The organism is Gordonia sihwensis NBRC 108236 (genome assembly GCF_000333035.1).
Classification (GTDB): Bacteria; Actinomycetota; Actinomycetes; order Mycobacteriales; family Mycobacteriaceae; genus Gordonia; species Gordonia sihwensis.
Genome location: NZ_BANU01000008.1, coordinates 170,279 through 227,949, shown reverse-complemented (window position 1 = coordinate 227,949; position 57,671 = coordinate 170,279). Strand labels below are relative to the sequence as shown.

Sequence of the window (57,671 nt, the reverse complement as noted above, 5' to 3'; positions counted from 1 at the left end):
GATGCTGTGCCACGGCGATGCCGTGCGCGCGCAGTTGCTCTTGATCGCCGATGCCCGACAGCAGGAGAAGCTGCGGCGTGTTGATCGCGCCGCCCGAGAGGATCACCTCCTTGCGGGCGCGGACGGTGTGGGTGACGCCGTCCTTGAGGTACTCGACGCCCACCGCGCGCGAACCCTCCAACAGCACCCGGGTTGCGTGCGCATCGGTGAGCACCGTCAGGTTCCGGCGCGACCGCGCGGGCTTGAGGTACGCGTCGGAGGCGCTCCAGCGCGACCCGTTCTTCTGGCACACCATCGTCTGCGTGAAGCCTTCCGGCTGAGGCAGATTGGCACGTTCGCGCTTGAATCCGGCCTGTTCGGCCGAGGCGAGGAAGTCGGACGTCCAACCGCGCGGGCTGCGCTGGTGGGCGACGTTGAGCGGCCCGTCGCGTCCCTCGTCGCCCTCGACGGCGCCCTCGATCGACTCGATGCGCTTGAAGTACTCGACGACGTTGGCGAACGACCATCCGTCGCCGGCCTCCAGCGCCCATGCGTCGTAGTCGGCGGCGTATCCGCGCACCCACATCATCGCGTTCATCGACGACGATCCGCCGATCATCTTGCCGCGCGGGAAGAACACCCGGCGGTCGCCGAGCTCTGGCTGCGGCTGGGTGAGGTAGTTCCAGTCGAGCTCGGTCTGGAACTGCTTGGAGAAGGCGGCGGGAATGCGGACGGACTGGCTCTTGTCCTCACCGCCGGCCTCGAGTGCGACCACCGTGTCGGCCGACCGCTCGCTCAGACGGGCAGCGACGACGGCTCCGGCGGAACCGGTGCCGACGACGACGTAGTCGGCGTCCATGGAAGTGGTTGTCATTGAGTCCCTTTCAGTCGAACGGTCAGCCGCGCAGGGCGGAGGCGAAGATTCCGGGCAGACGACTCGCCCGCGGATCGGCGGCGAACTCGGTGAGCCGCTTGCCGGTCGTCGCGGCGGTCTTGTTGTTCACGAACCATGGCGGCTTCGGCGACAGTGCGAGTTCTCCGCGGATCACCGATCGCGGGGCGGGGCGGAACGGCCCGCGGACCACGGTGCGCTCGATTCCGTCCATCAGCCAGGCGTTGTGCACCACGCCGATGCCGCTCTGCACGTCGTCGATGGTGTGGCCGGGGTACGCGCCCCACGACGCGGTCGGCGTCAGGTAACCGACGCCGGTCCAGGCGTTGATGGCGATGGTTCCGTAGTGGAGATCCTCGACGAGGTCGTCGAACGCCGCGCCGAGTTCCTTGACGCTGGCCGGCGCCGCGATGATGTTGACGCCGAGGGTGCCTGCGAAGACCTCGTTGGCCGTGCGCGCCGCGGCACCGGTGAAAGCCGCACCGGTGCAGGGGATCTCGACGACGCCGTAGACCGGTGAGAAGTACTCGCCGGACAGGATGGGTTCGGTCGCATCGGGGCGGACGTCGTCGACCAGCAGGCGACCGCCGCCCGGGCCCAGGCGTTCGGCGTTCGGGTACGACTCCAGCGCGCTCGCGACGCGGTCGTCGCTCCCGGGGTAGTAGGCGGCGCGCTCGGGTGCGGCGGCGATGGCGTTGCGCACCTCGGCGAGGAACCGGTCCTTCTGATCCCAGTCCGACGAGATGATGAGGGCCTGCGATGCCACGCAGTTGTATCCGCCGTTGTGCAGACGCTGAGTGGCCACGTGCTGTGCCTGGAACTTCAGGTCGGCGTTGCTCCACCGGCCGGGGATCACGATGGTGGGGGAGACTCCGCCCAGCTCGCTGGTGACCGGCTTGGTCAGCTTGGGGTCGCTCGCGCGCTTGCGCTCGACGGCCTCGTCCCCGACACCCCACACGATAGCGTCGTGGGTGCGTGCACTGCCGGTCATGTGCACGTGGTTCACGAGATCGTGCTGGACCAGCGCGCCGCCGACCTCGGCCCCGCCGGTGACGATGCGGACCGCGCCGACCTCGATCAGCGGGGCGAGGACCTTGCCGAAGACGGGAAGCAGCGGATCGGTGATCGGGTTGAGCTTGAGCACCACCACGCGGTTGTGGGCGATCAGCTCGTACAGCACGTCCAGCGGTGCGATCGACATGATGTTGCCTGCGCCCAGCACCACGCCGATGCCCGCGGTCCGCGACGGGTCGAGCTGCGCGAGCCCGGCCTCGGCCTTTGCTGCGGCGCGACTGACTCCCCGGCGCAGCCACACCTCGGCGCTGAAGCCGCTGAGCAGCAGCTCGTCGTAGACGCTGGTCGGCAGGACGTTGACGGCGACGCGGTCGCGGACGTCGTGGAACTTGACGTCGGCGAGCGGGCTCCGGCCCTGTGCGAGGTGGTCGAGGGTGTCGGCGAGGACGCCGAGGCTGGCGGCCATCACATACGGTCCAGACATCCATTCCTCGCCGACCAGCGGCGAGTTCGGGTCGAGGCCCTTGATCTGCACGGCCGTGTCGACCCACTCCTGGGCGTGGGCGCCGGTCAGATCGCGCATGCGCATCAGGAGGTCGCGACGCTGCTCGAGCGTCGTCGTCGCCCAGCGGCGTTCGCCGTCGACGAGGTCGGTCAGCGCGGACTCGACCGCCTGCAGTTCGAGGTCTTGCATTTCTGCTCCATTCGCCAGGTGAGCGTGCACGCTCGGCAGTGATCGCTCCATTGTGTGAGTGGGGTCACCGACGGTGCCAGGTATGGCGGCACAGGGTTGATCCGGCCGACTTTGTGCCGGTGCACAATGGCCGCGTATCGTGGGTCACACTGCGATTGATTGGACGTGCACGCGTGAACTCCCCGACCACTCCGCGGTTGAACTCACCCGCGCTTCTGCTGCTCAGCGACGTCGACTCGGTGGCGGAGGAGTTGGCGGTCCGCATCACCCAGGCCGACCGTTTCTACGTCGACGGCGGCCCGCTGGCGGAGGAGGAGTTGCGGGGCGCGTGCCGGGACAATCTGGCGGAGATCATCCGGGCGCTCGCCGGGGCGGAGCCGAACCTCAAGCCGGCGCTTGCGGTCGGCCGACTCAAAGCCGAGCGAGGGGTGCCCCTGGCGGCGCTGCTGCACGCGTTCCGGCTCGGCGGCCGACTGATCTGGGAACAGCTGACGGCGCTGTCGAAGGGGCCGGGTGACCCGGAAGTCCATGAATGCGCGACCCTGCTCTGGGAGTTGATCGACGCATTCTCCGACGCCGCGGTCGAGGCGTACCGGGACACCGAGACCCTCCTCGCGCACTCCGACGCGCAGGCGCGCTACCGCCTGATCAGGATGCTCTTCGACGACCACGCCGACGGTTCGGTGCGTTCGCTCGGTGCCCTGCGAACGCTCGGGGTGCCTGAGGACGGCGTGTTCCAGGTGGTGGTGATCATTCCGGCGGATCCGGGCCAGGCGCTGCCGGCACCGGTCACGTCATCCTTGCGCGACGCCGGGGCTCAGACGGTCTGGGACAGCCAGGCGGACGTGCACATCGGGCTGCTGCGCACCGCGTCGTCGCGAGAGGCGGTGCGGGCGGTCGACAGACTCGGGCAGGCAGTCGCCGGGCGGATCGGCGTCAGTGCCGAGTTCGGTACTCCGCTGGGGATTCCGGAGGCTCTCGGACAGGCGCGGCTGGCGGCGCGCAGCACGCCGCCGGGCACGGAGGGGCTGGTGCGGTTCGGCAGTGACCCGATGGCCCATCTGCTGGTGACCGCGTCCGGCGCGGCGCGAGTGTTCACCGAGTCGGTGCTGGGCGGTGTGCTTCGACTTCCCCCACCCGACCGCGATGATCTGCTTTCGGTGCTGGCGGAGTGGTATCGCTGCCACGGGGCGGCCGGCGAGGTCGCCGAGGCGCTCCACTGCCACCGGAACACGGTCCGCTACCGATTGCGCAAGGTTCGGGACCTCACTGGACGCGACGTGACCGACCCGGTGCAGTCGGCCGAACTGTACGCCGCCTTGCGGTCAGTTGAAGTGCTGGGGATCGTGGCAGATGAGTGACCGGCGCTCGCTCACCCGTTGTGGATCCGGCGCGGATCCACGCCGGTGCGTTCCCAGCCCTCGGCCGCCCACGGTGTGTACAGCAGCCGGATCGGAAGCCGGTTGAACAACGGGTTCGCTGCGCGCATCCCCGCTGCGAAGCGATCGAAACGGCGCTGCTTCCGGTCGTCCCAGTCGAGTTCGCAGACCTCGCGCATCTGGCGGGGGAGGGTGCCGACGATGACGGTTCGTAGAAAGGCGTTGATCGGGGCGGAGATCACGCGCCACAGCGGCCGGGGCATCCAGCGCGGTCCGGGAACGCCCTTACTCAGGTACCCGGTGGCGTAAAGGATGGTCCTGGTGGGGACGAACTTGTCGCACATCGTCTCCCAATAGACGCAGAAATCCTCGTAGGTCTCCGGCTGGCTGCGCGCGGAGACGCCGTACAGCTGATACCACGTCTTGCTCTCTTCGAAGATCTGCTCCTTCTCCTCGTACGACAACCGCCGGATGAATGTGTCTGTGATAGTCAGGACTTGATCGACGAAGGTCGCGTGCGCCCAGTAGTAGAGCTCGGGGTTCAGCGCGTGATACCGCGAGCCGTCGGGCACCGTTCCCTTGATGTCGCGGTGGAAGTCGCGGACCCGTCGGCCCCACTGGTGCGGCTGGTCGGAGTACACGGTCCGCATGATCGGCGGGCCTGTGCGCCGGGCGCGGCCGAGGAAGTCGGAGAAGATCACCGAGTGGTCTTCCACGCCCTGCGCGAGTTGTTCGATGCAGTTCTCCGTGCCGGCCAGACGCTGGAAGCCGAGGACTCCCCGGATGTCGCCGTAGAACTTCCACACCAGGGAGTCGGCGCCGAGGCGCAGATCGATGGAGTCGATGTCGACGTAGGCGGGTTCGGCCTCTCCGACGCCCGCCTCGAACACGTCCGGTGAGTTCATGCGGTCTCCTATGACGCGTGCGGCGTGATGACGTCGACTGTAGCGCCGCGGTGGAACAGATGTAAATATTTGTGTCAAAGTTTGCGAGGAGACCTCAGGGTTATCGAGCCGGGAGGCGCCGCAGGCGCCGAGCGTGTCGAGATGGGCGTGACTGTTATTGCCTGGCGGGTGGTTTCGACTCGCTGCGCTCGCTCAACCGGCCTGGGGGGAGACCTCAGGGTGATCGAGCGTGTCGAGATTGCGTGAGCGTTGCCTGGCGGGTGGTTTCGACTCGCTGCGCTCGCTCAACCGGCCTGTGGGGAGACGCCAGGGTTATCGAGCCTGTCGAGATGGGCGTGACTGTTATTGCCTGGCACGTGGTTTCGACTCGCTGCGCTCGCTCAACCGGCCTGTGGGGAGACCCCAGGGTTATCGAGCCTGTCGAGATGGGCCTGCGAGGCGACCCCAGGGTGATCGAGCGTGTCGAGATCAGCGCCGGGTCAGCAGGTCGTGGCAACGACGCAGGCGCTCGTGCCACCATCGAGTCCGCTCAGCGGACGCCAGCGGAAGGTCGATTCCCGGCTCCACACGTCGCGGCCGAACCGTGCCGTGTTCGATCCGGAACGACCGTGCGACGTCGCGGACGAAGAACTCGCCGGTACCCAACCCGCACGCGCGGTCGAGGTCCGGGAGTGCGGCGGCCGCTCCGATTCCGGCGGCCATGCCGACGGCGGTGTCGAGGGCGCTGGAGACGACCACGTCCATCGGGAGCCGTTCCGCCAACGCGACCAGCGCCCGCATACCGCCTAGTGGCGCCACTTTGAGTACGGCGATGTCGGCGGCGTCCAGCGCGGCCACCCGCATCGGATCGCCGGCCCGGCGGATGGACTCGTCGGCCGCGATCGGGACCGAGACGGCGCGGCGCACCTGCGCGAGTTCCTCGACCGTCGCGCACGGCTGCTCCACGTACTCCACGTCACCGATCGCGGCGACGGCCTCGATCGCCTGTTGCACGCTCCAGCCGCCGTTGGCGTCGATCCGGACGGTGCCGACGAGGTCACGGGCGGCCGCGACCCGCTCGACATCGTCGGCCAGACTCTGTCCCGGTTCGGCGACTTTCACCTTCACCGTGTCGACGCCGGGATACCGCGCGATTAGGCCGGCCACCTCCTCGGCGGGAACCGCGGGCACCGTCGCATTCACTCGCACCGAGTCGCGAACGGGCGCCGGCGGACCGAGGTAGGCGGCCTCGATGCCCGCCGCGAGCCAGGTCTTGGCCTCCGCGTCCTCGTATTCGACGAACGGGGCGAACTCGCCCCAGCCCGCGGGACCGGAGAAGATCAGCGCCTCGCGGACCTTGACCCCACGGAATCGGGTGTGCATCGGCAGCGCGACCACCTTGGCCGATTCCAGCAGGTCGTCGGCCGACGGCATGCTCGGCGGCGGCGGGTTCTTCGGCTGCAGCCGGAAGGTCGGCACACCCTTCTTCCGGTCGTCCGACGTACCGAACGGCGACTGCTTGTTACGGCCGGTTGGCGAGGAGAAGACCATGTCGGCCAGCGTATCGCCCGACTGCCCCTCGGTTCCGCGGGAAGTGTCGGGGAGACGGTTTCGGCTCGCTGTGCTCGCTCAACGAGCTTTGAGGGCGGACGCCGGCCTGAAGTGAGGGGACGTCCACGGCGTGCGACGGATTCGCAAATATGTCCCACGAACTATAGACACAGATCTACCTATTTGTTTCAATCGAGATATGGGCCGGATCACAACTGAGGCGGCCGGTATCGAGGAGGAACGATGGTTGCAGTGCTCGCCCAGCCGGAGGCCGGCAGCGATCTGAAGGCGGTGCCGCTCAGCGATCGCAATGGAGTGCTGGAGATCCTTCAGATGCGACGGGATCCGTTCGGCTACTCCGACCGCAAACGTCTGCAGTACGGCGACGTCTCGGGAATGAACGCCTTCGGCGTCCGCATCGTCACGTGCATGGGCGCCGAGGCGGCGAACGAGATCCTCATGAACAAGGACCGCGCGTTCGCGAACGCTCCGGCATGGAGCTACTTCATCGGACCGTTCTTCAACCGCGGCATCATGCTGCTCGACTTCGAGGAACACCGGAACCACCGGCACATCCTCCAGCAGGCTTTCACGCCCAAAGTCCTCAAGGGCTACATGGACGAACTCCAACCGATGGTGGCCGACCGCGTGTCCCGGTTCCCGACCGGCCGAGTGAAGCTGTTCTCCGAACTCAAAGCGCTCACGCTGGACGTCGCACTCGAAGTATTCCTCGGGCTCGAACTGCCGCAGCACGAGGCGGACCGGCTGAACAAGGCCTTCATCGAGACCGTCCGCGCCGGCGTCGCATACGTCCGCAAGCCGGTCCCGGGCGGTCGCTGGTGGAAGGGCGTCCGCTCGCGCAAGGTCCTCGAAGACTTCTTCTACGAGCACATCGCCGCCAAGCGGGCCAACGCGACCCCCGACCTCTTCTCCGTGCTCTGCCACGCCGAGGGCGACGACGGCGAGACCTTCACCGACGAAGACGTGGTCAACCACATGATCTTCGTGCTCATGGCGGCGCACGACACGTCGACCATCACGATGACCCAGATGGCGTACTGGATGGCGAAGTACCCCGAATGGCAGGAGAAGGCCCGCGCGCAGTCGTTCGAGTTCGGACCCGACCTCGATTACGCAGACCTGAGCGGGTTGACCGTCTTGGACTCGATCATGAAGGAGTCGCTGAGACTGTGTCCGCCGGTTCCGGCGCAGCCGCGCATGGCAGTCAAGGACACTCAGGTCCAGGGCTTCTTCATCCCGGAGGGGACGATGGTCTCGGTGCCGCAGCTGATCAATCACCGCGACCCGCAGTACTACACGCACCCGGCGATGTTCGACCCCGAGCGCTTCTCCGCCGAGCGCGCCGAGGACAAGGGGCACCGGATGGCGTGGATGCCCTTCGGCGGAGGCGTGCACAAGTGCATCGGACTATACTTCGGCCAGATGGAGATCAAGACCGTGATGCACCACCTGCTCCGCGGCTACGAGTGGTCGGTCCCCACTGGGTATCAGGTGCCGATGGATTACAGCGCCCTGCCGGTGCCGAAGGACAAGCTCCCGGTGCAGATGCGGAAGCGGTAGTCGTGCCTGCGACGCGAAAGGCCAGGATCACCGCCTCGGTGTCCGAACAGGAACGCGACATCCTCGACGCTGCGGCCGCGGAGTTCGCCGCTGTCGGCGTCCGGAAGGCGGGGATGGACGAGGTGGCGCGGGCCGCGGGAGTGAGCCGGTCGACGCTCTACCGTCGTTTTCCGAACAAAGAGGCGTTGTTTCGGGCGGTCGCGCTGGAGACCTTCGAGGCCGGCCTGTCACGTCTCGAGGAAGCCGTCGAGGGGATGCCGCCGCGAGAGGCCGTCGCCGAAGCCTTCGCGCGCGGGGCCGAGATGGTGCAGACAGATCCGCTCCTGCGACGGGTGGTTCACGAAGACCGGACCGTACGCGAAGTGACCTCCGGTGTCAGTGCACTGTTCATCGAGATGGTCACCGCGAGGATCGCCGCGACCCTCCGTTCGGCCGGCGCCACGATGGCCGACGACGACCTGCTGCAGGCCGTGGAGATCCACGTGCGCGTCGTCATGTCGTATCTCGAAGTCCCAGCGAGCGACCCGGCTCACTCGACCTCCGACTACGCGCGTGCGGTGGCTCGCAAGCACCTCGCGCCGATGATCCACTGAGTACCCATCGGGCATCCGGCCGGATGCCGCCCCTCGACCCAGGAGCACCCATGTCTGTTTCGCTCACCAGCCGGTTGTCGCGTGATCGACGGCGCAGGGCGCGTCTGGCCCGGGTCCGCGCGCGGCTGGCGGGGAAGGTCGTCGCGATCACCGGCGGAGCACGCGGCATCGGCTTCGAGGTCGCGACTGAGCTGCTCGACGCGGGTGCGAAGGTGGCGATCGGTGACGTCGATGTCGATGCGGTCGGTAAGGCGGCGGCAGATCTCGGCGTGGAGGGAATCGAACTCGACGTCACCGACCGCTCGTCGTTCGAGAAATTCCTGGACACCGTCGCCGACCGGATCGGTCCCGTCGACGTGCTGGTCAACAACGCCGGAATCATGCCGGTGGGCCCCTTCCTCGACTACCGCGAGACGCTGATCCGGGCGACGCTCGACGTGGACCTGCTCGGGGTGATCCTCGGCAGTCAGGCTGCGGCGACTCGCATGGTGGCCCGCGGACACGGCCAGATCGTCAACATCTCGTCGGTGGCCGGACGTCTGCCCACACCGGGGTTGACGGTGTACAACGCGGCGAAGGCAGGCGTCATCGAGTTCTCGGAGGCACTCGATTCGGAGCTCGCCGGCCACGGTGTGCGGGTCGGCGTGGTGATGCCGACCTTCACCCAGACCGGACTCATCGACGGGCTCGCGACCAACTCGATGGTCACCTCCGTGAATACAGCCGTCGTCGCCGAACAGGTGCTCGCCTCCATCGCCGGCGTCCGGGTGCGTGCCGCTGCCCCGCGCTCCATGGGCTGGGTGAACGCCTACCCGATTCTGCCGCGGAGCCTCAAACGCGCCTTGCTGCGCACCACACGCTCGGGCGAGATCTTCATGAACCCCGATCCCGAGTCACGATCCGCTTACAGCAGACGGATAGGCCAGAGCTGAATCAGTACGCTCGACCGGGTGGGGTTCAGATCAGACGACCGCCTCAGACAATGGAGGCGCGCGCGCAGCGAACTGCGCAGTGCGCGTGACGATTTGGCGGAGGCCGAGGCGTCGGCCGGGTTGCGTTCGCGGATGTCGCGCCGCACGCGGTGGATTCTCGCGACGGTCGCCGTCCTCGCGCTCGCAGCTGCGGGGGCCGGAATCTGGTACGCGGCGGCAGCACCCCAGCGGTATTCGGACGAGGACTACCTGAAAGCGGCGACGGCCGAGGTGGAACTGCTGCTGGACGTCGACGCGAACGACCCCGCGCGTGCCAAGCGCATCCTCGCCGGTGCCACCGGCTCCTTTCACGACGCGTTCGCGCAGTCGGCGGACGCCTACAGTTCATACGTCAAGGATTCCGGCGCCCACGGCCAGGGCCGCATCGACGCGGCCGCCGTGCAGTCCAGTTCGGCCGACGGCGCCGAGGTGATGGTCGCCGCCAGTGTCCAGGTCGGCGACCGTGACACCGAGCAGGACGCGGCCCCGCTGCAGAACCTGCGCCTGGTCGTCAGCCTGGTCCCCGAAGACGGAGACCTCAAGGTCGACGGGTTGGTGATGGTTCCGTGAACCGCTTCCTCACCTATCTCGAGAAGCCGATGTCGACGTGGGGAACGGTGCTCCGACTCGGCGTGACCGCCGTCGTCTTCACCGCGGGGTTGATCTTCTGTATCAGTGGCCTCGACGACCACGCTGAACAGCGGGACGCCGCGCAGGCGCGGCAGACGCTGCAGGAGAAGGCCGGAACCATCGTCGCCGACGTCTTCTCCGTCGACTCGCGAACCTGGGCCGGCGACCGGAAGACCGCGCGCAGCCTGGTGGCGCCACCGCTGTCGATCGCGTCGGGCCCCGCACTGAACGGGCCTCCGCCCGACGGCACCGCGTCGGTGAGTTGGGTTCCGCAGAACGTCGCCGTCTCCTGGGCCGACGGTGACGCGGGAGAGGCGCTGGTGATCGTGCAGGTCACGGTGACCTCGCGCAGCGGGCACAGTGAGAGCAGAACCAAGGCGGTCCAGGCGTCGTACGTCCGCTCCGACGACCGCTGGCTGCTGAGCGGATTGGAGGAACTGCAGTGACCGACGACGCCGCCGACACCCGACGACTGCAGCAGGCCCGCGAGCGGTACGACCAAGCCGTCCGGTCGGAGCGGCAGGCGCGGGCGGCCGCTGAACCCGCGCTGGTCAGGCGCTCCCATCGCCGGGCCGCGGGGGTCCGATTGGCTGTGGTCGCCGCGGTGATCGCCGCGCTCGGACTCATCGGCGTGGGCTGGTGGGCGCACAGTTCGGCGGACTCGATGGCTACTTCGGCGAGCGAGGAGCAGGCGGCGCGCGAGGCCGCCGAGCACGCGATCGTCACGATGCTCACCTCCGATCCGGCGCACGCCGACCGATATGTCGGCGACATCCTGGCAGTCAGCACCGGCGACCAGCGGATCCGGATTCAGGGCGCCCGCGAGCAACTCCAGTCGACGGTGGCGTCGCAGCCGCGCCCCAGTTCCGGTCAGATCCTCTCCTCGGGCGTCGTGGGTACCGAGGACGGCAAGACGTCGGTGCTGGTGGTCGCGCAGGCCACCAGCCCGGAACTGATCGGCGGTGATCCGTCGCAGAGCCGGGTCGGCGTCAGCGTGACGATGGCCGAGGTCGACGGGCACTGGCTGGTGCAGCAGACGGAGGCGGTGTCCTGATGGGAACTCACTCGAGGGACGACGCGGGCGTGGGTGCCGTCGCCGAACCCGAGCGTCCAGCGGCCGGGTCGGGCCCCTGGTCGCGGTGGCGGGCGCAGGTGCCCGGTGACCGTCGGTGGCAGACGGCGTGGGCGCTGGTGACGGTCGCGGCGCTGGTGGTCGCGGTCGTCGGATGGATCGTCGGAGTGCAATCGCGTGCCGAACCCGCCGTACCGGACCATACGGCCGTGCGTGCGGCGTCCGAGGGCGTGACGGCTCTGATGACCTTCACCCCGGACGACTCCGCCGCGCAGCGTGCCGAAGTCCAGAAACACCTGACCGGCGCGCTGGCCGCAGACTATGCTGCTCGCGGCCCCGACGTGGTCTTTCCCGACGCGGTCTCCGCGAAGGTCTCGATGCGAACCACCATCTCGAGCGCGGCTCCGGGGGAGCGGCACGACGAACAGATGTCGGTGCTGGTGTTCGCCACTCAGGAAGTGACGGTGGGCAAACAACAGGACTATCCGACGAGAACGGGTATCGCACGATGGGCCACGGTCACTAGAGTGGGCGATGTTTGGCGGTTGTCGCGGGTGGAGAACGTTTCGCCGCAATGAGATTGGGATGTGACGCAGTGGTCGAGGCACCAGTGGTGGTCGTGGGGGCGGGACTCGGCGGGGTCCGCCTGGCGGAGAACCTGCGCAACGGCGGATACGACGGGCCGATCACGCTGCTCGGGGCCGAGCAGCATCCGCCCTACGACCGTCCGCCGTTGTCGAAGACCGTCCTCACCGGCGACGACGAACGCGTCGACCTCAAGCCCGCGGAGTTCTTCCGGGACTCGGACATCGATCTGCGCACCGGTACCCGGGTGGTCGCCGTCGACCCGACGTCCCACACGGTCTCCGTGGAATGCGACGGAACCGTCGAGCCGTTGCCGTACGGCACGTTGGTCCTGGCGACCGGGCTGGCCGCACGGCGCTTCCCGGGGTCGGAGGGCGTCGCCGGAGTGCACGTCATCCGGACCGTCGAGGACGCGCTGGCACTGCGGGCGGAAGCGACGTCGGCGAGCCGCGCGGTCGTGATCGGCGCCGGGTTCATCGGCTGCGAGGTGACCGCGAGTCTGCACTCGATGGACATCTCGGTGACTCTGGTGGAACCCACGCCGGCGCCGCTCTCGGGGCCGCTCGGCCCCCGGATCGGTGAGATGGTCACCCGCCTTCACGTGGAGGCCGGGGTCGACCTGCGGGTGGGCGTGGGCGTCGACGAGATCGTGACGGAGGACGGCCGCGCGGCGGGCGTCGTCCTGTCCGACGGCAGCCGGGTGGACGCGGATCTGATCGTGGTCGGCATCGGCGGCTACCCGGAGCTGGAGTATCTCGAAGGATCGGGTATCGAACTCGCGGACCGTGCGGCCGGAGGCGGCGTCGCGTGCGACGGTGTCGGCCGCACCGGGGTGGCGGACGTGTACGCCCTCGGCGACTGCGCCAACTGGCACGACGTGGACGGTCACGGCCACCGCGTCGAGCACTGGACCCACACGGTCGATCAGGCCGCGATGGTGGCCGCGCACCTGTTGGGTCACGCGATCCCGCATCAGACAGTGCCGTACTTCTGGAGTGACCAGTACGGGCTCAAGTTCCAGATGCTCGGCACGCCGCGCCCGGACGACGAGGTGCATCTGGTGGACGACGACGGCCGCAAGTTCTTGGCGTACTACAGCCGGGAGGGGCTGCTGACCGGCGTCGTCGGCGCCGGCCGAGTGGGCAAGCTGATGAAGGCACGACAGTTCCTGCTCACCCCTACGCCGATCTCCACGCTGCTCGGCGGATGAACGCCGACTCCGGTGCCTCTGAGATCGTCTCGGCCGTCGAGGCGCTCGGGGATCCGGAGCGCGCGGCGTCGTCGCAGCGATTCTTCAAGACCGGACCGGGCCAGTACGGAGAAGGCGATCGTTTCGCCGGTGTGCCGGTGCCGAAGCTTCGGGCCCTGGCCCGGAGTCTGCGTGGACTTCCGCGGTCGGTGATCGTCGACCTCCTCGGCGACCGGACCCACGAGGTCCGTCACCTCGCACTGTTGATTCTGGCCGACAACTACTCGCGCGAGAGCGGCGATCCCGAACGGTGGGTGGACGTCTATCGGGACGCCGTGCGCGGCGGTCGAGTGGACAACTGGGATCTGGTCGACGTCTCCGCGTACGCGATCCTCGGGGATCGGTGCCTGCGCTCGGGCGACTGGTCGGAATTGCTCGAGTGGGCAGCATCGGACGATCTGTGGCAGCGCCGCGCCGGTATCGTCGCGACGTTCGCGTTCATTCGGGCGGGGCGCTGGGAGCAGATCGAGGCGGTGGCTCCATTGGTGATCGACGACCGGCGCGATCTGATCCAGAAGGCGTTCGGCTGGATGCTGCGCGAGGCGGGCAAGCGCGCCGACGAGCAGACGCTGCTCCGCTATCTGGAGGTCAACGCCTCGTCGATGGGCCGTACCGCGCTGTCGTACGCCGTGGAACGACTGTCGACGGAACGCAGGGCTCACTTCCGCTCGCTGTGAGCGGGATCGGAACGCTACCCCTCACTCAGCGGCGGCGCGGCGCGGCGCACCCCGTCGTACCAGGAGAGCGAGGGCGATGAGCGGCACCTGCAGGGGCAGGCGGGCCCATGCGACAGCCTTCAGCGCCGGGCTCTTGTCGACCCACAGACGCACCATGTTCACGTTCGCGGGAAAGACGGCGATGAACAGCATCGCTGCCAGTCCAGCTGCGGTGCGTCGGGTACGCGGAGCGAGAACCGCTGCGCCCAAACCGATCTCGGCCATGCCCGAGGCATAGGTCCACGCGCGCGCGTCGCCGGGCACCTCATCGGGAACGATGGCGTCGAACGGCTTCGGCGCGGCGAAATGCAGTGCGCCGGGGACCAGCAGGATCAGCGACAGGACTCGGGCCAGACGTTCGTTCGTCATGGGCCGAGTCTAGTGCCTGACTCCGGCGGGCCGGTCGCGCGAGTCGGTTCCCCGCGAGTCAGAACTCGATCTTGAGCTTGTCTGCGGTGGGCCGGGCCTGGCAGCCGAGGATGTAGCCGTCGGCGATGTCGTCGGGATCGAGGGCGCCGGTGACCTCCATGTCGACCGTGCCCTCGACGAGCGTGCAGGCGCACGAACCGCACTCGCCCTCCTGGCACGAGTACGGCGCGTCGAGTCCGGCGGCCAGCATGATGTCGACCAGGGTGCGCGACCGCGGCCACGCGAGGGTGTGCGTCTCGCCGTCGAGTTCCACTTCCACTTCGGCGGCGGCTGCGGCCTCCTCGGCCGAGACCTCGCCCAGTTCGACGTCCGCGAACGGGTCGCCCGAGAGCGAGTTGTAGATCTCGACGTGCACCCTCTTGCTGTCGAAGCGGGCCTTGATCAGGGCGCTGTGGGCGGCGTCCATGAACGGGCCCGGCCCGCACATGTACGCGGTGTGCGTGGCCGACATCGGGGCGAAGAGCGTCGCCAGGGTGCGGTCGCTCGGCAGACCCTGTACCGATTCGAGCCAGTGCAGCACCGTCAGCCGGGCCGGGTACTTGGCCTGCAGCCGGCGCAGTTCGTCGGCGAAGATCACGTCGTTCTCGCTGCGGTTGGCGTAGAAGAACGTGATCTGACCGGTTCCGGTGAGCAGGGCGTGCTTCAGAATCGACATCACCGGGGTGACGCCCGACCCGGCTGCGATCAGCAGCAGCGGGGTGTGGAAGTTCGCCGGGGTGAAGACGCCCGAAGGCGGCAGTGCCTCGATCTGCGAGCCGGCCTCCAGGTTGTCGCAGATCCAGTTGGATCCGTAACCGTCGGCGGTGCGCTTGACGGTGACCTTCGGCAGTTTGTCGTGGCGGGGCGCCGACGACAGCGAGTAGCACCGCGCCACGGAACCGGTCTGATCGCTCGGGATCCGCAGAGTCAGGAACTGCCCGGGCAGGTAGTCCTCGAACTTCTCCCGGTGGGTGTCGGGGATGTCGAAGACGATGCTGCGCGCGTCGGCGGTCTCATCGATCACCTCGGAGACGGTGAGGATGGCGCTGCGCGCGCTGTGCGGGGTCAATTCGGTCATCGGTTGACTCTCTGTGGAATCGGGCCCGGCGCTCGGCCGTGGCAAAACTGAAACGTGTTCTATTTAGGATATCAGCGCTTCGAAGTCTGTCACAGACCTCGTTCCGGATGGCGGGAGCCGGGTGTGCGGCGGCGAGTCCGCCGGGGCGGTCGGGCTACGTCTGCGTGAGTGATGCGACCCCGTCGATCAGGATGCGGCTGCCCGATCGCAGCAGGTCGGTGAGGTCGGCCGACGGGTCCGGGAGCCATTGGTCGTATGCGGCGAGCGCGGTGCCCAGCGTCTGCCAGGCGATGGTCTGCGGAACGTGCGACGCGGGGGCGAGTCCGAGTCTGGCACCGCAGTGGTCGGCGATGACCTGTCGCCAGTCCTGGTACATCAGCATCGAGTGGGCCTGGAGCGCCGGTACGCCCAGGAGCAGTGCCATCCGGCGGCGATGTTTGTCGATCTCGGATGCCGGGACGGTGTTGAAGGCGATCAGCGCGTCGCGGAGGGTGGCGCCGAGCGGGACGTCGTCGGAACTGTTCCGCAGAAGGTCCCGGAGACCGTCGAGGTGCTCGTTGAACTCACCCCAGGCCAGAGAGTTCTTGGACGGGTAGTAGCGGAACAGCGTGCGGCGGGCGATTCCGGCGGCGGCGGCGATGTCGTCGACGCTGGTCTCGTCGAAGCCGTGCTCGGTGAACAGATCGATCGCGATGGCGCTGAGTCGGCCGCGTGTGGTTGCGGCCGGCCGGCCGCCGAGCACTCCCGCACGCCCAGATCTGGTCATCGCTCATCATCTCCGATCCAAGAAACCGCCGGTCACGATCTTACGACGCACAATTCTCGCCAACCCCTAGAGATTCTGCACCCAGTGCCATTATGGTGTGAAGCGAACCACATCAGTACTCGTGAAGGAGGATGGTTCATATGGCCGATCAGGCGAATGCGACTCAGCAGGATCTCGTGGCTGAGTCTCTGGTGGAGGAAGTGTCCATCGACGGGATGTGTGGCGTCTACTGATGACGACGGCATCGACCACTGTTCCCGGCGGCCCTGCGGCCGCCGGGAGCGGTACCCCATTCGACGTATCGCGTGCGTGGCGGATGAATCCGAAAGTCGCTCTGCGACCGGAGCCGTTCGGCGCGCTGCTGTATCACTTCGGGACGCGCAAGCTCTCGTTTCTGAAGAACCTCGAGGTGGTCAGGCTGGTCCAGTCTCTGGACGACCACGACAGTGCCGACGCTGCGATGACCGCGACCGGCATCGGCGACGGCGATCGCCCGCTGTATCTGCAAGCCCTCTCCGCGCTGAGCGAGTCCGGAATGATCATCGAACGGCAGGCCCCGGACGCCGCCTCTCGACCCGCGCCGGCGCACCCGACCGAGGAGTGACCCTGTGACCACCCTGGAATCCCGCCCCGGCGCCGAGGCTCTCGGCATGCCGTCCCTCACGCCGCCGCTGACGGTGCCCGCGCCGCCGAAGGTCGGGCGCCTCGTCGACCAGTTCGAGCGGGGGCTGGACGCGCCGATCTGCCTCACGTGGGAACTGACGTACGCCTGCAACCTGTCGTGCGTGCACTGCCTGTCGAGCTCGGGCAAGCGTGATCCGCGTGAGCTCTCGACCGAACAGTGCAAGGCGATCATCGACGAGCTGCAGCGCATGCAGGTGTTCTACGTCAACATCGGCGGCGGCGAGCCGACCGTGCGGCCCGACTTCTGGGAGCTCGTCGACTACGCGACCGATCACCAGGTCGGCGTGAAGTTCTCGACCAACGGGTTGCGGATCACTCCGGAGGTGGCGGCGCGGCTGGCCGCGTCCGACTACGTCGACGTCCAGATCTCGCTCGACGGCGCCAACGCCGAGGTGAACGACGCCGTCCGCGGTCCGGGGTCGTTCGACATGGCGGTCCGCGCGCTCGAAAACCTCGCCGACGCGGGATTCCGCGACGCCAAGATCAGCGTCGTGATGACCCGTCACAACGTCGCGCAACTCGACGAGTTCAAGGCTTTGGCCGACAAGTACGGTGCCACGCTGCGCATCACGCGCCTGCGTCCCTCCGGGCGCGGCGCCGATGTGTGGGACGATCTGCACCCGCTTCCCGAGCAGCAGCGCGAGCTCTACGAATGGCTGGTGGCCCATGGCGACCGGGTGCTCACCGGAGACTCGTTCTTCCACCTCTCGGCGTTCGCCGGAGCGGGTGGCAGCGGTCTGCCGGGTCTGAACCTGTGCGGGGCCGGCCGGGTCGTGTGCCTCATCGATCCGGTGGGCGACGTGTACGCCTGCCCGTTCGCGATCCACGAGAACTTCCTCGCCGGAAACATCACCACCGACGGCGGATTCCAGGAGATCTGGCAGCGGTCGGAGCTGTTCACCGAGCTCCGGGAACCGCAGAGTGCCGGGGCATGCGCCAGCTGCAACCACTACGACGCGTGCCGCGGTGGATGCATGGCGGCGAAGTTCTTCACGGGACTGCCGCTCGACGGTCCCGACCCCGAGTGCGTCCAGGGCTACGGTGAGTCGCTGCTGGCCGGCGAACGGTCGAAGCCGACCGCCAACAAGGACCACTCCCGCGGGGTGCCGCTGACCTTGATGACGCGCCCGCCGTCGCGCGACTGCGACGAGAACCCGCTCGCCGGATTCATGCCGACCACCGCGACCGGCTGCTCGTCGTCGGGCTGCTCCTGAGCGATTGCCTTTTGCGCCAGTTGAGCGAGCGAAGCGAGTCGAAACATCGGCGAGCTTCCAGCGGGCACGCGGGCGGTTTGTCGTTTCGACTCGCTTCGCTCGCTCAACTGGCCTGAGAAGGACGCTCGCTCAACTGGCCTGGGGGAGGCGCTCGCCCAGCAAGCCTGAGAAGGACGCTCGCTCAACTGGCCTGGGGGAGGCGCTCGCCCAGCAAGCCTGGGAAGGACGCTCGCTCAACTGGCCTGAGAAGGACGCTCGCTCAACTGGCCTGAGAAGGACGCTCGTTCAACTGGCCTGGCGAGACGCTCGCTCAACAAGCCCGCCCAGCACAACGCGAACTCTCACATCATTCACAGCAGGAAAGAGACTGATCATGTCCAAGTTCTCCGAACTCATGGAGAAGAACCCGTGGCGGCAGAACCCGTGGTTCGAGACCATCGGCGAGGCGCAGCGTCGAGCCAAGAAGCGGTTGCCGAAGACGGTCTACTCGTCGCTGATCGCCGGCACTCAGGCCGGTATCACCGTCAACGACAATGTGGACGCCTTCGGGGAGCTCGGGTTCTCGCCGCACGTCATCGGGGTGAAGCCGGAGCGCAATCTCGCCACCCGCGTCATGGGGCAGGACCTCCCGTTCCCGGTGATGATCTCGCCCACCGGTGTGCAGGCGGTCAATCCCGACGGCGAAGTGGCGGTGGCGCGAGCCGCGGCCAACCGCGGAACCGCGATGGGACTGTCCAGCTTCGCGTCGAAGCCGGTGGAGGAAGTGACCGCGGTCAACGACAAGATCTTCTTCCAGATCTACTGGCTCGGCAGTCGTGAGGACATCCTGGCGCGCGCCGAGCGCGCCCGCGCGGCCGGCTGCAAGGGCCTGATCGTCACCACCGACTGGGTGTTCAACGTCGGGCGCGACTGGGGCAGCCCGGAGATCCCCGAGCAGGTCGACTTCAACGCCGTAGCCAAGCTGGCGCCTGAGATGATCACCAAGCCCCGGTACACGATGAGCTGGTTCCGCGACGGCAAGCTCATCATCCCCGACCTGAGTGCGCCGAACATCGCGCACAAGGGCGAGCCGGGACCGACCTTCTTCGACGTCTACGGCCAGTGGATGAACACTCCGCCGCCCACCTGGGAGGACATCCAGTGGCTGCGTGAGCAGTGGGGCGGCGAGTTCATGGTCAAGGGCATCACCCGAATCGACGATGCGCGCCGCGCGGTCGACATCGGCGCCACCGCGATCTCCGTCTCCAATCACGGCGGCAACAATCTCGACGGCACGCCGGCCACGATCCGCGTCCTCGGACCGATCGCGGACGCGGTCGGCAACGAGGTCGACGTTCTGCTCGACGGTGGCATCCGCCGCGGCAGCGACGTGGTCAAAGCGCTCGCACTGGGCGCCAAGGCCGTCATGATCGGCCGCGCCTACCTGTGGGGTCTTGCCGCCAACGGGCAGACCGGCGTGGAGAACGTCCTCGACCTGCTTCGCATGGGCGTCGACTCGGCGATGATGGGTCTGGGTAAATCCGACGTCGCCGATCTCTCGCGAGCCGACCTGATCATCCCCGAAGGATTCGAGCAGATTCACGGCGCGTGAGTCACGGGGCGACCCGTCGACGGCGATTCGGCCGGCGGCCCTGATCGGGGCCGCCGGCCGATCACATTCGCCGAGTCACCGTCGTCAAGTCATCGCCTGGCCGTCACGTCTTCGCGTGAGTGAACCGACCCCATACGGTGTCGACGACGCCGACCGCGGGCCGCGGCGTCACGCCCCGCGGCTTCTCCCGGCCCTTCGACGGAGGTGCGATCGCGGCAGCCCGTTCGGTGGCGGGCGGCGGGAACCTCCGCAGGAGCCGCTCGCGTCGCGACGGCTGCACGTTGGCGCGCATCACGTCGCCGCGGTAGTGAGCCACCACGCGCGGGTCCATCACGCGTCGCCACAGGGGAGGCATCAGTGCCAGCAGCAGCATCGCCGCGTAACCGGCCGGCATCTGCGGCGCGGTGTCGTACGACCGCAGCGCTTGATAGCGGCGCCGCGGATTTGCGTGATGGTCCGAGTGGCGCTGCAGATGGTAGAGGAACAGGTTGCTGCAGATGTAGTCGCAGTTCCAGCTGTGCTCGGGAAGAATCTTTCCCGGACGTCCGTTCTCACCGACGGGCCGGAGGAGTCCGTAGTGCTCGATGTAGTTGACGCCTTCGAGGATCAGTGCCGAGATGGCTGCCTGCAGGACGAACCAGGGAAGAACGCCGGGGCCGAAGGCGATCGCGACGGCCGCTGCCAGCACCGCGGTGAGCAGCCAGGTCTGGACGACGTCGTTGCGCAGCGTCCAGAAACCCTTGCCCTGCCGCCGGAGCCGGTCGCGCTCGAGCCGGATACCCGAGCGCAGCCCGCCGAAGATCGCGCGGGGCCAGAACGCCCACAGCGATTCGCCCAGCCGTGCGCTCGCCGGGTCGCCGGGTGTCGCGACCAGGACGTGATGTCCGACGTTGTGCTCGATGTAGAAGTGTCCGTATGCGCTGGGAGCGAGCGCGATCTTGGCCAGCGACTTCTCCAGCCGCGGCTTCTTGTGACCGAGTTCGTGCGCCACATTGATCGCGATGGCGCTCGAGACCGCGATCGTCATCGACATGGCGATGCGCTCACCGGTGGCCATCGGCGCGTGCGCCAGACACCAGAAGCCGAAGAAGAATCCCGCGTACTGGACCGGAAGATAGGCGTACACGCACCAGCGGTAGTACGGGTCCGCTTCAAGACGCGCCAGAACCTCGTCGGGCGGATTCACTTGATCGAGCCGGACGAGTAGATCGATCAGAGGAATCAGTACCACGAAAACGAGGAAACCGACGGCCCAGAAGATCCCCCACGACAGATAATGAACCAGCAACCACGCGATGCCGGGGCCGAAAGCCGCCACGATGCCGAGAGGCCAGAGATAGCGTTTGCGGTCGCGCCATCGGTCGGCCTGATCCGGTTGCCGCCCCTGTCGTCGCATACCCCTCGCCTCCCCACCGCTGCCCCCAACGGCCGGTGATTTCAAGACTAACTTCACATCGGCGTCGGATACTCGGATATCGACGAGGAAAGCAGGTTCGTTATCCGGTTTTCACGCCGATGATGACCGCAGGCACGGATCTGACAGACACCGTCTTCGCATGTCAGACGAATGAGACATGCTCGGCGGACGCGGCTGCGATCGAGTCAGACCTTCGAATGACCCATGTCGATCTGGAACTCGGCGCCGGTGACCGACTGGGCCGTCGAGAGGTACAGCACGGCGTCGGACAGATCGTCGAGGCTGGCGACCGGGTAGTGGCCGAGCATTGACGGGAAGTGCATGCCGTACTCCTCGAAGGCCTTCATCGCGGAGGTGTCTTCGAGCCCCATCGGGGTGTGCACCGCGTACGGGTGGACGGTGTTGACGCGGATGCGCTTGGGCCCGAGTTCCTTGGCGGCGGTCTGCGCCAGGCCGCGCAACCCGAACTTGGACGCCGAGTACGACGCCTGCACCGGCATCGCCTTGAGGCCGGCGACGGACGAGATGATGGTGATGCTGCCGCCGTTGCCCGCGTCCAGGATCGCCGGAATGGACGCCTTCAACGTCTTCCAGGTGCCGACCAGGTTCACATCGATCACATCGGTGAACTGCTCCTCGGACAGTTCCCACGTGAGGCCCCAGGTGAGAATGCCGGCGTTGGCCACGACATGGTCCAGGCGACCGAACTGTTCGACGCCGTCGGCCACGAGCTGCTCCTGGAAGGCGAGGTCGCGGGTATCGCCCTGCCGCGCGAGGATCTTGCCGCCCGCTTCTTCGACGAGCCGGACGGTCTCGGCGAGGTCGTCAGCGGTCGACGGCGGGTAGGTCATGTGGTCGGCCACCGGGCCGGCGAGGTCCATGCCGATGACGGACGCGCCTTCGCGTGCGAACCGGACCGCGTGGTTGCGCCCCTGGCCGCGTGCGATGCCGGTGATGTAGACGACCTGACCGTCGAACTGTCCCATGCTGGTATGCCTCTCGTCACAATGCCCTGAGAGCCAAACTGTAACACGTTCTAGTCAATCGGAAACGGCCGGGACGCACGACGCCGGAGGGGCGTGCGTCGTGCGTCCCGGCCGTCGGGCCGAGTCGGAGTAGGTCTCAGTCCTGCCAGACCGTCGCCGGGTCGGTGGCCTCACGTGCGGGGCCGACGGGGGTCTGCGTGGCCGATCGCTGGAACCGCGGTGCCACCTGCGCCTGCGTGACGCCGTCGATCTCGACGAGCGTGCCGCGGGCGGCCAGGTGCGGATCGTGAGGAGCCTCGGTGAAGTCGAGGATCGGGGACGTGCAGGCGTCGGTGCCGTCGAAGATCGCCGCCCACTCGTCGCGCGTCTTGGTCTTGAACGTGTCGGCGAAGATCTGCTTCAGCTCGCCCCACTTCGCGGTGTCGAGCTGATTCGGCAGCGACGCCGGGTCGAGTTCGAGACCTTTCAGGAGTTCGGCGTAGAACTGCGGTTCGATGGCGCCGACGGCCATCCACTTGCCGTCGGAGGTCTCGTACACCTCGTAGAACGGGGCGCCGGTGTCCAGGAGGTTGACTCCGCGCCGGTCCTGCCAGAGTCCGGTGCCGCGGAAGGCCCACATCATCTGCCCGAGGACCGACGCTCCGTCGCACATCGCGGCGTCGATGACCTCGCCCTTACCTGAGGTGGCACGCTCGACCAGTGCGGCGAGGACGCCCATGACCAGGAACATCGAGCCGCCGCCGAAGTCGCCGACCAGGTTCAACGGCGGGGTCGGCTTCTCGTTCGGGCGGCCGATGGCGTGCAGCATTCCGGTGAGCGAGATGTAGTTCATGTCGTGTCCGGCGAGGTCGGCGCGCGGACCGTCCTGACCCCAGCCCGTCATCCGGCCGTAGATCAGCCCGGGGTTCACCGCGTGCAGATCGTCCGGACCGAAGCCGAGCCGCTCCATGACCCCGGGGCGGAAGCCCTCGATGACCACATCGGCTTTGGCGACCAGGTTGAGAATGGTCTCGCGATCGGCCGGGTTCTTCAGATTGGCTTCGATGACGCGGCGGCCGCGCAGCATGGCGTCGGCGTTCCGCTCCGGAGACGGCAGTTCGCCTGGTCGCTGGACGCGCACGACGTCGGCGCCGAGGTCGGCCAGCAGCATCGCGGCGTGCGGTCCGGGGCCGATGCCCGCGAACTCGATGACGCGGATGTCGGCGAGGGGGCCGGAACGTCCGGACGGCCGGCGGGTGGGAGTAGACACGGGGAGGACTCCGTTCACAGGTATCACCACGACCTGACGGCGTGGTCTGGGTCACGTGCGGTCGTCACTATACACGTGTACCGGATTCGCACTGATGGTGTCAGTGGTTCGGATGAGGCGCGCAGACCGGCAAAAGGGCCCCAACGGTTCCCTAGCCAGGGGGCACGTCGGTAACGTTGTCGCAATGACACCGGCGACCGAATTGGCGTCCCGGACGTGGCATGAACTGGTCGGGGCCGAGCCGACGTTAGTCGTGCCGGTCGGGGCTGTCGAACAGCATGGCCCGCATCTGCCGCTCGACACAGATGCGCGCATTGCGGACGCCGTGTCGCGCGAAGCGGTTGCCGCACTGGATGATTCGTCGGATGTTCTGGTGGCGCCGTCGATCTCGTACGGCGCTTCGGGCGAGCACGAGGGCTTCCCGGGGACCGTCTCGATCGGGCGTGAGGCCCTCCGACTGCTGGTTCTCGAGTACGGGCGCAGCGCGATGCGCTGGGCCGGTCGGCTGCTGTTCGTGAACGCCCACGGCGGCAATGCGCACGCGATCGCGGACGCCGTCGCGCGGTTGCGCTACGAGGGACGCGACGCGGCCTGGTTTCCCTGTGCGTTCCCGTCGGCCGACGCGCATGCCGGCCTCACCGAGACGAGCGTGGTACTGGACCTCGCGCCGGAGTCGGTCCGCCGGGACCTGCTCGCGGCCGGGAACACGGCGCCGATCGCCGAACTGCTCGATCCGATGAGAAAGGGTGGCGTCGCGGCCGTCTCGGCCACCGGAGTGCTCGGCGATCCCACTGCCGCGAATCCGGCGCTCGGTCGTCGGCTCCTTGCGGACCTGGCCGGGCAGTTGGCGGAATCGGTGCGTGCCTGGGACGTCGACGAGGCGGGGAGGCTTCGGTGACGCCACCGGTGAACGCCGACCTCCCGGTAGGGTTCCAGGTCCAGATCGATCCGCGCTGCGTTCGGCGCGGCGACCTCCGCAACCTGGTCGGCGGCTCGCCGCTGCGGGTGCTGAAGCTCTCGGATGCAGCGCTGGGGATGACTTCCGCGGACGGTCGGATCGAAGTCAGCGACGCCGGGACGCGCAGCCTCGCCCGAACCCTGCTCGACGCCGGAATCGCACACCCGCGCCCGATGGCCGGACCCAAGGAGTGCGAGGTCACGGTGGTGATCCCGGTGCGCGACAATCAGGCGGGTGTGGACCGACTCGTCGAAGCGCTTCCCGGGCTGCGGGTGATCGTGGTGGACGATGCCTCGTCGCGGCCGATGACTGTTCCCGACGACGAACGCCTCCGTGTGATCCGGCTGGAGGTGAACGCGGGGCCCGCGGCCGCGCGCAACGCCGGTTTCGACGCCGCCGACACCGAGTTCGTCGCCTTCCTCGACTCAGACACCCGCCCGTGCGGTGAGTGGCTGACGATGCTGCTGAGTCACTTCTCCGACCCCGCGGTCGCGATCGTCGCACCGCGGATCGTCGGACTCGGCGACACCGCGGGCCGCGACGGACGGACGCCGGTGGCGGCCTACGCGAACAGGTACTCCTCACTGGACATGGGGCCGAATGAGGGCCCGGTGCGGCCGGGCACTCCGATCGCGTACGTGCCGAGCGCGGCGATGGTGGTGCGTCGCGCCGCCTTCGCCCGGTTCGATGAGTCGCTGCGTGTAGCTGAGGACGTCGATCTGTGCTGGCGCACGCACGCGGCCGGTTGGGTGGTCCGATACGACCCGGTCGCGCACGTCGCACACGACCATCGGCAGTCGCTCCGGGCGATGCTCGACCGCCGTCGCTTCTACGGCACCGGCGCGGCTGAACTCGCGAGTCGGCATGATCGGTTGGCCGCTCCGGTGATGACGAGCATTCCGCTGGCGGTCGCGGTGGTGTCGCTGCTGACTCGGACCAGGATCGGCCTGGGAGTGGCGATGCTGGTCTCCGGCTGGATCTTCGGTCGCATCCGGAAGCCGCTCGCAGGCGTGCCGGCGCGTGACCTCATCGCAGCGCGCAACGTCGGCCGAGCGCTGGGCTACGGTGTCCTGCAGATCTGGTCGGCGGCCCTGCGTCACTACTGGCCGCTGTCGCTGCTCGGTCTGGTGGTCTCGTCGCGATTCCGACGGTGGTTCCTTGAGGCCGCGGTGGCCGAGGCTGCGGTGATGTGGTTGCGATCCCGGATCGCCGAGCCGTCGTCGCCGATGGTGGAACCGGTGGGGTACTCGGTGATCCGGCGGCTCGACGACTTCGCCTACGGACTCGGCCTGTGGCAGGGTGCGGTGACCAATCGCGACTGGTCGGCGCTGCGGCCTGTCGTCACCCGCTGACACGGACCGCGTGAGGCGATGAGCGGCCACCGGGCGCGTGCCGTCGAGACCGCCGACGTGGTCGTCGTGGGAGCGGGCAGCGCCGGGTGCGTGGTGGCCGATCGGCTGTCGCGCGATGCTGGCAGGAAGACCCTGCTTCTCGAGGCGGGGCATGCCCTACCTCCGCGTACGGCGGTGACCGCGATGAGCCGGCTGCCGATCGCGCCGGGAAGCGAGCGCGTGCGGCGAGTGCGGGAGCGGCGCGGACGCGATGTGGTGCGCGGCTATGGCGCCGGCGGGTCGTCCGCGGTCAACGGCGGCTATTTCCTGCGCGGACACCGCGACGACTATGCGGCGTGGCCGTGGCCGGCGAGCCGGATCGACGACGCCTTCGACGTGCTCGACGGCGGTGCCGCCGGGGGCGGGGTGATGCGCGTGCGGGAGGTTCTCGACGGCGAACTCGGTCCGGCGGGGTCGGCCTTCGAGACTTATTGGCGAACCCGCGTGGCCGCGGGACCCGAGGGCGCTTGGCCGGTGGTCGGCGTGAATCGGGTCCGCAGCAACAGCATCCGCGACGGGGGAGTGTTACGGCGGTGGACGGCGATGGAGGCCTTCGCCCCCGCGGTCCGAGGCGGGAGCGAGGTGATATCGCTGGCCTCTGCGGGTGGACGGGTGACGGGAGTGCACACCGCCGCCGGGCGCATCGACGCCGCCACCGTGGTGCTCACCGCGGGCACGCTGGGCACGGCAGAGCTGGTGTTGCCGCTGCTGGGCGGGGAACTGTCGGTGTACGAGCATCCCGAATCGCTGGTGCGCTTCGCCGCTCGGCGCCCCCTCCGGACGCAGGTGCTGCTGCCGACCGTGGTGCACACCGCAGACGGCCTCGAAATCCGCTGCTACAGCGATGATTTCGCGTCGTTCATCGATGGGATTCCAGCCGGGGGCGTCCCGATCGGAGTCGCGGACATGACTCACGGCACCACCGGGCGCATCGGCATCGAGGGCGATGAGGTGGTGATCGATCTCGGTGTGCCCGACGCCGGCGGTCTCGAGCGGTTGTCGGAGGGAGTTGACGAGGTGCTGGAGATGCTGCACTCGCCGGCGTTCGACGGCCTCGTCGAGCCGGGATCGGTGACGGTGGATCCGGTGGTCGGGCTGTCGTCACATGCCTGGGGGACGCTCCCGCTGGGGGCGACCGTGGCACCGGACGGTTCCGTTCACGGCGTTCCCGGGCTCCACGTCGCCGACGGGTCGGTGCTGCCCGCGCCGCTGCGTTCGGGGCCGCACGCGAGTGTGATGGCGACGGCGGCGCTGATCGCCGAGGAACTGGTGGCGGGCGAGTCGGTCTGATCTGCCCGCGCCGAGTCGGGCGATCAGATGAAGTTCGTCGCGCCGCTTCCGGAAGGTCGGAGAAGGTCGGCACCGGATCGGCCGGAAACCGCAGTTCACGGGGGTTCTCTGCTGTAAAATCCGTTGGCCTGCCTGGTCAGCGCATTATCCGGCTGAACGACCGATTCTGATGGTCCACACCGGCCATTAGCGTCGGCGCGATGATGAGTGAGCGCGATTACCAAGAGCGGTCGCTGGCGGCGGTGATGAGCGGTGAGGCGAGGTGTGCCTTCCTCTTCGCACACTACGACGACAGCGTCTTCGACGCCTTTCACGCCATGGCGCATGCGAGCGGCGGAGCCATCGACATAGTCCTGTGCACCGAGTGCCCACGGGGTCGATGGGGCGAGTTCCGTCGACGATCGCTGCCGCCGGCGCTTCGCAACTCATTGCCGGTGAAGGTCGCGGCCAGATTCGTGGGCCGTCCGGTATTCGCCGAGTGGGACTACTACTGCGGACTCGCACTGACACCGGCCGAAGTGATCGACGTGCGCAGAGCCGAGCACGCCGCGGCGTGTGCAGCGGCGGGCGTACCGACGTTCGCCCTGGGCGATTACGAGGTGCAGTACTCGCGGTCGAGCCGCACGCGCTATCGACACGCGGTCGACGCGGCGACGGCACTGCTTCGGGATCACGATGTTCAGACGATCGTCACGCACCCCGCCTCCGCTCGTCATCCGGATCACCGACGCACGCATCGGTTGGCGCAGGAATGCCGCGAGCGCACCGGCGTCGATCTGGTGACGGTGTGCGAGCGGCCGTACACGGTGTGTTCGGAGGCCGACGGGTGCCGGGAGGTCGAGACCGACTCGGCGCTCGTCGCCTCACTGCTCCCGCTGGCGGATGAGGAGTGGGCGGGAAAGCTGGCCGCGACCAACGAGTACCGTACCCAGATCGGCGGACTCGAGAAGACCTTCGGATCGGCGTGGATGGACCGTGACCGACTCGGCGTCGAGTGCTATCACAGCCTCTGCGGCTCTCAGATCAGCGTGCGCCAGTAGTCCCAGAACTGGACGGTGATCATGGCGATCACGACCACGTAGTAGACGGGCAGCGCGATCCACAGCCACTCGCGGGCCGACCGGCCGCCGCGCGAGTCGGGCAGCACGCGCGAGATGCTGAGGATCAGCACCACCGGCATCAGCGTCCACACCACCATGCAGTACGGGCACAGCGCGTGAATGCGGTAGAGGCTCTGGAAGATCAAGTAGCCGACGAAGACCTGGCCGAGTGCCGAGACGACGGCCTGTCCGGCCCAGTACCAGCGTGGCAGTCGGACTCGTGCGATCGACAGCACGGCGGTCACCAGGATCACCGCGAAGGCGGGCAGGCCGAGCAGCGGATTCGGGAATCCGAAGAACTTGCCCTGATCGGTCACCATCACCGATCCGCACGAGATGATCGGATTGATGCTGCACGCGGGCGTGAACGACGGATCGATGAGCAGTTGGATGCGGTCGAGCGTCAGTGCGACCGCGGCAGCCATCCCGAGAACACCGCACACCAGCAGCACCCAGGCGGCCACCACGGGCACCGGGCGACGCTCTCGCCAGAAGCCCCGGGGGGCGGGCGGTGCGGTCTCAACGTCGCTCGCCGTGACTACGGGCGAACCGTCCTCGATCTCGGCCGGCGTCTCATCCGTCATGGCGGGCTACTTCGCGAGGGCCGCGTTGACGGCGTCGGTCAGGCCCTGCGGTCCCGCCTGCGGGTCGAACTGCTGTCCGTTGATGCGGATCCACGGAGTGCCCTGGAACTCGGGATTGCTTGTCGTGTCGGCGGTCTGCTTGGCCACCCACTGACCGAACTGGTTGTTCTCGATGCAGTCGGTGATGCCTTCCGCGCCGGCCTGCTTCGCGAGCGAGATCAGTTCGCTGTCCGGGAGTCCGGCGCCGCCCTCCTCGGGCTGGTTGGTGAAGAGGAGATTGTGGAACTTGAGCCAGATGCTCCAGTCGCCGTTCTTGGCGGTCGATTCGGCGACGCACGTGGACGCGTTCATGGCGCGGCTGGAGTAATTCGTGGTCGACATCCGGTCGAGGAATGCGATCGGGTGGTAGTCGACAGCGACCTGCGGGTTCTTCTCGAGTTCGGCGAGGGTGCCGCCGAAGCTCTGCTCGAAGGCACGGCACCCGGGGCACTGGAAGTCCTCGACGGTGGTGATGACGACCTTGGGCTCCGTGCCCGCCGGCGCACTGGTGATCCGGATGGAGCCGTCCGGCCGCATCACGGTGGGCGTGTCGGAACCGCCGGTGGTCGAGGCGCTGTCCTTGTTGTGGTTGATCGCCCAGAACGTGACGCCGACTGCGATGACGATCAGCACCACCGCCGCACCGATTTTGTAGATGAGGGAACGGCGGCGCTCGGCCTGCCGAGGATCGATGACGGTCCGGTTCTTCTGGGCCACGATTCTCTTCCTCCGCTATCGCTCAGCGAGTCTCCGGCCACCCTGTGTGTCCGGCGGTTACGAGTGCAACCCTACTGGCAGTCGACTGAGAAACTCATTACAGACCTGCGGAAAGGACCAAGGGCGTGCCTGATTCGGTCACTTCGGCGTCACCCAGGTGGTGATGTCGCAGTGGACCACCTCGGTTCCCGCAGTATCGAGGATCCGGATCGTGACCATCACTTCACGACCCTCGGTGATGGTCGAGAAGTCCACCGGTTCGGCCAACTCCGCGTGGGCGGTCAGTCGCGTGGTGGCCTTGGCGAGGTACTGCGTGCTCATCGCCTTGGGGATCCAGCGGTGCCCCGTCGGCACGGTGGCCTCCATCAACATCCCCATCGCGGTCTCGGCGAGATTGCAGGCCGCGATGGCGTGAAAGGTTCCGAGGTGGTTGTGAACGCCGAACCAGTTGGGCGCCGAGACACGGCAGTATCCGGGTTCCATCTCCTCGACGAGCGGGAGAATGGTGCCGAAGTACGGCACGCGCGCGACCATGCCGAGCGAGAACAGTGCGTTGCCGAGCCGACCACCGGGCAGACGCTTGCGGAGGGCGTACGTCGCACTGTTGGTGTTACCGGGAGTTGCAGTCATGAGTTCCGATGCTATCGGGCAGTCGCGCCGAGCGCGGCGTCGCGCAGTCCCTCATACGAGCTCCGCAACGCGGCTGCATACCGCTCGGGGTCGGGAATCAGATCGCGGTCGCAGAGAGCGGTGATCCCCATCCATTCACCTGCCACATTGTGGGCGTGTGAGAGGCCTGTGCCGTTGAGCGGACCGAAGACGACGCTGCACGCGCGGGAACGGCCGAAGAACTGCGGGTCGAAGGGCAGCCGAAAGCTGGTCATGACGGAGGTGTTGAACGGTTTGCCGTCGGGTTCCGTGCGCCTCGGATACCCGCGAGCGTCTTCCCTCAGTCTGCGCAACGCGCGGGCGACGAACCCCGGCGGCACATATCTCGCGGTGATGTCGTCGGCCGTGGCCTCGATCGGGTGACTCAGCCGCTCGCGTTCCCCGAGCACGGCGTCATGGACCGCTCGAAGCCGTTCGAGCGGGTCGACAACCGTGCTGTGCAGGTCCACCGTCATCATGACGAACCGGTTGTTGCCTTCGGTCGTGTCGTCTGACGCGAGCGAGCCGTCCGCGGTCTTCGGTCGCACGGTCATTGGAACCGAAGCGACCAGAGATCCCGCAGGTGTTGAACCGATCGCGTCGAGGTAGTCGTGCATCGCCCCACCGATCACGGTGAGGGCGATGTCATTGATCGTCGCCGAGCCGGCAGCACTGCGAATGTCGCGTACCTGCTGCCAGGGAAGGTGAGTGGCCACTACTGCCCGGCGCGGTCCGACGGGCCCATCGATCGGCGTAGGCGTCGGTTCCGAAGGAGGCAATGGATAGTCGGCGTCGCCGCGCGCCGACTCCAACTCGGCGAGAGTTCGGCGGTGTTCATCCGCCGCGCTGATGAAGTCGCCGACCGAGCGGCGGATCCGGCGGAGTATCGCGTGGCCGCGGTCGCCGGGGACGGAGATCGGGGCGAACGGTCCATTCGCGCCGGGGAGTTCGGAGCCGAACAGCGCGGCGTAGATGGTCTGCATCTCGATTCCGTCGGCCGCGGCGTGGTGCACGCGCAGCGTGATCGCGACGCCCGATCGCCTGACCGGGCCGAACCCGTCTGGGCAGGGAATGACGTGGACCTCCCACAGCGGTCGCGTCAGGTCCATCGGGGTCTCGGCCAATTCCCCGAGCAACCCGAGCACGCCGCTTTCAGAGACGGCAGGGTGAAGGAACACGTGGTGCTCGAATCGGAAGTCGTCGTCTTCGATCCACACGGGATAGTCGAGGTCGAGAAATGACCGCTTGAGACATCTGCGGAAGATCATCCCGGTGGTTCGAGCGCGGAACCAGTCCGTCACGGCCTCGGCGGGCAATTCCGTGGCAGGGTCGTCGACGACGAAGAATTGGGTGGCGACGTTCATTTGGCGCGACCGCGGTCCGTCCGTGTATACGAACAGGGCGTCTTTGGGTTGCAGACGTGCCATCGAGGACTCTTCCGATCGTGACGGTGGGGAGTCTGCGGACGTGGGCCCGGGGCGGAGAGCAGGCACGGCCGGTGGACTTGGGGCGATCGCCCGATGTTATCCGGCAGTGGTGCCGAGGGTGGCGTTCCGGAGATCTGCGTATGCCGCATCGAGCGCTGACGCGTACTCGGACGGGTCCGGTACGAGATCGGTATCGCACAGTGCTGTCACACCGCACCAGTCGTCGCCGGCACCGTGTGCGTGGGAGATGCCAGTGCCGTTGAGTGGCCCGAATCCCAGCCCGCAGACCTGGCGGCAGTCCAGGAGGCGGAGTTCGAACGGCAGCCGGTAAGCAGTCATCACCGACGTATTGAAAGGTCGGTCGTCGGGCTCGTCACGCCGTGGATAGCCGCGGGAGTCTTCTGTTCGTCGTCGCAGTGCCCGGATCAGGAAGCCGGGCGGTACGTAACTGACGGTCGCATCCGCGGATGCCTCGGCCCGGTGGCTGAGCCTGAGGCGCTCGCCCAGCACTGCGTCGTGGACCGCTCGCAGCCGGGCGATCGGGTCCGGTTGGGTGCTGTGGAGGTCGACCGTCATCATGACGAACCGGTTGTTGCCCTCACCATCGTCGTCGGTCACGGTGCCGTCGGCCTCCCGTGGCCGTACCGTCATGGGAACCGACGCCACCAGTGAGCCTTCCGGCGGGCTCCCGACAGCGCAGAGGTAGTCGTGCATCGCCCGGCCGATCACGGTGAGAACAAGGTCGTTGACGGTGGCCTCGCCGGCACTGCGGCGGATCTGTCTGACCTCCGTCCACGGCCAGTAGACGACGGCCACGCCACGCTTGGGGCCGACCGGACCGTCGATCGGGGTGACGGTCCGGTCTGTCGGCGGCACCGGGTAGTTTTCGGCGGCGCGCACCGTTGTTCTCTCATCGAGCGCGGCGCGATAGTCGCGAACGGCCCGACGGAAGTCAGTGATCGATCGAACCACCTGCGTGAGCGCTCCCGCCGCGGTGTGGCAGTCGGACCCCGGTAACAGCTCCCGTTCGGAGTTTCCGGCCGACGATTCCTGCCCGAAGAGACTGGCGAGGATCGCCTGGACGGCGATCCCGTCCGCAGCGGCGTGGTGGATGCGGACGGCCACGGCGAAGCCCTGGTCCGCTATCGGGCCGAATCCGTCGGGGCACCTGCTCACATGGATCTCCCACAGTGGACGGGACAAATCCATAGCGGATTCGGCCAGTTCTCCGAGGAAATCGAGGAAGCCGTCCGAGGTCATCGGGTCGTGGATGAACAAATGGCGATCGAGACGGAAGTCGTCGTCGTGCACCCAGACGGGGTACTCGAGGTCGAGCATCGACCGTCGGAGCCTGCGGCGAAAGAGTGGCCCGCGCGTGCGTGCGGCGAACCACTCGTGCACGGCGGACTCCAGCGGCAGGTCGTGATCAGCGGCGCTCACGAAGAAACCACAGCACACGGTGATCTGACGAGATCGCGGTCCGTCGGTGTAGACGAACATCGCGTCCTTGGGCTGTAGGCGTTCCATCGTGGGACCTCGGTTCAGTGGCGCAGCAGTGCGCGGACGGAGTTCGCCGGAGCCCACCGAAACCAGTCCAGGTCGGGGTTGGCGATGACAGGACGGCGGCGCAATGCCGCTATGCCAGGCGACCGGGCCATCGTCATGAGGACGTGGTCGGCGGTGTCGAGCAGCACGGTGCGGAGCCTGCTGACGGGACGTTGGTAGCAGCCGACGTAGTCGACGACGTTCTTGCTGAAGCTGAGCTTGAATTGACCCACCCCGTGGAGTGGGTGCTCGGGTGTGTCGAGATGAGCGCGAGAGGGCGACCCGTACAAGTCGTACTCGGTGCAGCCGTTCTCGCGCGCCCACCTCATGATCTCCCATTGGACGGCGTGCCCGGCGCCGGTGGTCCCGAGGCCGCTCGAGGAACTGTCGTCCGATGCACTGCGCACGGAGGCGCCGGTCAGGTAGAGGGCGCGATGACCGAATCTGAGTGCGAAAGCCGTGGCGACCACCTCTCCTCGCCGGCGGGCGAAGAACAACTGACCGGCGCCGGACTTCTGCAGGTGCTGGTACGTCGTCGTCGCAGTGTGGAGATCGGGTATCCCGAATCGTCCGTTCGCGGTGGATCGGAGGAGATCGAAATTGATTCGGCAGTTCGCATCGGTCGCCTCGACCCGCTCCACCACCACATCCTCACGGGTCGCACGCTTGATCCATCGCCGGGCCCGCGTGCTGAATCTGGCCAGGACATCCTCGTCCGTGCCACTCAGATCGACCAGGATGGTGTGCTCGATGGTCCAGGTCATCGTCCGACTCAGACCGTGTGCGATCAGGGTAGCCTCAGCCTGCTCGGAGGCGGGAATATACGGATCGACGCGAATCGTCATCACGCCGAGTTCAGCAGCCAGCGGGGTGAGTGAATCGACGACGAGAACGAGGTCCTCGACCGAGGTGACACCCGGACCGGGGATCTGCCAGTAGTCGCCGAGCGTCGGGACAGTCGCGACCACAGCCAACACAGCCAGGTCGCCGACCATCAGATATTCGACGTGATGCCCTGCGAGCTGCTGGGTGTGTGCGAACGCGCGAGACCGGAAGACCGAACCTCCATCGGGGTTGGCGCGGATCAGGTCGTCCCATCGCTCGATCTCGCCGGCTGTCGCCTGTCTGGCCTCGCCGAGGGCGAACGTCGCGTTCTTCACATCTGTATCCGACTTACACATCCCGCGCTTCTCGGTGCTGCGCCTCTTTCTGAAAACGCATGAGAATGCAGCCTATCGCCGCCCTGGGTACGCGGTCAGTCGCACGTTCGGCCCAATTCCGTCCGCGGAGACGGGGCGGGCGCCCGGAGTTCAGTGGATGGTGTTCACGCAGGCGTCGGTGAGAACGGCAGCGTGATGACGGAGCTTGCCGAGGTAGTCGTCCAAGTCGCGCAACGCGCTGAGGTCTGCCGTCACGTTGATCGTCAGCCGGTCGCCGAGCGAGGTGACCACATGCTGCAACGTCATCCGATCGCCGATGTTGAGCCACATCAACTGGTCGATCACCGGATCACCGAGGAAGGTGGCGTCGACGAGATCGCTGCGGACGTTGGAGATCAGCGTGGCGGCGGTGCTCGCGGCCGGGGAATCGACGCCTGCTTCGGCGACGCCGGATCGCTGAGCCCGTTTCCTGGACAGACCGAGGACAGTCGGTGCGAGCCGAGTCTGCAAGGCGCGGAAGGCGATCGCATCCTCACTGCGGACCCGCGCCTTGGCAGCCGCGGTCGAGGCGTGTACTCGCCGGAGCCGCTCGATCGGGTCGGATTCGTCGCCGTGCAGTTCCACGATCTCCTCGGAGAACGAGTTGGCGTCAGCGGTCAGATCGTCGGCCTGGAAGGGCGACGCGGCGTACAGCGGCACCGCCGGCTCGCCGCCGTCGAGCTCCGTCAAGGTCTCGAACAGCGCCCGGCCGATGATCGCGGTGACCGCATCGTTGACGGTGGCTCCCGGAACAACGTCGCGGACCGCGCGGACCTCGCGCAGACTCAACGGCACCGAACCGATGTGAATCGGTCCGCGCAGGGCGTGGTTGAAGCGCGTTCCCCGGGGGAGTTCGACCGACTTCAGGTTGGCCGCGTGCCGTGACAGACCCGGCAGCGCCGCGAGATGACGCACCAGTGCGGCCGGGATCGACAGCGCCGATCTCAGGTTCCCGGGCGGTCGGTGGCCGGGGACGGCCGGAGCGGGCACCGGCTCGTCGCGCATCGCGCGGCGCATGACCGCGGCGATCTTGGTTCCGTCGCCGGCCGCGTGATGGGTGCGCAGCACCACCAACGTGACAGGTTCGGAGTAGTCGAGACCCATGCCGGTCACGCCGGTGATCACCGTCAGATCCCACGGCGGCCGCGACAGATCGACCGGCGAGGACACCAGTTCCGCCACGATCCGCTCCGCGCCCGCCGGCTCGCCGCCGTCGACGACCCGGATGTGCGCGGCGACGTCGACCGACGGATCCGTGACCCAGTGCGGCAGGCCGGCGTGGCCCCATGAGTGCCGCAACGTGCGGGTGAACATCGGCCAGCAGTCGAGTCGCTCTCTCATCCAGGCGGCGACACGGGAGACGTCGAGTGACTCCCCGGTGGTGGCGACGACGTCGCAGTGAATGACGGACGTGACGGCGGGGGTCAGAGCGACGGTGTCGCGGACGCTCAGCGGGACAGCATCATGAATGTCGGTCATACAGACGACAGTAGTGTCGTCTGTTCAGACTATCTCGCGAAGTGCGGGACGTCAGTCGCGAGTCACCCACGGAATCGGGCGCGTCGGCGGATTTGAGCTCATCGGCGGGGTGGTGCATACTATTCAGGTTGCCTCGCGTAGGGGCGAACAAACTTCCAGGACCGCAAAGCGCGGATCCGGGCGTGTAACGCGGGACCCACAGTGTGGGCTCGGATGAATTCTCATCCGGGGAACCGGACCGACACGCCCGACCGCGGGTGCCGGAGGCGAAGCCGACGAGAGTCGGCAGCCGGACGAGAGTTCGGCACCGTACAACGACAGTAGAACAGCGTCGATCCGCCAAATGTCAAGGCGTGGTCATGTGGCATCAGTTGCCGCCCGTGAGTGATCTCGGGTGTGGAGTCACGCGGTGTTGTGCTGTCGAGAGATGAACAGACGGAAGAGGACACAGCGTGGCGGGACAGAAGATCCGCATCAGGCTCAAGGCCTACGACCACGAGGCGATCGACGCTTCTGCGCGCAAGATCGTGGAGACCGTGACCCGCACGGGTGCGCGCGTGGTCGGCCCGGTGCCGTTGCCCACCGAAAAGAACGTGTACTGCGTCATCCGTTCGCCGCATAAGTACAAGGACAGCCGCGAACACTTCGAGATGCGCACGCACAAGCGACTCATCGACATCCTCGACCCGACGCCGAAGACGGTCGACGCGCTGATGCGCATCGATCTCCCGGCGAGTGTCGACGTCAACATTCAGTGACGGGGGATTGGATCAAATGAGCAATCAGAATGCAACCAAGGGCATCCTGGGCACCAAGCTCGGCATGACCCAGGTTTTCGACGAGAACAACCGGGTCGTCCCGGTGACCGTCATCGCGACCGGCTCCAACGTCGTCACCCAGCTGCGCACCGCAGACCGTGACGGCTACACCGCCGTTCAGCTCGCGTACGGCGCCGTCGACCCCCGCAAGGTGAGCAAGCCGGTCGCCGGCCAGTTCGCCAAGGCCGGCGTCACCCCGCGCCGCCACCTCACCGAGATCCGTGTCAACGACATCTCGGAGTTCGAGGTCGGCCAGGAGCTGGGTGCCGACATCTTCGCCGAAGGCGTGAAGGTGGACGTAACCGGTACTTCCAAGGGCAAGGGCTTCGCCGGTGTCATGAAGCGTCACGGCTTCGCCGGTCTGGGTGCCAGCCACGGTGCGCACCGCGTGCACCGTTCGCCGGGCTCCATCGGTGGCTGCGCCACGCCGGGTCGTGTCTTCAAGGGCACCCGCATGGCAGGCCGCATGGGCTCCGACAAGGTGACCACGCAGAACCTGACCGTCCACAAGGTGGACGCCGAAGCCGGTCTGCTGTTGATCAAGGGCGCGATCCCCGGCCGCAAGGGCGGCATCGTGGTGGTCCGCGACGCAGTGAAGGGTGGCGCCAAGTGAGCACCGAAACCGCAACCAAGCTGACGCTCGACGTCCGCAACGCCGACGGCACCACCAATGGCACCGTCGACCTGCCGGCCGAGCTCTTCGACCAGACCGCGAACATCGCGCTCATGCACCAGGTGGTCGTGGCCCAGCAGGCCGCCGCCCGCCAGGGCACGCACTCGACCAAGACGCGTGGCGAGGTCTCCGGCGGCGGCGCCAAGCCGTACCGCCAGAAGGGCACCGGCCGCGCTCGTCAGGGCTCGATCCGCGCTCCGCAGTTCACCGGCGGCGGCACCGTTCACGGTCCGCAGCCGCGTGACTACACGCAGAAGGTCAACAAGAAGGTCAAGGCCGCTGCGCTGCGCGGCGCCCTGTCGGACCGTGCTCGCAACGAGCGCATCCACGTGGTGACCGAGCTCGTCGCCGGCCAGACCCCGTCGACCAAGGCTGCTCGCGAGTTCCTGGCGAAGCTGAGCGAGCGTCGCAAGTTCCTGGTGGTGCTGTCCCGTGAGGACGTCACCGCGTGGAAGAGCGTCGCCAACCTGGGCAACGTCCTGCCGATCGCGCCGGATCAGCTCAACACCTACGACGTCCTCGACTCGGATGAGGTCGTGTTCAGCGTTGAGACCCTGAACGCCTTCATCGAGCAGAACCAGAAGAAGGAGGCCTAGGAATGGCTACGCAGGCAGACCCGCGTGACATCATCCTGGCGCCGGTGATCTCGGAGAAGGCTTACGGGCTGATCGAAGACAACGTGTACACGTTCCTGGTGCACCCGGATTCGAACAAGACTCAGATCAAGATCGCCATCGAGCAGATCTTCGATGTGAAGGTCTCCAGCGTCAACACCGCCAATCGTCAGGGCAAGCGCAAGCGCACCCGTTACGGCTACGGCAAGCGCAAGAACACCAAGCGCGCCATCGTGACGCTGTCCGCTGACAGCAAGCCCATCGAGATCTTCGGGGGAGCGGTCTCCTGACCGCCCGCGAAGAAGAGTAGGGACTAAGACTCATGGCAATTCGTAAGTACAAGCCGACGACGCCGGGCCGTCGCGGATCGAGCGGTGCCGACTTCTCCGAGGTCACCCGTTCGCATCCGGAGAAGTCGCTGGTTCGTCCGCTGCACAGCACCGGCGGCCGCAACGCTCACGGCCGGATCACCACCCGCCACAAGGGTGGCGGCCACAAGCGCGCCTACCGTCTGATCGACTTCCGTCGTAACGACAAGGACGGCATCAACGCCAAGGTCGCGCACATCGAGTACGACCCCAACCGCACCGCGCGCATCGCGCTGCTGCACTACGTGGACGGTGAGAAGCGCTACATCCTGGCGCCGAAGAACCTGAAGCAGGGCGACGTCGTCGAATCCGGCCCCAACGCCGACATCAAGCCGGGCAACAACCTGCCGCTGCGCAACATCCCGACCGGTACCCAGATCCACAACGTGGAGCTGCGTCCGGGCGGCGGCGCCAAGATGGCTCGTTCGGCCGGCGCCTCGATCCAGCTGCTGGGCAAGGAGGGTCCGTACGCGACCCTGCGCATGCCCTCCGGTGAGATCCGCCGCGTCGACGTGCGCTGCCGCGCCACCGTCGGCGAGGTCGGCAACGCCGAGCAGAGCAACATCAACTGGGGCAAGGCCGGCCGTATGCGCTGGAAGGGCAAGCGCCCGACCGTCCGCGGTGTCGTCATGAACCCGGTCGACCACCCGCACGGCGGTGGTGAGGGCAAGACCTCGGGTGGTCGCCACCCGGTGAGCCCGTGGGGACAGCCTGAGGGCCGCACCCGCAAGAACAAGGCCAGCGACAAGATGATCGTCCGTCGCCGTCGTACCGGCAAGAACAAGCGATAACTAGGAGGAGGTAAAAAATGCCACGCAGCCTGAAGAAGGGCCCGTTCGTCGACGACCACCTCCTGAAGAAGGTGGATGCACAGAACGAGAAGGGCACCAAGCAGGTCATCAAGACCTGGTCGCGCCGCTCGACCATCATCCCCGACTTCATCGGTCACACCTTTGCGGTCCACGACGGTCGCAAGCACGTGCCCGTGTTCGTGTCCGACTCGATGGTGGGTCACAAGCTGGGCGAGTTCGCTCCCACCCGTACCTTCAAGGGTCACATCAAGGATGACCGGAAAGCGAAGCGCCGGTAACCATGACTACTGAGACTGAAAACGCAGTGCAGAGTGCACGGGCGACCGCGAAGTTCGTTCGCGTGACCCCGATGAAGGCACGCCGCGTCATCGACCTGGTTCGCGGAAAGAACGTGGACGAGGCTCTCGACATCCTGCGGTTCGCGCCGCAGGCGGCCAGTGAGCCGGTCTACAAGGTGCTCGCCAGCGCGGTCGCGAACGCTGAGAACAACGTGGGCCTGGACCGCCGGACGCTCGTCGTCTCGGAGGCCTTCGCCGATGAGGGCCCGACCCTGAAGCGGTTCCAGCCGCGTGCACAGGGCCGCGCCTTCCGCATCCGCAAGCGCACCAGCCACATCACCGTGGTCGTCGCCGCTGCGGAGAACGGCGGACGTGCTCGTTCGCGCCAGCAGAAGAAGAAGGGAGCCTAAACAGTGGGCCAGAAGATCAACCCGCACGGCTTCCGGCTGGGCATCACCACGGACTGGAACTCACGTTGGTACGCCGACAAGCAGTACGCGGAGTACGTCAAGGAAGACGTCGCGATCCGCAAGCTGCTGAGCACCGGCCTCGAGCGCGCCGGCATCTCCAAGGTGGAGATCGAGCGCACCCGTGACCGCGTCCGCGTCGACATCCACACCGCTCGTCCGGGCATCGTCATCGGCCGCCGCGGCGCCGAGGCCGATCGCATCCGCGGCGACCTGGAGAAGCTGACCGGCAAGCAGGTGCAGCTGAACATCCTCGAGGTCAAGAACCCCGAGGCCGACGCACAGCTCGTCGCGCAGGGCGTCGCCGAGCAGCTCAGCAACCGTGTGGCGTTCCGCCGCGCGATGCGCAAGGCCATCCAGTCGGCCATGCGTCAGCCGGGCGTCAAGGGTATCCGAGTCCAGTGCTCGGGTCGTCTGGGCGGTGCCGAGATGAGCCGCAAGGAGTTCTACCGCGAGGGACGCGTGCCGCTGCACACGCTGCGCGCCGACATCGACTACGGGCTCTACGAGGCACGTACCACCTTCGGCCGCATCGGCGTGAAGGTGTGGATCTACAAGGGCGATATCGTCGGCGGCCGTCGTGAGCTGGCCGCAGCCGCGCCCGCCGAGGATCGTCGCGGACCGCGTCGTCCGAGCCGTCCGCGCCGCGACGCGCGTGGTGGCCAGGGCGGTCGCAGCAGCGACGCTGCGCAGGCTCCGGCCGCCGACGCCACCGCGTCCGCTCCGGCGTCTGCAGAGAACCAGGAGGGCTGAGGCCATGTTGATCCCTCGCAGGGTCAAGCACCGCAAGCAGCACCACCCCAGCCTGAAGGGCCGGGCCAAGGGCGGAACCAAGGTCACCTTCGGTGACTACGGCATCCAGGCTCTGGAAGGTGCGTACATCACCAACCGTCAGATCGAGTCTGCTCGTATCGCGATCAACCGCCACATCAAGCGTGGCGGCAAGGTCTGGATCAACATCTTCCCGGACCGCCCGATCACGAAGAAGCCCGCCGAGACCCGCATGGGTTCCGGTAAGGGCTCGCCCGAGTGGTGGGTGGCCCCGGTGAAGCCGGGCCGCGTGCTGTTCGAGATGAGCTACCCCAATGAGGAGACCGCTCGCGAGGCACTGCGCCGCGCACAGCACAAGCTCCCCATGAAGACCCGAATCGTGACCCGAGAGGAGCAGTTCTGATGGCACTCGGAGTCGCTGCTTCTGAGCTCCGTGAGCTCAGCGATACCGACCTGGTCGCGCGCCTGAAGGAGTCGAAGGAAGAGCTTTTCAACCTTCGCTTCCAGATGGCCACCGGTCAGCTCGACAACAACCGTCGTCTGCGCACCGTGCGCCGCGAGATCGCGCGTGTCTACACCGTGATGCGTGAGCGCGAGCTGGGCCTCGCGTCCGGACCGGAGGGTGAAGACGCATGAGTGAGGACCAGAAGGTGAACACCGAAGATCGCGCCAGCCGCAAGGAGCGGATCGGCTACGTCGTCAGTGACAAGATGACCAAGACCATCACGGTCGAGCTGGAGGATCGTACGCGTCACGCGCTGTACGGCAAGATCATCCGCACGACCAGCAAGGTCAAGGCGCACGACGAGGAGCAGATCGCCGGCGTCGGCGACCGCGTCCGGATCATGGAGACCCGACCGCTGTCGGCGACCAAGCGCTGGCGTCTGGTCGAGGTGCTCGAGAAGGCCAAGTAGGCCCGATCCGCGCTTCGCGTACGACGAACATACGACCGCCCGTCCCGGGATTCCGGGGCGGGCGGTCGTCGTCGTGTGTGCGGAACGTGTAAGGGCCTCGTTTCCGCGGATGCGGGCTAGCGCGGGAGTTCGGCGTTCGAGTCCGAGTCGTGGCGCCCGGTGATCCGGTCGTCCTCCGCGACCAGTAGTCGGCGGAGCGCGTAGCGGCCCGTCTCGGGGTCGTAGGCCCGGTGGGGGGAACCACGTGAGCGCGAAGCCGATCCGCTGGGCCCACACGTTTCGCCGGGCGATCCACATTCTGTCGCCCATCCCGCGAGCGCGATAGTTGTTGTACAGCAGACCGGAATAGCGCCAGAAGGAGCGCCAGGAGGTGCGCAGTCGTCGGGCCGGCGTGTCGACGGCCATCCCGACGATCAGGGAGATGCTGAATCCGGCTTCCAAGAGCGCGAACGTGAGATCGGCGTCCTCGTGGATGTCGAGGCGTTCAGTGACCAGAGGCCGGGTCGACTTCCACGCGGCAGAACGCAGCACTAGGTTCAAGCCGGGAAGGAATTCCAGATCCGGAATCGACTTTCCATCCGCGGAGAGCTTGGCCGACTTCGCGATGGTCGATTCGATCGACGCTTCCATCCGATGACGGAGCGGAGAGTCACGGTAGACCACTGGTCCGGTGGCGGCCCCCACAGACCCGGGTGCCTCGGCGAAATACTCCTTGATGGACCGGGCCCACCCCGGGCGGACGTGGGTTTCCGCGTCGAGCCTTCCGATCAACTCTGAAGTGGCGGCCTCGAATCCGGCGTTGCGCGCGTAGAAGACGCCAGCGCGGGCTTCGTGTATCACGCGAATCACCGGGTTCTCGGCCGCGACGCGTTCCGCGATCTCGGCCGTGGCGTCGGTGGAGGCGTTGTCCACAACGATGATCTCGTCGATGTCCTCGGCCTGGAGCAGGAGGAGATCGAGTGTCTGCTGAAGGTTCGCCGCCTCGTTGTACGCGGGAATGACGACGGTGAGTGTGGGCAGGGTCATATGCCAGATTTTGTCATTGCCCCGATCACCGCTTACGGTCAGGTCGGCCTCACCTCGTCGTCGCGACGAATGATCCTCCGGGTCGATCCGGCGACGCTGCCCGATCCCGAGGTGCACTGTCGATATACTGCGGGCGCCACCGCTCAGCGGTGCCGGGCATCGACAGCCGATTGCCGCAACCGACTAGTTAGGACACCATGCCGGACGCTGGCCACAGGCGTGACGACGAATCGAATGCTCTTCGAAGCGGCGCGGAGCCACTGACGTCTGGCTCGGATGAGCTGTCCGACGTGCCCGGATGGGGATCCGACGACGACGATCCCGTCGCCGAACAGTTGCGGGCATGGCGCTCCGAACTCGGTACGGGGACGGCCGGACCCGCGCCGTCGGCTGAGCGGGCGAATCCGACCCCGGTCCCGCGCGACGAACCGCAGGAGACGGTGCACGAGTCGCGTCACTCCACGCCGAAGGAGGAGTGGACGCAGAACCCGATGACGGCGCCGTGGCTGCTCAACGGACTCGGCTTCCGCAAGGAGGAGCCGGAACTGGTGGAGCAGCGGCCGCGCCGCGCGCCGCGGATGCCCGAGGGCCGCAGCGCCGCGTGGGACGTCATCTCCGCGCAACAGCCGGTGGTGAAGCCGGCCGAACCGGAGATCAGCCCGGAGGAGGCTGCGCTCTCCGCTGCCCGTACGGTCTCGTTCCCGGCGCTCGACATGGTGCCCATCGGGGAGAAGGCCGGTCCGGTCGAATACGCGATCGAGGTCGATGGCCTGCGCAAGGTCTTCAACGACATGGTCGCCGTCGACGATGTGAGCTTCAAAGTGCCCAAGGGCAAGATCGTGGCACTGCTCGGACCCAACGGCGCCGGGAAGACGACCACGGTGAGCATGCTGTGCACCCTGCTGCGACCCACCTCGGGTACGGCGACCGTCAACGGATACGACGTCCTCAAGGACGCGGCGCAGGTCCGGCGGTCGATCATGCTCACCGGGCAGTTCGCCGCGCTGGACGAGTCGCTGACCGGGCGTGAGAACCTCGTGCTGTTCGGCCGGCTGATGGGACTGCGGAAGCCCGCGGCTCGGGCCCGTGCCGACGAGCTGCTGGAGTTCTTCTCTCTCGTCGCGGCGGCCGACAAACGGGTGGGCCAGTACTCCGGTGGCATGCGGCGGCGCATCGACATCGCCTGCGGGCTCGTCACCGAACCGAAGGTGGTGTTCCTCGACGAACCGACCACGGGCCTGGATCCGCGCAGTCGGCAGGACGTGTGGGAACTGGTGGAACAGCTGCGCGATTCCGGCGTCACCATCTTGCTGACCACCCAGTATCTCGAGGAAGCCGACATGCTGTCGGACAACATCGTGGTCATCGACAAGGGCCGGGTGATCGCCGAAGGCACCTCGGACGAGCTCAAAGCAGCGACCGGTGCGGCCTACTGTGAGGTGACACCCGCGCACCCGGCGTACCTGCCGCGGCTGCGGGCCCGCCTGGCCGATCTGCTCGGCGCCAACGCCAAGGACGACGGAGAGACGATCTCCGTCCCGGCGCCCGACGGTCCGGACACGCTCGCCGAGGTGATCCGGCGGACCGAGGCGGCACGGATCCCGCTGGCCGACATCGCCTTGCGCCGGCCTTCGCTGGACGAGGTGTTCCTGGCGCTGACTGATCCGAACAAGGACCGGGGCGCCTGATGGCCCACGAGGCGACCGTCGCTCCGCGGTTGTTCGGTCCGGACGGCGCGACCGCGCAGATCAGTCCGGTCCAGCAGTGGTGGACGCTGACCGGACGCGGACTGCGCAAGGTGGTCCGCAACGGCGAGATCGTGCTCGCCTTCCTCTCGCCGGCGCTGCTGGCGCTGTGCTTCTATCTCCCGCTGCGCAAGATCATGAATGCGCAGATGGACATGAACTATGCGCAGTACCTGATGCCGATCATCTTTCTGCAGTCGCTGGAGTTCACTGCCTCGTCGGCGGCGATGCGCTCGTCCTTCGACGGCTCGGAGGGCGTCAACACCCGCTTCCGCGCGATGCCGATGCGACCCGCGGTGCCACTGCTGGCGCGCACGGCCACCAATGCCGTGCTTCTCACGGTCTCGCTCGTGTGCGCCACCGTCGCGACCCTCATCATGGGGTGGCGGCCCGGCGGGGGAGTCACCGGAACTCTCGCGCTCTACGGAATCGGGGCGTTGATCGGTCTGCTGCTGGCGACGGTGGCCGACGGCATCGGCCTGATCGCGGGCAGCCCGCAGGCCACCAGCCAGACGATGGGTCTGCCGACGCTGATCCTGGGCATGCTGTCGACGGGATTCGTTCCGGAGGAACGGTTCCCCGAGTGGATCCGGCCGTTCGCTCGAAACCAGCCGATCTCCCAGTTCGCGGGAGTGATGCGTTCGGCCGACGACGGCACGCTGACGTGGCACCAGTTGTTCCCGTCGGTGTGCTGGATGATCGGGCTCGCGGTGGTCGCGGCCATCCTCCTCGGGATCTACATGCGGAGGAACGCGCGATGACCGATCAGTCGAGCACGGCGCCGGGCGCCGGGGAGACACAGGAAGCGATGGAGTTCCCGCCGGTGCAGTCGCCCGCGGAGACATCGCTGCGCGCCTGGATCACGCAGTCGGCGATCCTGACCGGCAGGCAGGTGATGGTGCTGGCGCGAGACATTCCGACACTCACCCAGATCCTGCTGTTCCCCGCGCTGAGCATGATCATGTTCAAGGTGGTGCTGGGCGACGTGATCGGTCAGGCGACGGGACAGAACAGCGCGTACGGCACCGTGCCGCTGGTGGTCCTGGTGGCGGCGATGTTCGGTTCGGTGGCGTCGGCCACCCGGCTCAACGTGGAGCGGCGCAGCGGGTTGCTGAGCCGGTTGTACGTGATGCCGATCAACCGATCGGCGGATCTCGCATCGCGGGTGGCCGCCGATTCGGTGCGAGTCCTGATCACTTCGGCGATCCTGCTCGCGGCGGGCCATCTCATCGGATTCCGGTTCACGCAGGGTGTGGGACCGGCCGTGGGACTGTTCGTGGTCGCGATGGCCTACGGCGCCGCGTACGGGATGCTCGCGCTCGCCTTGGCGGTGAACGCCGCCCCCGGTGCGCCGCTGGTGCCCTATCTCGGACTGTTGTCGAGCCTGCTGATGTTCTTCAATTCCGGATTCTCGCCGGTGGAGGCGTACCCCGATTGGCTTCAGCCGGTGGTGCAGAACCAGCCGATGACGCCTGCGATCGAACTGATGCGTTCGCTCGCCGCGGGCGGGCCGCTGATGGACAACGCGATCAAGGTGGCGTGCTGGGTGATCGGCATCTTCGCGGTCACGATTTATCCCGCTTTGCGCGGGTATCGCAAGGCTGCGGTGGGACACTGAGCGGTGTCGTGAGACGCGAGGCGGCCGACTCCGGCCCGGGGGTGGAATCCAGGCGGTTTCCGTCTACGCCGTAGGCGGGCTTAGAATTGACCACTTTGGGTACGAATATTTACGAGGTGATGCGCTAGTGACGGGCGATGCTCATGAGACTGACGACACACGAACAACTGTTCGTGCGGGTCAGGATGATGCTGCGGCCGGCATGGGGGAGTCGGCGCCCGGGCAGCGGGGTGTGCCCGCCGGAGCGTTCCCACTCTCCGCAGCGCAGTTCGGGCTGTGGCTGTCGCAGCAGCTGCATCCCGAAGTGCCGATCAACATGGCGCAGTACGTGGAGCTGCGCGGTCAGCTCGATCTCGACCTGCTCGAAGAATGCCTGATCGCCACCGGCAAGGAGATCGGATCCGGCTACCTGCGGATCATCGACGTCGACGGCCGCCCGTACCAGCTCGTCGACCGCGACATCGAGCAGTCGCTGGTCCGCGTCGATCTCTCTGAACGCCCCGATCCGGAGGCCGCGGCGCACGAGTGGATGCGCGCCGAGTACACGGCGCCGATCGATCTCGAGACCGGTCCGCTCTTCTGCTGTGCGGTCATCACGATCGGCCCCGACCACCACTACTGGTATGCGCGAGTGCACCACGTGGCGCTCGACGGCGTGGGTGCCATCACGTTGATGACCCGCGTGGCGGAGCTGTACACGCAGGCGCTCGACGGCGCGCCGCTGCCGTCCGATCCGGCGGACCACCTGCGCGAGCTGTACGAGGTCGAGGACGCCTACCGGTCGTCGCGCCGATTCGAATCCGACCGCGAGTACTGGGCGCAGGTCGTCGACGACATGCCCGAACCCGAGTCGTTCGCTTCGCGTCACGCCGCGCCGCAGGCGCTGAGCACCGTCGCGAGCACTGCACTGCCGCGCGATCTGGCCGAGGCGATGACGACCGACGGAGCCTCCTTCGCACCGGTCACCATCGCCGCGTTCGCGGCGTACTTCGGCCGGCTGACCGGAACCGACGACGTCCTGCTGTCGCTTCCCGTCTCGGCGCGCACCACCGCGCTGATGCGCCGGGCGGGCGGCATGGTCTCGAATGTGGTGCCGCTCCGGATCGCCGTGCCCGCGGACGCCACTGTCGACGCCCTCGTCGAATCGGTGCAGGTCCAGCTGGTGGGCGCGCTCCGCCACCAGCGCTACCGCACGGAGGACATCCGTCGCGACGCCGGTTCGCTCGGCGCGGACCGCGCCTATTTCGGCCCGGTCGTCAACATCATGATGGGTCTGGGCGACCTGCGCCTGGGCGCCATCGAATCACGACTGCACGTCCTCTCGTCCGGTCCGGTCGACGACCTGATGCTCAACCTGTACGAGACGGGTACCGGCAGCACCCACATCGACTTCATCGCGAACCCGGCCCGATACACCGAGGCCGAGAACGAGCGTCACCACGCCCGCTTCGTGGACTTCCTCAAGCGTTTCGTGGCCGCCGGAGCCGACACCGCGATCGGCGACCTCGAGGTCCTCGGCGCCGGCGAGCGCGAATGGCTGCTCTCGCGCGAGGGCGGCACCGCCGCGGAGCCACGCGGTTTCGGCGACATCCTGGCCGCTTCGGCCGCGGTGTACCCCGACCGGGTGGCCGTCGAGTTCGGAGGCACCGTCTGGACCTACCGGGAACTCGACGAACGCTCGAACCGCCTGGCACGTGTCCTGATCCGGCGAGGGGTGGGACCGGAGAGCCTGGTGGCGCTGGCGGTCCCGCGCTCGCTCGAATCGGTGCTGGCGATCTGGTCGATCGCGAAGGCCGGAGGCGCCTACCTGCCGATCGATCCGGGCTATCCGTCCGACCGCATCGCCCACATGGTGACCGACTCCGGCGCGGAGCACGGTCTGACGACCATCGCGAACCGCGCCGCCCTCCCGGACGGCGTCGATTGGCTCGCGCTCGACTCGCTGGAGGCGACCACCCTCGCCGACGCGGAGTCGGCCGCGCCGATCACCGACGCCGAACGGCTCGCCCCGGTCCGGCCCGACAACCCCGCTTACGTCATCTACACGTCCGGTTCCACCGGACTGCCGAAGGGCGTCGTGGTGCCCAACCGCGGGTTGTCGACGCTCGCCGAGGACCTGCGAGTGGTGTACTCGGTCTCATCCGACGCCCGGGTTGCCCAGTTCGCCTCCCCGAGCTTCGATGCGGCATTCGGTGAGATGCTCGCCGCGTGGGCTCATGGCGGAGCTCTCATCGTCGTACCGCCGACCGTGACCGGCGGCGACGAACTCGCGGGACTGCTCGCGGCCGCACGCGTGACCACGCTGGTCTCGACCCCGCCCGCCGCGCAGACGCTCGACCCGACCGGCCTGGACTCGATGCGCCGGGTGGTGACCGGCGGCGACGTGCTGCCCGCCGAACTCGCGGCGCGGTGGGACGGCCGGTTGCGCAACGCCTACGGTCCCACCGAGACCACGGTGATCGTCACGATCACCGAGCCACTGGCCGCCGGGACGCCGATCACGATCGGCGCGCCGATGAGCGGGGTTCGAGCGCTGGTGCTCGACCACCGCCTGCGGCCGGCGCCGGTCGGTGTCGCGGGCGATCTGTACATCGCCAATCCCGGTACTGCGCGCGGCTACCACGCCCGCCCGTCGCTGACCTCCTCGCGCTTCGTCGCCGATCCGTACGGCCCACCCGGCAGCCGCATGTACGCCACCGGCGACGTGGTCCGGTGGACCGACGACGGCGAGCTCGACTACATCGGGCGCTCGGACTTCCAGGTCAAGATTCGCGGCTTCCGCATCGAACTCGGCGAGATCGACGCCGTGATGGAGAACTGCCCGGGCGTCGACTTCGCCACTACGCAGGTCCGTACCGGTTCAGCCGGTCAGCCACAGCTGGTCACCTACGTGCTGGCCGAGGACGGCGTGGATCTGGACCCGTCGGGTCTGCGGATCGCCGCCGGACAGGTGCTGCCCGAATACATGGTGCCCGCCGCGGTGGTCGTGCTCGACGAGGTGCCGCTCACGGTGAACGGCAAGCTCGATCGCGCCGCCCTGCCCGATCCCGACTTCAGCGCGAGCACGGCGGAGTACCGCGAGCCGTCGACCGAGCTGGAGAAGCGGATCGCCGAGGTCTTCGCCGACGTCCTCGGTCTCGACCGTGTCAGCGCCGACGCGAGCTTCTTCGAGCTCGGCGGCGACAGCATCATCTCCCTGCAGTTGGTGTCGCGGGCCAAGAACCTCGGCATCGTCTTCACCGCGCGCGAGGTCTTCGAACAGCAGACGGTGGCCGGTCTGGCCCAGGTGGCGCGGACCGCCGACTCGGCAGAGGCGGAGCTGACCGAACTTCCGGGCGAGGGCGTCGGGCCGATGCCGCTGACCCCGGTGATGCACCAGATGCTCGAACTCGGACGCTACGAGGCGTTCGCACAGGCGCTGACCCTCGTCCTCCCGGCGGGCGCGAGCGATGAGGGCGTCGCCGCCACCATCGCCGCCGTCGTGGATCATCACGACATGCTGCGCGCGGTGCTGCGCGCGGACGGCCCCGAACCCGTCATCGTCACGCGACCGGCGGGCAGCGTGGACGCGACATCGCTGATCTCGAACGTTCCCGCCCGGGGACGCGCCGGATCGGCCGAGCTCGCGGAGCAGATCGGCCGAGTCGCGGCCGAGTCGGCGCGCCGCCTGAGTCCGGACACCGGTGTCATGGCGCAGTTCGTCCGACTCACGGGATCGGGCGAGACCGACGGAGACCGACTGGTCGCCGTCGTGCACCACCTCGCCGTCGACGGTGTGTCGTGGCGCACGCTGGTCCCCGACTTCGCACTCGCGTGGGTGAGCGTCTCCGCCGGCGCGACCCCGTCCCTTCCGCCTGTCGGAACCTCGATGCGCCGATGGGCGCACGGACTCGCCGAGGCCGCCCGCCGCGCCGACCGTGAGGCCGAGCTCGAGCACTGGCGGCGGATCGTCGCGGACGGCGACCAGCCGGTGGGCCGGCGCCCGCTCGATCCGCGGGTCGATGTGGCCGCCACTGAACGGCGGCTCGAGGTCCGGCTCAGCCCGGAGACCACGAGAGCCGTGCTCGCGGTGATTCCGCGGCAGTACCGTGCGGGCGTCAACGACGGTCTGCTCGCGGCGCTGGCGCTGGCGGTCGCCGCATGGCGCGGCGCGGACGGGCGACGCAGCATGCTCGTCGATCTCGAGGGCCACGGCCGTGAGGAGTCGGCGGTGCCCGGTGCCGATCTGGCACGGACCGTCGGCTGGTTCACCAGCGTGTACCCGGCTCGGCTCGACGTCGGCGACGTGGATCTGGACGCCGCGTTCGAGGGCGGGCCGAGTACGGCGGCGCTGCTCAAGACGATCAAGGAACAGCTGCGGCGGATTCCGGGTGAGGGCGTCGGCTACGGCCTGCTGCGGCACCTGAATCCCGATTCGCGCGCCGAGATGATGCAATGGCACCACCCCGAGATCGCGTTCAACTATCTGGGCCGGCTGTCGTCAGGTGAGATTCCCGCCGAACTGCGCGCCGTGGGCTGGCTGCCCGACGGCGAGATGCTCGGCGCGGGTGCCCAGCGTCACGAGGACATGCCGCTCTCGGCCGCGCTGACGATCGATGCGATCGCCGCCGAAGACGGAGACGGCGTCGCACTCACTGCGACCTTCAGCTACGCCTCGGAGCTGCTCAGCGAGACCGAGGTGGCCGAACTCGCCGATCTGTGGGCGCGCGCCCTCGACGCGATGGCATCGCTGTCGCAGTCGCAGACCACGGGCGGCTTCACGCCCGCGGACCTTCCCCTGGTGAACCTCTCGCAGGAACAGATCGATGCGTGGGAGCGCGACTTCGAGTCGCTGACCGACATCTGGTCGCTCTCACCGCTGCAGGAGGGTCTGCTGTTCCACGCCGGCCTCGCCGAGCACTTCGTGGACGTCTACACCGCGCAGATCGTGCTCGACCTGAGCGGCGAGGTCGACGCCGAACGCATGCGCGCGGCGGGCCAGGCGCTCGTCGACCGGCATCCCAGCCTGCGTGCCGCCTTCGTCTACGACGACACCGGCGTCCCCGCTCAGATCATCGTCGACGACGCGCGGCTGCCCTTCGAGTCGACGGATCTGTCAGACCTCGACGAGCAGGAGGCGCAGCGGACGGCGCGCGATCTGGTCACGTCGGATCGGGAGACTCGCTTCCGTCTCGACCGGCCGCCGCTGATCCGGATGCGGCTGATCCGCTTCTCGGACGGCGCGTACCGTCTGGCGCTGACCAATCACCACCTCCTGCTGGACGGCTGGTCGCTGCCTCTGGTGCTGACCGACCTTCTGGCGCTGTACGGCGCCAACGGCAACGGCTCGGGCATGGCCGCCGCGCCGAGTTACCGCGCCTATCTCGACTGGCTGTCGGGCCAGGACCCGCAGGCCTCGCTGGACGCGTGGTCGCGGGCCCTCGCCGGCCTCGACGAGCCGACCGTCCTCGCCCCGCAGTCGAGCGAGCTCGCGATGCCGACGCCCGAGGAACTTCTTCTGGACCTCGACGAGGATGTCGAGGCGGCGCTCGCCGCCGCCGCCCGGACGCTCGGTGTCACGGTGAACACCGTGGTGCAGGCCGCGTGGGGTGTGCTCCTGGCCCGCCTGACCAGTCGCTCGGACGTCGTGTTCGGCGCCACGGTCTCCGGCCGGCCGCCGCAGCTGCCGGGCGTGGAATCCACCGTCGGTCTCTTCATCAACACCGTTCCGGTCCGGGTTCGGCTCGACCGCACCGAATCGATCCGCGATCTCCTGCGCCGGGTGCAAGTCGAGCAGGCCGACCTGCTCGACCACCACTACACCGGACTCACCGACATCCAGCGGGCGGCGGGTCTCGGCCCCCTCTTCGACACGTTGACCGTGTTCGAGTCCTACCCGATCGACCGCTCGGTGCTCGCCGACGTCGACGCGGTCGCGGGCATGAGAGTGGTGGACGTCGAAGTCAACGATGCCACCCACTACCCGTTGACACTGGTGGCGCTGCAGGACCCGCGACTGCGGTTCAAACTGAAGTTCCTGCCGACGGCGTTCAGCGCCGAGGCCGCCGACCGACTGCTGACGAGGCTGGTCCGGGTGCTGGCGACCGTCGCCGCGGACCTCGACCGACCGGTCGCGTCCATCGACGTCCTCGACGAGGGGGAACGCGCGGCCCTGGCACCGATGACCCGGATGCCGGCGTCCGTCTCGGACACCGGGTTCGACCTCTTCGACACGGTCCGCAACGAACACGCCGACCGCCCCGCGGTGCGGTTCGACGGCGAAGAACTGACCTACCGGGAACTGTCCGGCCGCGCGGCGCGACTGGCACGGGCACTGCTCGACCGCGGCGTCGGCCCGGAGAGCTTCGTCGCCCTCGCGCTGCCCCGTTCGCTCGACTCGGTGGTCGCGATGTGGGCGGTGCTCGAGTCCGGAGCGGCCTTCGTGCCGGTGGACCCGAGCTATCCGGCCGACCGCATCGAGCACATGCTGACCGACTCCGGTGCGAGTGTCGGCATCACCGTCGCCGCACACGCCGCCGATCTTCCCGATGAGAGCACCGACTGGCTCGTGCTCGACGACTCCGTGCTGCGGGTGGAACTGGTGGGCCGATCGGCCGAACCGGTCACCCCCGCCGAGCGCGGCGGGGCATGCCGCCCGGACCAGGCCGCGTACATGATCTACACCTCGGGCACCACGGGTCTGCCCAAGGGCGTCATCGTGCCGAGGCACGGTCTGGAGAGCTTCGCGCTCGAACAGCGCGAGCGCTACCGCGTCACGCCCGATTCGCGGGTGCTGCACGTCGCCTCACCGAGCTTCGACGCCTCCGTCCTGGAGTTCGTGATGGCCTTCGGTACCGGCGCGCTCCTGGTCGTCTCACCGCCGACCGTCTTCGGCGGCACCGAACTGAGCGACCTGATCACACGCGAATCACTGAGCCACGTCTTCCTCACACCGTCGGCGCTGGCCACCATGGACCCCGAGCGGTTGGGCGAGCGTCCCGAGATCCTGGTGCTCGGAGGCGAAGCCGTCTCCGACGACCTCGTCGCCCGCTGGGCTCCCGGCCGCCAGGTGTTCAACGCCTACGGTCCCACCGAGACCACCGTCGTGGCCGCCGGCACCGACGCGCTGGTCGCGGGACGCCCGGTGACCATCGGCGGACCGATCCGCGGCACCGGCCTGCTGGTGCTCGACGAGGATCTGCGTCCGGTGCCGGTGGGAGCGGTCGGCGAACTGTACGTGACCGGCGCCGGTCTGGCTCGCGGTTACCACGCGCAGGCGGCACTGACCGCCGCTCGTTTCGTGACGAACCCGGTCGGTGCTCCCGGCGACCGGATGTACCGCACCGGCGATCTGGTGCGGCCGAACGCCGACCTCGAACTGGAGTACATCGGCCGTTCGGACTTCCAGGTCAAGGTGCGCGGCCTGCGCATCGAGCTCGGGGAGATCGACGCGGTCCTCGCCACTCATCCGGACGTCGACTTCGTCGCGACCCTCGGGGTGGACGACGAACGCGGACAGACACAGCTGGTGGCGTACGTGCGGCCGGTGGGCGGCCGCGACGTGGACACCGCCGAGCTGATCGACCATGCGGCCCGTTCCCTCACCGGATACATGGTGCCGTCGGCGATCGTGGTCCTCGACGAGGTGCCGCTGACTCCGGTGGGCAAACTGGACCGGCGTGCGCTCCCGAAGCCGGAGTTCGAGTTCGCGGTGTCCGAGTACGTGGCTCCGGTGACGCCGCCCGAGGAGATCGTGGCGGCGGCCTTCGCCGACGTGCTCGGCCTCGACCGCGTCGGCGCCACCGATGAGTTCTTCGACCTCGGCGGCAACTCGCTGATCGCCACGCGGGTCATCGCCCGGGTGAACGCCGAACTCGGCACCGACATCGGCGTCCGCGATCTGTTCGAGGCACCGACGGTGGCCGCACTCGCCCTACGCGCCGAACGGTCGGCCGCCGGGGCGGGCAGGCTCGCGCTCACGGCGATGGAGCGGCCCGCGCACATTCCGCTGTCGCTCGCGCAGCAGCGCATGTGGTTCCTCAACCGCTACGACCCGGCCTCGGGGAACTACAACGTTCCGCTCGCCATCCGTCTGACCGGAGAACTCGACGTCGACGCGCTGCGTGCCGCGGTGCGCGACGTGATCGAGCGCCACGAGTCGTTGCGGACGGTGTTCCCGGATTCCGACTCCGGCGCCTACCAACAGGTGCTCGACGCCTCGCAGGTCGCCTTCCGGCTCGATCCGATCGCGGTCTCGGAGGACGAACTCGCCTCGCGCGCACTGGAACTCGGTGCGACTGGCTTCGACGTGACCGCTCAGGTCCCGATCCGCACGGCGTTGTTCCGGATCAGCGACGACGTTCACGTCCTCGCTCTGGTGATGCACCACATCATCGCCGACGGTTTCTCGATGGCGCCGCTGGCGCGCGATCTGGTCATGGCGTACACCGCCCGGACCCGGTCGAGTTCACCCGGCTGGGCCCCGCTGGAGGTCCAGTACGCGGACTTCGCGATCTGGCAGCGCGCGATGCTCGGCGACGAGTCCGATCCGCACTCGGTCGCGGCCGCCCAGATCGGATTCTGGCGCGAGGAACTCGCCGGTGTCCCCGAACTCCTGGAACTTCCGGCCGACCGACCGCGGCCCGAGGTGGCCTCGGGATCGGGCGGGCGCACCCGCGTCCGGATCGACGGGGCCCTGCGCGCCCGAGTCGAAGACGCCGCACGGCGTCACGGCGCCACTCCGTTCATGACCCTGCACGCCGCGCTGGCCGTCCTGCTCGCACGCGTGTCGGGGGAGAGCGACATCAGCGTCGGCACCCCGGTCGCGGGCCGCGGTGAGCGGCTGCTCGACGACGTCGTCGGCATGTTCGTCAACACCCTCGTCCTGCGGACACGAGTCGACGGCGCCGATTCGTTCAGCGACCTGCTAGCGAAGGTCAAGCACACCGATCTGGAGGCCTTCGAGCACGCCGACGTGCCGTTCGAACGGCTCGTGGAGATCCTCAACCCGGCCCGATCCACCGCGCACGCCCCGCTGTACCAGGTGCAGTTCGCCCTGGAGAACTTCGAGACCCCGACAGTGGACCTTCCGGGCTTGACCGTGGAGGCCGAGGGCATCGAGACCACCGTCTCCAAGTTCGACCTCGAGGTCACCGTGACCGAGCGCGCCGCCGGCTACGACGTGACGTTCGTCTACGCGACCGATCTCTTCGACGAGGACACCGCCGCCGGGTACGCGGAGCGATTCGTCCGCGCCCTCGACGCGCTGATCGCGGCACCGGACCGGCCGGTCGGCGACGTGGACCTGTTGCGGCCTCGCGAGCACGAGTTGCTCGAATCGTGGACCGCTGGACCGCAGGCACCTGCGCGCGCGACGCTCGTCGAGCGGTTCGAGGAGCAGGCCGCCCGGACTCCGGACGCCGTCGCCCTGGTGACGGGCGATGAGGTCCTGACCTACGCGGAGTTCGCGGCACAGGTGCACCGCCTCGCGCGGGAACTCCTCGCGTCGGGCGTGCGACCGGGCGACCAGGTCGGTCTGGCGATGCGCCGGTCCCGTCACCTGGTGGTCGGCATGTACGCGATCCTGGCGGCGGGCGGCGCCTACGTCCCGCTCGACCCGGCCCACCCAGCCGAGCGCAACGCGCATGTGATCGACACCGCCGATCCGCGGCTGATTCTGACCACGTCCGCCGACTCGGCCGCGCTGCCCGTCGATCGCGAGCTGCTGCAGATCGACGGACTCGACCTGGGCGCACACCCGGACGGGCCGCTCACCGACGCCGAGCGCGGCGGTGTGCTGCGTCCCGAGTCGGCGGCGTACACGCTGTTCACCTCGGGTTCCACCGGGCTGCCGAAGGGCGTCACCGTGCCACATGCGGCGGCTGCCAATCAGCTCGACTCGATGCAGCGCGAATACCGTCTCACCGCAACCGATGTGGTGCTGCAGAAGACACCGATGACGTTCGACGCGTCCGTGTGGGAGTTCTTCTGGCCGCTTCAGGCGGGCGCACGACTGGTGCTGGCGGGGCCCGACGGTCATCGGGACCCGGCTCAGCAGGCGCAGTTGGCGGCCGAGCACTCGGTGACCGTGGTGCAGTTCGTGCCGTCGATGCTGCCGCTGGTGGTCGAGACCTTCGCCGAGCGCGCAGTGACCTCGTTGCGGCTGCTGTTCTCCGGCGGCGAGGTGCTGCCGGCATCGGTCGCAGAAGACGTCATGGAACGCCTGCGCACCGAGGTGCACAACCTGTACGGCCCCACCGAGTCGGCGATGCAGGTGACGCGCCGCGCGGCCGGTGCCGGAGCCGGTTCGGTGCCCATCGGTTCGCCCGTCGAGGGCGTGCGCGTGCACGTGCTCGACACCCGGCTGCGTCCGGTCCCGGTCGGCACGCCCGGCGAACTGTACCTCGCGGGCGCGCAGCTGGCTCGGGGCTACGCGGGCCGTCCCGACCTGACGGCCGAGCGATTCGTCGCCGCACCGTACGACGCGGCGGGCGAGCGGATGTACCGCACCGGCGACCTGGTCCGGTGGACCGCGGACGGCGAACTCGAGTTCCTCGGCCGCACCGACGACCAGGTGAAGCTGCGCGGCCTGCGCATCGAGCCGGGCGAGATCGAGGCGGCGCTGGCCGCCCATCCCGGAGTCGATCAGGCGGTGGTGACCCTGCACCACGGGGAGCACACCGGCGATGCGCTCGTCGCATACGTCTCGGCCGCTCCCGGTACCGAGCGGGTGACTCAGGAAGATCTGAAGTCTCATGTGTGCGCTCGGGTGCCCGGCTACATGGTGCCGTCGCTGTTCATCGTGCTCGACGAACTGCCCGTCGGTGCCAGCGGCAAGATCGACCGCCGTGCGCTCCCGGCACCGGAGCTGGTGCTCAGCGCCGGGGTGTACGTCCCTCCGCGCAACCCGGTCGAGGAGATCATCGCGACGATCTTCGCGGAGACGATCGGCGTCGAGCGCGTGGGTGCGACCGACGACTTCTTCGCCGTGGGCGGCAACTCGCTCGTCGCCACCCGGGTGATCGCGCGACTCAACGACGCGTTGGGCACCGACGTCGGAGTCCGCGAGATCTTCGAGGCCCCGACCGTCGCCGAACTCGCCGTGGTGGCCGAGCAGCGGACGGGTGCGGTACGGCCCAAGCTGGTGGCGCGCGAGCGCACCGAACCGGCACCGTTGTCGCTGGCTCAGCAGCGCATGTGGTTCCTGAACCGATTCGATCGGGATTCCGCGGCCTACAACATGCCCTTCGCCATCCGGTTGACCGGTGCGCTGGACGTGTCCGCGATGCGCGCGGCGATGCTCGACGTCTGCGAGCGTCACGAGGCCCTGCGCACCGTGTACCCCGATTCCGCCGACGGACCCCGACAGGTGGTGCTGCCGGTGCGAGATGTGGCGGCGACCGCCGACCTCGTCGAGGTGGCGGTCGCGGAGGCCGACCTCGAAGCGGAAGTCGTCGCGCTCGCGACGGCACCCTTCGACGTCACCGCCGCACCGCCGGTCCGCGTGCACCTGTTGGCCGTGGGCCCCGACGAACACGTCTTGGTCTTCGTCCTGCACCACATCGCCTTCGACGGGTGGTCGTCGGCTCCGCTGGCCCGCGATCTGATGATCGCGTACGTCGCACGGACCGCCGGACAGCCGCCGGAGTGGTCGCCGCTGCCCGTGCAGTACAGCGACTTCGCCGTCTGGCAGCGCGAACTGCTCGGCGACGAGAACGATCCGGCATCGCTGGCCGCGCAGCAGCTGGCCTACTGGCGCGCCGAACTCGCCGATCTTCCCGACGTGCTGGAGCTGCCGACCGATCGGCCGCGGCCGGCACAGCAGTCGTTCCGAGGCGGAGACGTCGCCTTCACCTTGAGCCCCGAACTGCATGCGGCGCTGCTCGAGGTGGCTCGCTCCACCGACACGACGCTCTTCATGGTGGTCCATGCGGCACTGTCGGCGCTGCTCGGACGACTCTCGGGCAGTGACGACATCGCGATCGGCACGCCGATCGCCGGCCGCGGTGAAGCCGCGCTCGACGATGTG

At 68.0% G+C, this 57,671-nt stretch carries 50 protein-coding genes and 1 pseudogene (2 of these 51 running past the window's edge); 33 read left to right on the top strand and 18 right to left on the bottom strand.

Going from position 1 to position 57,671, the window contains the following annotated elements:
- Nucleotides 1–853 carry the 5' portion of a GMC family oxidoreductase gene (locus tag GSI01S_RS06540; RefSeq protein ID WP_006895688.1) on the bottom strand. It extends 731 nt beyond the left edge of the window, so only the first 853 of its 1,584 coding nucleotides appear in the window; the start codon lies at nt 851–853; its stop codon lies off the left edge, out of view.
- A gap of 22 nt (nt 854–875) precedes the next feature.
- Nucleotides 876–2,579 carry an aldehyde dehydrogenase family protein gene (locus GSI01S_RS06535; RefSeq protein WP_006895685.1) on the bottom strand — a complete coding sequence of 568 codons (1,704 nt, stop codon included), beginning with the start codon at nt 2,577–2,579 and terminating at the stop codon, nt 876–878.
- Nucleotides 2,580–2,752: 173 nt separating this feature from the next.
- On the opposite strand from GSI01S_RS06535, the gene GSI01S_RS06530 reads away from it, so the two are divergent.
- Nucleotides 2,753–3,940 carry a PucR family transcriptional regulator gene (locus tag GSI01S_RS06530; RefSeq protein ID WP_006895684.1) on the top strand — a complete coding sequence of 396 codons (1,188 nt, stop codon included), beginning with the start codon at nt 2,753–2,755 and terminating at the stop codon, nt 3,938–3,940.
- 11 nt (nt 3,941–3,951) lie between these two features.
- On the opposite strand, the gene GSI01S_RS06525 is transcribed toward GSI01S_RS06530, so the two are convergent.
- Nucleotides 3,952–4,863 carry an oxygenase MpaB family protein gene (locus GSI01S_RS06525; RefSeq protein WP_006895683.1) on the bottom strand — a complete coding sequence of 304 codons (912 nt, stop codon included), beginning with the start codon at nt 4,861–4,863 and terminating at the stop codon, nt 3,952–3,954.
- 468 nt (nt 4,864–5,331) lie between these two features.
- Nucleotides 5,332–6,393 (bottom strand): o-succinylbenzoate synthase, encoded by a 1,062-nt coding sequence (locus tag GSI01S_RS06520; protein ID WP_006895682.1) that lies wholly within the window; start codon nt 6,391–6,393, stop codon nt 5,332–5,334.
- A gap of 243 nt (nt 6,394–6,636) precedes the next feature.
- On the opposite strand from GSI01S_RS06520, the gene GSI01S_RS06515 reads away from it, so the two are divergent.
- Genes GSI01S_RS06515 through GSI01S_RS06475 form a run of 9 tightly spaced genes read left to right on the top strand, consistent with a single transcriptional unit; the run spans nt 6,637 to nt 13,751 of the window.
- Nucleotides 6,637–7,974, top strand: a complete 1,338-nt coding sequence (locus GSI01S_RS06515) for a cytochrome P450 (protein WP_006895681.1) — start codon at nt 6,637–6,639, stop codon at nt 7,972–7,974.
- Nucleotides 7,975–7,976: 2 nt separating this feature from the next.
- The gene (locus GSI01S_RS06510) at nt 7,977–8,567 is read left to right on the top strand and encodes a TetR/AcrR family transcriptional regulator (protein ID WP_006895680.1); all 591 of its coding nucleotides are present in this window, start codon (nt 7,977–7,979) and stop codon (nt 8,565–8,567) included.
- A gap of 50 nt (nt 8,568–8,617) precedes the next feature.
- Nucleotides 8,618–9,499 (top strand): SDR family oxidoreductase, encoded by an 882-nt coding sequence (locus tag GSI01S_RS06505; RefSeq protein ID WP_006895679.1) that lies wholly within the window; start codon nt 8,618–8,620, stop codon nt 9,497–9,499.
- An 18-nt stretch (nt 9,500–9,517) separates the two neighbouring features.
- Nucleotides 9,518–10,108, top strand: a complete 591-nt coding sequence (locus GSI01S_RS06500; protein ID WP_006895678.1) for an Rv1363c family protein — start codon at nt 9,518–9,520, stop codon at nt 10,106–10,108.
- Complete coding sequence (locus tag GSI01S_RS06495) at nt 10,105–10,614, top strand: hypothetical protein (RefSeq protein WP_006895677.1); 510 nt, start codon at nt 10,105–10,107, stop codon at nt 10,612–10,614. Before GSI01S_RS06500 ends, GSI01S_RS06495 begins: the two co-directional genes overlap by 4 nt.
- The gene (locus GSI01S_RS06490) at nt 10,611–11,222 is read left to right on the top strand and encodes a hypothetical protein (protein ID WP_006895676.1); all 612 of its coding nucleotides are present in this window, start codon (nt 10,611–10,613) and stop codon (nt 11,220–11,222) included. The genes GSI01S_RS06495 and GSI01S_RS06490 overlap by 4 nt, the downstream gene beginning before the upstream one ends.
- A complete protein-coding gene (locus GSI01S_RS06485) occupies nt 11,222–11,818 on the top strand; it encodes a hypothetical protein (RefSeq protein ID WP_006895675.1) in 597 nt (198 codons plus the stop codon). The genes GSI01S_RS06490 and GSI01S_RS06485 overlap by 1 nt, the downstream gene beginning before the upstream one ends.
- A 17-nt stretch (nt 11,819–11,835) precedes the next feature.
- Nucleotides 11,836–13,035, top strand: coding sequence for an NAD(P)/FAD-dependent oxidoreductase (locus GSI01S_RS06480; protein WP_006895674.1), 1,200 nt, complete (start codon nt 11,836–11,838; stop codon nt 13,033–13,035).
- On the top strand, nt 13,032–13,751 hold the full coding sequence (locus GSI01S_RS06475) for a DNA alkylation repair protein (RefSeq protein WP_006895673.1): 720 nt from the start codon (nt 13,032–13,034) through the stop codon (nt 13,749–13,751). Before GSI01S_RS06480 ends, GSI01S_RS06475 begins: the two co-directional genes overlap by 4 nt.
- A 21-nt stretch (nt 13,752–13,772) precedes the next feature.
- On the opposite strand, the gene GSI01S_RS06470 is transcribed toward GSI01S_RS06475, so the two are convergent.
- From GSI01S_RS06470 to mftR, 3 genes are all read right to left on the bottom strand, one after another.
- On the bottom strand, nt 13,773–14,159 hold the full coding sequence (locus GSI01S_RS06470; protein WP_006895672.1) for a DoxX family protein: 387 nt from the start codon (nt 14,157–14,159) through the stop codon (nt 13,773–13,775).
- Between the two features lie 58 nt (nt 14,160–14,217).
- Nucleotides 14,218–15,276 carry a ferredoxin--NADP reductase gene (locus tag GSI01S_RS06465; RefSeq protein ID WP_006895671.1) on the bottom strand — a complete coding sequence of 353 codons (1,059 nt, stop codon included), beginning with the start codon at nt 15,274–15,276 and terminating at the stop codon, nt 14,218–14,220.
- A 154-nt stretch (nt 15,277–15,430) separates the two neighbouring features.
- Complete coding sequence (mftR, locus tag GSI01S_RS06460) at nt 15,431–16,042, bottom strand: mycofactocin system transcriptional regulator MftR (RefSeq protein ID WP_006895670.1); 612 nt, start codon at nt 16,040–16,042, stop codon at nt 15,431–15,433.
- A 140-nt stretch (nt 16,043–16,182) separates the two neighbouring features.
- Between mftR and mftA the strand changes: the two genes are divergently transcribed.
- From mftA to mftD, 4 genes are all read left to right on the top strand, one after another.
- Nucleotides 16,183–16,275 carry a mycofactocin precursor MftA gene (gene mftA, locus GSI01S_RS06455; RefSeq protein WP_101841532.1) on the top strand — a complete coding sequence of 31 codons (93 nt, stop codon included), beginning with the start codon at nt 16,183–16,185 and terminating at the stop codon, nt 16,273–16,275.
- Entirely contained in the window at nt 16,275–16,646 is a 372-nt protein-coding gene (gene mftB, locus GSI01S_RS06450; RefSeq protein WP_006895669.1) for a mycofactocin biosynthesis chaperone MftB, read from the top strand. The genes mftA and mftB overlap by 1 nt, the downstream gene beginning before the upstream one ends.
- A gap of 4 nt (nt 16,647–16,650) precedes the next feature.
- The gene (mftC, locus tag GSI01S_RS06445; protein ID WP_006895668.1) at nt 16,651–17,940 is read left to right on the top strand and encodes a mycofactocin radical SAM maturase; all 1,290 of its coding nucleotides are present in this window, start codon (nt 16,651–16,653) and stop codon (nt 17,938–17,940) included.
- 373 nt (nt 17,941–18,313) lie between these two features.
- Entirely contained in the window at nt 18,314–19,531 is a 1,218-nt protein-coding gene (gene mftD / locus GSI01S_RS06440) for a pre-mycofactocin synthase MftD (RefSeq protein WP_006895667.1), read from the top strand.
- 103 nt (nt 19,532–19,634) lie between these two features.
- On the opposite strand, the gene GSI01S_RS06435 is transcribed toward mftD, so the two are convergent.
- From GSI01S_RS06435 to GSI01S_RS06425, 3 genes are all read right to left on the bottom strand, one after another.
- Nucleotides 19,635–20,927, bottom strand: a complete 1,293-nt coding sequence (locus GSI01S_RS06435) for an alkane 1-monooxygenase (protein WP_006895666.1) — start codon at nt 20,925–20,927, stop codon at nt 19,635–19,637.
- Between the two features lie 206 nt (nt 20,928–21,133).
- Nucleotides 21,134–21,934, bottom strand: a complete 801-nt coding sequence (locus GSI01S_RS06430) for a mycofactocin-coupled SDR family oxidoreductase (protein ID WP_006895665.1) — start codon at nt 21,932–21,934, stop codon at nt 21,134–21,136.
- 136 nt (nt 21,935–22,070) lie between these two features.
- Nucleotides 22,071–23,183, bottom strand: coding sequence for a CaiB/BaiF CoA transferase family protein (locus GSI01S_RS06425; protein WP_006895664.1), 1,113 nt, complete (start codon nt 23,181–23,183; stop codon nt 22,071–22,073).
- A 184-nt stretch (nt 23,184–23,367) separates the two neighbouring features.
- Between GSI01S_RS06425 and mftE the strand changes: the two genes are divergently transcribed.
- From mftE to GSI01S_RS06405, 4 genes are all read left to right on the top strand, one after another.
- Nucleotides 23,368–24,081: a mycofactocin biosynthesis peptidyl-dipeptidase MftE gene (gene mftE / locus GSI01S_RS06420; protein WP_039867067.1), complete on the top strand. Its 714-nt coding sequence runs from the start codon at nt 23,368–23,370 to the stop codon at nt 24,079–24,081.
- Nucleotides 24,078–25,493: a mycofactocin biosynthesis glycosyltransferase MftF gene (gene mftF, locus GSI01S_RS06415; RefSeq protein ID WP_006895662.1), complete on the top strand. Its 1,416-nt coding sequence runs from the start codon at nt 24,078–24,080 to the stop codon at nt 25,491–25,493. Before mftE ends, mftF begins: the two co-directional genes overlap by 4 nt.
- An 18-nt stretch (nt 25,494–25,511) precedes the next feature.
- On the top strand, nt 25,512–26,822 hold the full coding sequence (gene mftG, locus GSI01S_RS06410) for a mycofactocin system GMC family oxidoreductase MftG (RefSeq protein ID WP_006895661.1): 1,311 nt from the start codon (nt 25,512–25,514) through the stop codon (nt 26,820–26,822).
- A 200-nt stretch (nt 26,823–27,022) separates the two neighbouring features.
- On the top strand, nt 27,023–27,862 hold the full coding sequence (locus GSI01S_RS06405) for a PIG-L deacetylase family protein (protein ID WP_006895660.1): 840 nt from the start codon (nt 27,023–27,025) through the stop codon (nt 27,860–27,862).
- Here the strand turns inward: GSI01S_RS06405 and GSI01S_RS06400 are convergent.
- From GSI01S_RS06400 to GSI01S_RS06370, 7 genes are all read right to left on the bottom strand, one after another.
- A complete protein-coding gene (locus tag GSI01S_RS06400) occupies nt 27,841–28,506 on the bottom strand; it encodes a vitamin K epoxide reductase family protein (RefSeq protein ID WP_006895659.1) in 666 nt (221 codons plus the stop codon). The genes GSI01S_RS06405 and GSI01S_RS06400 overlap by 22 nt on opposite strands.
- Nucleotides 28,507–28,512: 6 nt before the next feature.
- Entirely contained in the window at nt 28,513–29,262 is a 750-nt protein-coding gene (locus tag GSI01S_RS06395) for a DsbA family protein (RefSeq protein ID WP_006895658.1), read from the bottom strand.
- A 138-nt stretch (nt 29,263–29,400) separates the two neighbouring features.
- Nucleotides 29,401–29,892, bottom strand: coding sequence for a hotdog fold domain-containing protein (locus GSI01S_RS06390; protein ID WP_006895657.1), 492 nt, complete (start codon nt 29,890–29,892; stop codon nt 29,401–29,403).
- Between the two features lie 11 nt (nt 29,893–29,903).
- The gene (locus GSI01S_RS06385; protein ID WP_006895656.1) at nt 29,904–31,337 is read right to left on the bottom strand and encodes a wax ester/triacylglycerol synthase domain-containing protein; all 1,434 of its coding nucleotides are present in this window, start codon (nt 31,335–31,337) and stop codon (nt 29,904–29,906) included.
- A gap of 96 nt (nt 31,338–31,433) precedes the next feature.
- Nucleotides 31,434–32,864 (bottom strand): wax ester/triacylglycerol synthase domain-containing protein, encoded by a 1,431-nt coding sequence (locus GSI01S_RS06380; protein ID WP_081598078.1) that lies wholly within the window; start codon nt 32,862–32,864, stop codon nt 31,434–31,436.
- A gap of 14 nt (nt 32,865–32,878) precedes the next feature.
- Nucleotides 32,879–34,042: a lipid II:glycine glycyltransferase FemX gene (locus tag GSI01S_RS06375; RefSeq protein WP_231875644.1), complete on the bottom strand. Its 1,164-nt coding sequence runs from the start codon at nt 34,040–34,042 to the stop codon at nt 32,879–32,881.
- A gap of 150 nt (nt 34,043–34,192) precedes the next feature.
- The gene (locus GSI01S_RS06370; RefSeq protein ID WP_006895653.1) at nt 34,193–35,560 is read right to left on the bottom strand and encodes a wax ester/triacylglycerol synthase domain-containing protein; all 1,368 of its coding nucleotides are present in this window, start codon (nt 35,558–35,560) and stop codon (nt 34,193–34,195) included.
- A gap of 452 nt (nt 35,561–36,012) precedes the next feature.
- On the opposite strand from GSI01S_RS06370, the gene rpsJ reads away from it, so the two are divergent.
- Genes rpsJ through rpsQ form a run of 11 tightly spaced genes read left to right on the top strand, consistent with a single transcriptional unit; the run spans nt 36,013 to nt 41,275 of the window.
- Nucleotides 36,013–36,318, top strand: coding sequence for a 30S ribosomal protein S10 (gene rpsJ, locus GSI01S_RS06365; RefSeq protein WP_003938093.1), 306 nt, complete (start codon nt 36,013–36,015; stop codon nt 36,316–36,318).
- A 16-nt stretch (nt 36,319–36,334) separates the two neighbouring features.
- Complete coding sequence (gene rplC / locus GSI01S_RS06360; protein ID WP_006895652.1) at nt 36,335–36,991, top strand: 50S ribosomal protein L3; 657 nt, start codon at nt 36,335–36,337, stop codon at nt 36,989–36,991.
- Entirely contained in the window at nt 36,988–37,647 is a 660-nt protein-coding gene (rplD, locus tag GSI01S_RS06355; RefSeq protein ID WP_006895650.1) for a 50S ribosomal protein L4, read from the top strand. Before rplC ends, rplD begins: the two co-directional genes overlap by 4 nt.
- A gap of 2 nt (nt 37,648–37,649) precedes the next feature.
- Nucleotides 37,650–37,955: a 50S ribosomal protein L23 gene (rplW, locus tag GSI01S_RS06350; RefSeq protein WP_006895649.1), complete on the top strand. Its 306-nt coding sequence runs from the start codon at nt 37,650–37,652 to the stop codon at nt 37,953–37,955.
- Nucleotides 37,956–37,987: 32 nt separating this feature from the next.
- Nucleotides 37,988–38,824 (top strand): 50S ribosomal protein L2, encoded by an 837-nt coding sequence (rplB, locus tag GSI01S_RS06345; protein ID WP_006895648.1) that lies wholly within the window; start codon nt 37,988–37,990, stop codon nt 38,822–38,824.
- Nucleotides 38,825–38,841: 17 nt separating this feature from the next.
- The gene (rpsS, locus tag GSI01S_RS06340; protein ID WP_006895647.1) at nt 38,842–39,123 is read left to right on the top strand and encodes a 30S ribosomal protein S19; all 282 of its coding nucleotides are present in this window, start codon (nt 38,842–38,844) and stop codon (nt 39,121–39,123) included.
- Between the two features lie 2 nt (nt 39,124–39,125).
- On the top strand, nt 39,126–39,533 hold the full coding sequence (gene rplV, locus GSI01S_RS06335) for a 50S ribosomal protein L22 (RefSeq protein WP_006895646.1): 408 nt from the start codon (nt 39,126–39,128) through the stop codon (nt 39,531–39,533).
- A gap of 3 nt (nt 39,534–39,536) precedes the next feature.
- Nucleotides 39,537–40,343, top strand: coding sequence for a 30S ribosomal protein S3 (gene rpsC, locus GSI01S_RS06330; protein WP_006895645.1), 807 nt, complete (start codon nt 39,537–39,539; stop codon nt 40,341–40,343).
- A 4-nt stretch (nt 40,344–40,347) separates the two neighbouring features.
- The gene (gene rplP / locus GSI01S_RS06325) at nt 40,348–40,764 is read left to right on the top strand and encodes a 50S ribosomal protein L16 (RefSeq protein ID WP_006895643.1); all 417 of its coding nucleotides are present in this window, start codon (nt 40,348–40,350) and stop codon (nt 40,762–40,764) included.
- Nucleotides 40,764–40,997, top strand: coding sequence for a 50S ribosomal protein L29 (gene rpmC, locus GSI01S_RS06320; RefSeq protein WP_006895641.1), 234 nt, complete (start codon nt 40,764–40,766; stop codon nt 40,995–40,997). Before rplP ends, rpmC begins: the two co-directional genes overlap by 1 nt.
- Nucleotides 40,994–41,275, top strand: a complete 282-nt coding sequence (gene rpsQ, locus GSI01S_RS06315) for a 30S ribosomal protein S17 (protein ID WP_006895639.1) — start codon at nt 40,994–40,996, stop codon at nt 41,273–41,275. Before rpmC ends, rpsQ begins: the two co-directional genes overlap by 4 nt.
- Before the next feature lie 453 nt (nt 41,276–41,728).
- Here rpsQ and GSI01S_RS20665 read toward each other — a convergent pair.
- Nucleotides 41,729–42,301: pseudogene (locus tag GSI01S_RS20665) on the bottom strand (glycosyltransferase family 2 protein); the annotation flags it as partial.
- 197 nt (nt 42,302–42,498) lie between these two features.
- Here GSI01S_RS20665 and GSI01S_RS06310 point away from each other — a divergent pair.
- The 4 genes from GSI01S_RS06310 to GSI01S_RS06295 all read left to right on the top strand — a co-directional run.
- Nucleotides 42,499–43,989 carry an ATP-binding cassette domain-containing protein gene (locus GSI01S_RS06310; RefSeq protein WP_006895638.1) on the top strand — a complete coding sequence of 497 codons (1,491 nt, stop codon included), beginning with the start codon at nt 42,499–42,501 and terminating at the stop codon, nt 43,987–43,989.
- On the top strand, nt 43,989–44,807 hold the full coding sequence (locus GSI01S_RS06305; protein WP_006895637.1) for an ABC transporter permease: 819 nt from the start codon (nt 43,989–43,991) through the stop codon (nt 44,805–44,807). The genes GSI01S_RS06310 and GSI01S_RS06305 overlap by 1 nt, the downstream gene beginning before the upstream one ends.
- Entirely contained in the window at nt 44,804–45,664 is an 861-nt protein-coding gene (locus GSI01S_RS06300) for an ABC transporter permease (protein ID WP_006895635.1), read from the top strand. The genes GSI01S_RS06305 and GSI01S_RS06300 overlap by 4 nt, the downstream gene beginning before the upstream one ends.
- 202 nt (nt 45,665–45,866) lie before the next feature.
- A protein-coding gene (locus GSI01S_RS06295) for a non-ribosomal peptide synthase/polyketide synthase (protein ID WP_006895634.1) crosses the window boundary here: on the top strand, nt 45,867–57,671 show its 5' end (the start). The gene runs 31,479 nt beyond the window's last position; 11,805 of the gene's 43,284 nt are visible here — the first part of the coding sequence; the start codon lies at nt 45,867–45,869; its stop codon lies off the right edge, out of view.

Excerpts from the sequence above, each read along its gene's own strand:
- GSI01S_RS06370 (WP_006895653.1), bottom strand. The coding sequence starts at position 35,560 with ATGACCGACATTCATGATGCTGTCCCGCTGAGCGTCCGCGACACCGTC.
- GSI01S_RS06525 (WP_006895683.1), bottom strand. The coding sequence starts at position 4,863 with ATGAACTCACCGGACGTGTTCGAGGCGGGCGTCGGAGAGGCCGAACCC.
- GSI01S_RS06430 (WP_006895665.1), bottom strand. The coding sequence starts at position 21,934 with ATGGGACAGTTCGACGGTCAGGTCGTCTACATCACCGGCATCGCACGC.
- mftA (WP_101841532.1), top strand. The coding sequence starts at position 16,183 with ATGGCCGATCAGGCGAATGCGACTCAGCAGGATCTCGTGGCTGAGTCT.
- GSI01S_RS06520 (WP_006895682.1), bottom strand. The coding sequence starts at position 6,393 with ATGGTCTTCTCCTCGCCAACCGGCCGTAACAAGCAGTCGCCGTTCGGT.
- GSI01S_RS06390 (WP_006895657.1), bottom strand. The coding sequence starts at position 29,892 with ATGACTGCAACTCCCGGTAACACCAACAGTGCGACGTACGCCCTCCGC.
- rpsS (WP_006895647.1), top strand. The coding sequence starts at position 38,842 with ATGCCACGCAGCCTGAAGAAGGGCCCGTTCGTCGACGACCACCTCCTG.
- GSI01S_RS06310 (WP_006895638.1), top strand. The coding sequence starts at position 42,499 with ATGCCGGACGCTGGCCACAGGCGTGACGACGAATCGAATGCTCTTCGA.
- mftR (WP_006895670.1), bottom strand. The coding sequence starts at position 16,042 with ATGACCAGATCTGGGCGTGCGGGAGTGCTCGGCGGCCGGCCGGCCGCA.
- mftB (WP_006895669.1), top strand. The coding sequence starts at position 16,275 with ATGACGACGGCATCGACCACTGTTCCCGGCGGCCCTGCGGCCGCCGGG.
- GSI01S_RS06400 (WP_006895659.1), bottom strand. The coding sequence starts at position 28,506 with ATGACGGATGAGACGCCGGCCGAGATCGAGGACGGTTCGCCCGTAGTC.
- mftD (WP_006895667.1), top strand. The coding sequence starts at position 18,314 with ATGTCCAAGTTCTCCGAACTCATGGAGAAGAACCCGTGGCGGCAGAAC.
- GSI01S_RS06435 (WP_006895666.1), bottom strand. The coding sequence starts at position 20,927 with ATGCGACGACAGGGGCGGCAACCGGATCAGGCCGACCGATGGCGCGAC.
- rplP (WP_006895643.1), top strand. The coding sequence starts at position 40,348 with ATGTTGATCCCTCGCAGGGTCAAGCACCGCAAGCAGCACCACCCCAGC.
- rplW (WP_006895649.1), top strand. The coding sequence starts at position 37,650 with ATGGCTACGCAGGCAGACCCGCGTGACATCATCCTGGCGCCGGTGATC.
- rplC (WP_006895652.1), top strand. The coding sequence starts at position 36,335 with ATGAGCAATCAGAATGCAACCAAGGGCATCCTGGGCACCAAGCTCGGC.
- rpmC (WP_006895641.1), top strand. The coding sequence starts at position 40,764 with ATGGCACTCGGAGTCGCTGCTTCTGAGCTCCGTGAGCTCAGCGATACC.
- GSI01S_RS06405 (WP_006895660.1), top strand. The coding sequence starts at position 27,023 with ATGATGAGTGAGCGCGATTACCAAGAGCGGTCGCTGGCGGCGGTGATG.
- GSI01S_RS06385 (WP_006895656.1), bottom strand. The coding sequence starts at position 31,337 with ATGGCACGTCTGCAACCCAAAGACGCCCTGTTCGTATACACGGACGGA.
- GSI01S_RS06485 (WP_006895675.1), top strand. The coding sequence starts at position 11,222 with ATGGGAACTCACTCGAGGGACGACGCGGGCGTGGGTGCCGTCGCCGAA.
- GSI01S_RS06535 (WP_006895685.1), bottom strand. The coding sequence starts at position 2,579 with ATGCAAGACCTCGAACTGCAGGCGGTCGAGTCCGCGCTGACCGACCTC.
- GSI01S_RS06305 (WP_006895637.1), top strand. The coding sequence starts at position 43,989 with ATGGCCCACGAGGCGACCGTCGCTCCGCGGTTGTTCGGTCCGGACGGC.
- GSI01S_RS06380 (WP_081598078.1), bottom strand. The coding sequence starts at position 32,864 with ATGGAACGCCTACAGCCCAAGGACGCGATGTTCGTCTACACCGACGGA.
- GSI01S_RS06300 (WP_006895635.1), top strand. The coding sequence starts at position 44,804 with ATGACCGATCAGTCGAGCACGGCGCCGGGCGCCGGGGAGACACAGGAA.
- mftE (WP_039867067.1), top strand. The coding sequence starts at position 23,368 with ATGACACCGGCGACCGAATTGGCGTCCCGGACGTGGCATGAACTGGTC.
- rplB (WP_006895648.1), top strand. The coding sequence starts at position 37,988 with ATGGCAATTCGTAAGTACAAGCCGACGACGCCGGGCCGTCGCGGATCG.
- mftG (WP_006895661.1), top strand. The coding sequence starts at position 25,512 with ATGAGCGGCCACCGGGCGCGTGCCGTCGAGACCGCCGACGTGGTCGTC.
- GSI01S_RS06465 (WP_006895671.1), bottom strand. The coding sequence starts at position 15,276 with ATGACCGAATTGACCCCGCACAGCGCGCGCAGCGCCATCCTCACCGTC.
- rpsQ (WP_006895639.1), top strand. The coding sequence starts at position 40,994 with ATGAGTGAGGACCAGAAGGTGAACACCGAAGATCGCGCCAGCCGCAAG.
- rplV (WP_006895646.1), top strand. The coding sequence starts at position 39,126 with ATGACTACTGAGACTGAAAACGCAGTGCAGAGTGCACGGGCGACCGCG.
- GSI01S_RS06475 (WP_006895673.1), top strand. The coding sequence starts at position 13,032 with ATGAACGCCGACTCCGGTGCCTCTGAGATCGTCTCGGCCGTCGAGGCG.
- GSI01S_RS06470 (WP_006895672.1), bottom strand. The coding sequence starts at position 14,159 with ATGACGAACGAACGTCTGGCCCGAGTCCTGTCGCTGATCCTGCTGGTC.
- GSI01S_RS06505 (WP_006895679.1), top strand. The coding sequence starts at position 8,618 with ATGTCTGTTTCGCTCACCAGCCGGTTGTCGCGTGATCGACGGCGCAGG.
- GSI01S_RS06515 (WP_006895681.1), top strand. The coding sequence starts at position 6,637 with ATGGTTGCAGTGCTCGCCCAGCCGGAGGCCGGCAGCGATCTGAAGGCG.